The sequence below is a fragment of the Acinetobacter sp. P8-3-8 genome, assembly GCF_000214135.1.
Taxonomy (GTDB): domain Bacteria; phylum Pseudomonadota; class Gammaproteobacteria; order Pseudomonadales; family Moraxellaceae; genus Acinetobacter.
On record NZ_AFIE01000002.1, the window covers coordinates 1 to 57,671 of the forward strand.

At 36.7% G+C, this 57,671-nt stretch carries 57 protein-coding genes (1 of these 57 running past the window's edge); 34 read left to right on the forward strand and 23 right to left on the reverse strand.

Annotated elements, in window-relative coordinates:
- Positions 1–434 precede the first annotated feature (434 nt).
- Positions 435–1,085, reverse strand: a complete 651-nt coding sequence (locus tag GGG_RS0101130; protein ID WP_010111386.1) for a hypothetical protein — start codon at positions 1,083–1,085, stop codon at positions 435–437.
- Positions 1,086–1,186: 101 nt separating this feature from the next.
- Here GGG_RS0101130 and ispF point away from each other — a divergent pair, with 101 nt between their 5' ends.
- Positions 1,187–1,678 (forward strand): 2-C-methyl-D-erythritol 2,4-cyclodiphosphate synthase, encoded by a 492-nt coding sequence (gene ispF / locus GGG_RS0101135; protein ID WP_010111387.1) that lies wholly within the window; start codon positions 1,187–1,189, stop codon positions 1,676–1,678.
- Between the two features lie 166 nt (positions 1,679–1,844).
- Here the strand turns inward: ispF and GGG_RS0101140 are convergent, their stop codons facing one another.
- The 6 genes from GGG_RS0101140 to GGG_RS0101165 form a co-directional block, all read right to left on the reverse strand.
- A complete protein-coding gene (locus tag GGG_RS0101140; RefSeq protein ID WP_010111388.1) occupies positions 1,845–2,369 on the reverse strand; it encodes a protein tyrosine phosphatase family protein in 525 nt (174 codons plus the stop codon).
- Between the two features lie 73 nt (positions 2,370–2,442).
- On the reverse strand, positions 2,443–3,534 hold the full coding sequence (locus tag GGG_RS0101145; protein WP_010111389.1) for a 3-deoxy-7-phosphoheptulonate synthase: 1,092 nt from the start codon (positions 3,532–3,534) through the stop codon (positions 2,443–2,445).
- A 141-nt stretch (positions 3,535–3,675) separates the two neighbouring features.
- Positions 3,676–4,554 carry a sulfite exporter TauE/SafE family protein gene (locus GGG_RS0101150; RefSeq protein ID WP_010111390.1) on the reverse strand — a complete coding sequence of 293 codons (879 nt, stop codon included), beginning with the start codon at positions 4,552–4,554 and terminating at the stop codon, positions 3,676–3,678.
- Between the two features lie 469 nt (positions 4,555–5,023).
- Positions 5,024–6,598, reverse strand: a complete 1,575-nt coding sequence (locus tag GGG_RS0101155; protein ID WP_010111393.1) for a PepSY domain-containing protein — start codon at positions 6,596–6,598, stop codon at positions 5,024–5,026.
- Between the two features lie 3 nt (positions 6,599–6,601).
- Complete coding sequence (locus GGG_RS0101160) at positions 6,602–6,880, reverse strand: hypothetical protein (protein ID WP_010111395.1); 279 nt, start codon at positions 6,878–6,880, stop codon at positions 6,602–6,604.
- Between the two features lie 65 nt (positions 6,881–6,945).
- Positions 6,946–9,105 carry a TonB-dependent siderophore receptor gene (locus GGG_RS0101165; protein WP_010111396.1) on the reverse strand — a complete coding sequence of 720 codons (2,160 nt, stop codon included), beginning with the start codon at positions 9,103–9,105 and terminating at the stop codon, positions 6,946–6,948.
- 230 nt (positions 9,106–9,335) lie between these two features.
- Between GGG_RS0101165 and lpxB the strand changes: the two genes are divergently transcribed.
- Positions 9,336–10,508, forward strand: a complete 1,173-nt coding sequence (lpxB, locus tag GGG_RS0101170; protein ID WP_010111398.1) for a lipid-A-disaccharide synthase — start codon at positions 9,336–9,338, stop codon at positions 10,506–10,508.
- 98 nt (positions 10,509–10,606) lie between these two features.
- Positions 10,607–11,107, forward strand: coding sequence for a GNAT family N-acetyltransferase (locus GGG_RS0101175; protein ID WP_010111400.1), 501 nt, complete (start codon positions 10,607–10,609; stop codon positions 11,105–11,107).
- Between the two features lie 64 nt (positions 11,108–11,171).
- On the opposite strand, the gene GGG_RS0101180 is transcribed toward GGG_RS0101175, so the two are convergent.
- The gene (locus tag GGG_RS0101180) at positions 11,172–12,044 is read right to left on the reverse strand and encodes a DUF2797 domain-containing protein (RefSeq protein WP_010111402.1); all 873 of its coding nucleotides are present in this window, start codon (positions 12,042–12,044) and stop codon (positions 11,172–11,174) included.
- 32 nt (positions 12,045–12,076) lie between these two features.
- On the opposite strand from GGG_RS0101180, the gene GGG_RS0101185 reads away from it, so the two are divergent.
- The 5 genes from GGG_RS0101185 to GGG_RS0101205 all read left to right on the forward strand — a co-directional run bounded on the left by GGG_RS0101185 (position 12,077) and on the right by GGG_RS0101205 (position 16,850).
- Positions 12,077–12,547, forward strand: a complete 471-nt coding sequence (locus GGG_RS0101185) for a DUF6231 family protein (RefSeq protein ID WP_010111404.1) — start codon at positions 12,077–12,079, stop codon at positions 12,545–12,547.
- A 127-nt stretch (positions 12,548–12,674) separates the two neighbouring features.
- Positions 12,675–13,280, forward strand: a complete 606-nt coding sequence (locus GGG_RS0101190; RefSeq protein ID WP_010111405.1) for a YidB family protein — start codon at positions 12,675–12,677, stop codon at positions 13,278–13,280.
- Between the two features lie 384 nt (positions 13,281–13,664).
- A complete protein-coding gene (locus GGG_RS19365; RefSeq protein ID WP_010111406.1) occupies positions 13,665–14,108 on the forward strand; it encodes a hypothetical protein in 444 nt (147 codons plus the stop codon).
- A 373-nt stretch (positions 14,109–14,481) separates the two neighbouring features.
- A complete protein-coding gene (gene tkt, locus GGG_RS0101200) occupies positions 14,482–16,470 on the forward strand; it encodes a transketolase (protein WP_010111407.1) in 1,989 nt (662 codons plus the stop codon).
- 164 nt (positions 16,471–16,634) lie between these two features.
- The gene (locus GGG_RS0101205) at positions 16,635–16,850 is read left to right on the forward strand and encodes a hypothetical protein (protein ID WP_010111408.1); all 216 of its coding nucleotides are present in this window, start codon (positions 16,635–16,637) and stop codon (positions 16,848–16,850) included.
- A gap of 72 nt (positions 16,851–16,922) precedes the next feature.
- Here GGG_RS0101205 and GGG_RS0101210 read toward each other — a convergent pair whose 3' ends face one another.
- Positions 16,923–17,333, reverse strand: coding sequence for an OsmC family protein (locus GGG_RS0101210; protein ID WP_010111410.1), 411 nt, complete (start codon positions 17,331–17,333; stop codon positions 16,923–16,925).
- A gap of 300 nt (positions 17,334–17,633) precedes the next feature.
- Between GGG_RS0101210 and GGG_RS0101215 the strand changes: the two genes are divergently transcribed.
- The 3 genes from GGG_RS0101215 to GGG_RS0101225 all read left to right on the forward strand — a co-directional run bounded on the left by GGG_RS0101215 (position 17,634) and on the right by GGG_RS0101225 (position 19,490).
- A complete protein-coding gene (locus tag GGG_RS0101215) occupies positions 17,634–18,218 on the forward strand; it encodes a YceI family protein (protein ID WP_010111411.1) in 585 nt (194 codons plus the stop codon).
- 207 nt (positions 18,219–18,425) lie between these two features.
- Positions 18,426–18,920 (forward strand): SH3 domain-containing protein, encoded by a 495-nt coding sequence (locus tag GGG_RS19370; RefSeq protein ID WP_010111412.1) that lies wholly within the window; start codon positions 18,426–18,428, stop codon positions 18,918–18,920.
- 42 nt (positions 18,921–18,962) lie between these two features.
- Positions 18,963–19,490: a GNAT family N-acetyltransferase gene (locus tag GGG_RS0101225; RefSeq protein WP_010111413.1), complete on the forward strand. Its 528-nt coding sequence runs from the start codon at positions 18,963–18,965 to the stop codon at positions 19,488–19,490.
- A 61-nt stretch (positions 19,491–19,551) separates the two neighbouring features.
- On the opposite strand, the gene GGG_RS0101230 is transcribed toward GGG_RS0101225, so the two are convergent.
- Positions 19,552–20,850, reverse strand: a complete 1,299-nt coding sequence (locus GGG_RS0101230; RefSeq protein WP_010111414.1) for a Y-family DNA polymerase — start codon at positions 20,848–20,850, stop codon at positions 19,552–19,554.
- On the reverse strand, positions 20,847–21,410 hold the full coding sequence (locus GGG_RS0101235; RefSeq protein ID WP_138920250.1) for a LexA family transcriptional regulator: 564 nt from the start codon (positions 21,408–21,410) through the stop codon (positions 20,847–20,849). The genes GGG_RS0101230 and GGG_RS0101235 overlap by 4 nt, the downstream gene beginning before the upstream one ends.
- A gap of 338 nt (positions 21,411–21,748) precedes the next feature.
- Between GGG_RS0101235 and GGG_RS0101240 the strand changes: the two genes are divergently transcribed.
- Positions 21,749–22,312: a 1-acyl-sn-glycerol-3-phosphate acyltransferase gene (locus tag GGG_RS0101240; RefSeq protein WP_010111418.1), complete on the forward strand. Its 564-nt coding sequence runs from the start codon at positions 21,749–21,751 to the stop codon at positions 22,310–22,312.
- Positions 22,313–22,418: 106 nt separating this feature from the next.
- Positions 22,419–23,168, forward strand: a complete 750-nt coding sequence (locus GGG_RS0101245) for a YebC/PmpR family DNA-binding transcriptional regulator (protein WP_010111419.1) — start codon at positions 22,419–22,421, stop codon at positions 23,166–23,168.
- A gap of 134 nt (positions 23,169–23,302) precedes the next feature.
- Here GGG_RS0101245 and GGG_RS0101250 read toward each other — a convergent pair whose 3' ends face one another.
- Positions 23,303–23,776, reverse strand: a complete 474-nt coding sequence (locus tag GGG_RS0101250; protein WP_010111420.1) for an Lrp/AsnC family transcriptional regulator — start codon at positions 23,774–23,776, stop codon at positions 23,303–23,305.
- Between the two features lie 221 nt (positions 23,777–23,997).
- The gene (locus tag GGG_RS0101255; RefSeq protein ID WP_010111421.1) at positions 23,998–24,330 is read right to left on the reverse strand and encodes a hypothetical protein; all 333 of its coding nucleotides are present in this window, start codon (positions 24,328–24,330) and stop codon (positions 23,998–24,000) included.
- 169 nt (positions 24,331–24,499) lie between these two features.
- On the opposite strand from GGG_RS0101255, the gene GGG_RS0101260 reads away from it, so the two are divergent.
- From GGG_RS0101260 to GGG_RS0101280, 5 genes are all read left to right on the forward strand, one after another.
- Positions 24,500–25,246: a HesA/MoeB/ThiF family protein gene (locus tag GGG_RS0101260; protein WP_050809022.1), complete on the forward strand. Its 747-nt coding sequence runs from the start codon at positions 24,500–24,502 to the stop codon at positions 25,244–25,246.
- Between the two features lie 39 nt (positions 25,247–25,285).
- Positions 25,286–26,584 carry an AarF/ABC1/UbiB kinase family protein gene (locus GGG_RS0101265; protein WP_010111423.1) on the forward strand — a complete coding sequence of 433 codons (1,299 nt, stop codon included), beginning with the start codon at positions 25,286–25,288 and terminating at the stop codon, positions 26,582–26,584.
- A 169-nt stretch (positions 26,585–26,753) separates the two neighbouring features.
- Positions 26,754–27,134 (forward strand): dihydroneopterin aldolase, encoded by a 381-nt coding sequence (gene folB, locus GGG_RS0101270; protein ID WP_010111425.1) that lies wholly within the window; start codon positions 26,754–26,756, stop codon positions 27,132–27,134.
- Positions 27,091–27,522 (forward strand): 2-amino-4-hydroxy-6-hydroxymethyldihydropteridine diphosphokinase, encoded by a 432-nt coding sequence (locus GGG_RS0101275; protein ID WP_010111427.1) that lies wholly within the window; start codon positions 27,091–27,093, stop codon positions 27,520–27,522. The genes folB and GGG_RS0101275 overlap by 44 nt, the downstream gene beginning before the upstream one ends.
- Positions 27,523–27,584: 62 nt before the next feature.
- Positions 27,585–28,076, forward strand: coding sequence for a hypothetical protein (locus tag GGG_RS0101280; protein WP_227500475.1), 492 nt, complete (start codon positions 27,585–27,587; stop codon positions 28,074–28,076).
- A 114-nt stretch (positions 28,077–28,190) separates the two neighbouring features.
- On the opposite strand, the gene coq7 is transcribed toward GGG_RS0101280, so the two are convergent.
- Complete coding sequence (coq7, locus tag GGG_RS0101285) at positions 28,191–28,826, reverse strand: 2-polyprenyl-3-methyl-6-methoxy-1,4-benzoquinone monooxygenase (protein ID WP_010111431.1); 636 nt, start codon at positions 28,824–28,826, stop codon at positions 28,191–28,193.
- 1 nt (position 28,827) lies between these two features.
- Positions 28,828–30,147, reverse strand: a complete 1,320-nt coding sequence (locus GGG_RS0101290) for an MFS transporter (RefSeq protein WP_010111433.1) — start codon at positions 30,145–30,147, stop codon at positions 28,828–28,830.
- Positions 30,148–30,323: 176 nt separating this feature from the next.
- Between GGG_RS0101290 and GGG_RS0101295 the strand changes: the two genes are divergently transcribed.
- Both GGG_RS0101295 and GGG_RS0101300 read left to right on the forward strand, forming a co-directional pair.
- Entirely contained in the window at positions 30,324–33,047 is a 2,724-nt protein-coding gene (locus GGG_RS0101295) for an autotransporter assembly complex family protein (protein WP_010111434.1), read from the forward strand.
- A 92-nt stretch (positions 33,048–33,139) separates the two neighbouring features.
- A complete protein-coding gene (locus tag GGG_RS0101300; protein WP_010111435.1) occupies positions 33,140–37,678 on the forward strand; it encodes a translocation/assembly module TamB domain-containing protein in 4,539 nt (1,512 codons plus the stop codon).
- A 130-nt stretch (positions 37,679–37,808) separates the two neighbouring features.
- On the opposite strand, the gene GGG_RS0101305 is transcribed toward GGG_RS0101300, so the two are convergent.
- Positions 37,809–39,437 carry a long-chain-fatty-acid--CoA ligase gene (locus GGG_RS0101305; protein ID WP_010111436.1) on the reverse strand — a complete coding sequence of 543 codons (1,629 nt, stop codon included), beginning with the start codon at positions 39,435–39,437 and terminating at the stop codon, positions 37,809–37,811.
- A gap of 674 nt (positions 39,438–40,111) precedes the next feature.
- Here GGG_RS0101305 and GGG_RS0101310 point away from each other — a divergent pair.
- Entirely contained in the window at positions 40,112–40,324 is a 213-nt protein-coding gene (locus GGG_RS0101310) for a hypothetical protein (RefSeq protein ID WP_010111437.1), read from the forward strand.
- Between the two features lie 150 nt (positions 40,325–40,474).
- On the opposite strand, the gene bioB is transcribed toward GGG_RS0101310, so the two are convergent.
- Positions 40,475–41,464: a biotin synthase BioB gene (gene bioB, locus GGG_RS0101315; protein WP_010111438.1), complete on the reverse strand. Its 990-nt coding sequence runs from the start codon at positions 41,462–41,464 to the stop codon at positions 40,475–40,477.
- A 299-nt stretch (positions 41,465–41,763) separates the two neighbouring features.
- Positions 41,764–42,864 carry a tRNA epoxyqueuosine(34) reductase QueG gene (queG, locus tag GGG_RS0101320; protein ID WP_010111440.1) on the reverse strand — a complete coding sequence of 367 codons (1,101 nt, stop codon included), beginning with the start codon at positions 42,862–42,864 and terminating at the stop codon, positions 41,764–41,766.
- A 46-nt stretch (positions 42,865–42,910) separates the two neighbouring features.
- On the opposite strand from queG, the gene GGG_RS0101325 reads away from it, so the two are divergent.
- Genes GGG_RS0101325 through GGG_RS0101335 form a run of 3 tightly spaced genes read left to right on the forward strand, consistent with a single transcriptional unit; the run spans position 42,911 to position 44,977 of the window.
- Positions 42,911–44,422 carry a bifunctional ADP-dependent NAD(P)H-hydrate dehydratase/NAD(P)H-hydrate epimerase gene (locus GGG_RS0101325; RefSeq protein WP_010111442.1) on the forward strand — a complete coding sequence of 504 codons (1,512 nt, stop codon included), beginning with the start codon at positions 42,911–42,913 and terminating at the stop codon, positions 44,420–44,422.
- Between the two features lie 11 nt (positions 44,423–44,433).
- Positions 44,434–44,637, forward strand: a complete 204-nt coding sequence (locus GGG_RS0101330; protein WP_010111444.1) for a hypothetical protein — start codon at positions 44,434–44,436, stop codon at positions 44,635–44,637.
- A gap of 1 nt (position 44,638) precedes the next feature.
- The gene (locus GGG_RS0101335; protein WP_010111445.1) at positions 44,639–44,977 is read left to right on the forward strand and encodes a hypothetical protein; all 339 of its coding nucleotides are present in this window, start codon (positions 44,639–44,641) and stop codon (positions 44,975–44,977) included.
- Positions 44,978–45,112: 135 nt separating this feature from the next.
- Here GGG_RS0101335 and ruvC read toward each other — a convergent pair whose 3' ends face one another.
- Positions 45,113–45,658 carry a crossover junction endodeoxyribonuclease RuvC gene (ruvC, locus tag GGG_RS0101340; RefSeq protein WP_029574385.1) on the reverse strand — a complete coding sequence of 182 codons (546 nt, stop codon included), beginning with the start codon at positions 45,656–45,658 and terminating at the stop codon, positions 45,113–45,115.
- Positions 45,659–45,782: 124 nt separating this feature from the next.
- Between ruvC and GGG_RS0101345 the strand changes: the two genes are divergently transcribed.
- From GGG_RS0101345 to GGG_RS0101355, 3 genes are all read left to right on the forward strand, one after another.
- Entirely contained in the window at positions 45,783–46,166 is a 384-nt protein-coding gene (locus GGG_RS0101345) for a hypothetical protein (protein WP_010111447.1), read from the forward strand.
- A gap of 135 nt (positions 46,167–46,301) precedes the next feature.
- A complete protein-coding gene (locus GGG_RS0101350) occupies positions 46,302–46,883 on the forward strand; it encodes an FxsA family protein (protein ID WP_010111448.1) in 582 nt (193 codons plus the stop codon).
- A gap of 193 nt (positions 46,884–47,076) precedes the next feature.
- Complete coding sequence (locus GGG_RS0101355) at positions 47,077–47,706, forward strand: LysE family transporter (protein WP_010111449.1); 630 nt, start codon at positions 47,077–47,079, stop codon at positions 47,704–47,706.
- Here the strand turns inward: GGG_RS0101355 and GGG_RS0101360 are convergent.
- The gene (locus GGG_RS0101360; RefSeq protein WP_010111450.1) at positions 47,703–47,909 is read right to left on the reverse strand and encodes a hypothetical protein; all 207 of its coding nucleotides are present in this window, start codon (positions 47,907–47,909) and stop codon (positions 47,703–47,705) included. The genes GGG_RS0101355 and GGG_RS0101360 overlap by 4 nt on opposite strands.
- A 300-nt stretch (positions 47,910–48,209) precedes the next feature.
- On the opposite strand from GGG_RS0101360, the gene GGG_RS0101365 reads away from it, so the two are divergent.
- Entirely contained in the window at positions 48,210–48,458 is a 249-nt protein-coding gene (locus GGG_RS0101365; RefSeq protein ID WP_010111451.1) for a hypothetical protein, read from the forward strand.
- Between the two features lie 139 nt (positions 48,459–48,597).
- Here the strand turns inward: GGG_RS0101365 and metK are convergent, their stop codons facing one another.
- From metK to glnL, 3 genes are all read right to left on the reverse strand, one after another.
- Positions 48,598–49,764, reverse strand: a complete 1,167-nt coding sequence (gene metK / locus GGG_RS0101370; RefSeq protein WP_010111453.1) for a methionine adenosyltransferase — start codon at positions 49,762–49,764, stop codon at positions 48,598–48,600.
- A gap of 541 nt (positions 49,765–50,305) precedes the next feature.
- Complete coding sequence (glnG, locus tag GGG_RS0101375; RefSeq protein ID WP_010111455.1) at positions 50,306–51,790, reverse strand: nitrogen regulation protein NR(I); 1,485 nt, start codon at positions 51,788–51,790, stop codon at positions 50,306–50,308.
- Positions 51,780–52,886, reverse strand: coding sequence for a nitrogen regulation protein NR(II) (gene glnL / locus GGG_RS0101380; protein WP_010111457.1), 1,107 nt, complete (start codon positions 52,884–52,886; stop codon positions 51,780–51,782). Before glnL ends, glnG begins: the two co-directional genes overlap by 11 nt.
- A gap of 362 nt (positions 52,887–53,248) precedes the next feature.
- On the opposite strand from glnL, the gene rimO reads away from it, so the two are divergent.
- The 6 genes from rimO to ispC form a co-directional block, all read left to right on the forward strand.
- Positions 53,249–54,592 (forward strand): 30S ribosomal protein S12 methylthiotransferase RimO, encoded by a 1,344-nt coding sequence (gene rimO, locus GGG_RS0101390; protein ID WP_010111461.1) that lies wholly within the window; start codon positions 53,249–53,251, stop codon positions 54,590–54,592.
- A 64-nt stretch (positions 54,593–54,656) separates the two neighbouring features.
- Positions 54,657–55,385, forward strand: coding sequence for a UMP kinase (gene pyrH / locus GGG_RS0101395; protein WP_010111462.1), 729 nt, complete (start codon positions 54,657–54,659; stop codon positions 55,383–55,385).
- A gap of 79 nt (positions 55,386–55,464) precedes the next feature.
- Positions 55,465–56,019, forward strand: coding sequence for a ribosome recycling factor (frr, locus tag GGG_RS0101400; protein WP_010111463.1), 555 nt, complete (start codon positions 55,465–55,467; stop codon positions 56,017–56,019).
- Positions 56,020–56,027: 8 nt separating this feature from the next.
- Positions 56,028–56,780, forward strand: coding sequence for a polyprenyl diphosphate synthase (uppS, locus tag GGG_RS0101405; RefSeq protein ID WP_010111464.1), 753 nt, complete (start codon positions 56,028–56,030; stop codon positions 56,778–56,780).
- Entirely contained in the window at positions 56,780–57,604 is an 825-nt protein-coding gene (locus GGG_RS0101410; protein ID WP_010111465.1) for a CDP-archaeol synthase, read from the forward strand. Before uppS ends, GGG_RS0101410 begins: the two co-directional genes overlap by 1 nt.
- Positions 57,605–57,671: the start of a 1-deoxy-D-xylulose-5-phosphate reductoisomerase gene (ispC, locus tag GGG_RS0101415; RefSeq protein ID WP_010111466.1), read on the forward strand. Its footprint extends 1,130 nt past the window's final position; the window shows 67 of its 1,197 coding nt (coding positions 1–67); the start codon lies at positions 57,605–57,607; the stop codon falls past the right edge of the window. It begins immediately after the preceding gene.

Genomic DNA, 57,671 nt, shown 5'->3' on the forward strand with positions numbered 1-57,671 from the left:
CCCAGAGGGAGAAGGGACTCTCAATATTAATTTTCGATCATTTTTGATTCTTACAAAACGTTCATTGTCAGATAAATAAAAATCAGGACAAAAATAAGTGAAATAAACAATTGAAGCTTTGGATTGTTAGTACTGGTCATGGTTAATTCAAAGTTCAGTAAAGATTTAAAAATATTCATCGCATTGTCTTCTTTATTGTAAGTATTTAATCTGAGATTTAAGTTTATTAGATACTTCATCAAAAGGTATATGATTTTACAAATAAAGATGAAATTTTAGATTTATTATAAAATTAAGTATTGAGGAATATTGTTAGTACCGAGTTGTAATGCAAATTTGCGTTTTATTTTATGCGTTTCCCTCCTTCAGATGATCAAGATGCCAAGACATTAATGGACATGGCTTTGATCTAAATACGATGAATGCAATAAAAACTAATCATATAAACGATAAATTCCCGTAAAACGTTCACAGCCTTTTTGTTCTGTTTTTATTGATAAAATAGATTTTTGGAAATTGAGTTGATATTTACAATCATGTTCATTGTCTAAAATTTCACTCTTTTTTTCAGGTGTGGTATAGGCCAATAAGGTGAGTGTTTGTGTATCATTACGATTATTGGGATTGCGATAGGCAATTCCTTCGATCTTAATACGGTCTTTGGTTAATTGATGAATTTGTAAATGTATCGGTTGCTTTGAAATTTCACCATGCTCATATTTGATGAAATGTTGCGTTAAGCTTTGATTCATTGACGTGTAAAAGTTGAAGTCTTCTAAGCGGATGTCAATTTGTTGTTTTAAGCAGTCTGTAGACTTACATTGATTCAAACGGTTTAGCCACAATTGATTGGTATCGTTGATCAGACGAACAGGGGCATCAGTGACGAGATAGGCTGTTAAATATTTTTCATTTAACTGACTACGTAGATCTTTAAACTGTGTACTGCACAACTTCTTTAAAGTTGAGGAATTTTGCTGTTTGCAACTCGCAGGTAGGGCATAAACAGCAGATGTGCTGATACAGCTTAAAATGAGAGCAGATAAGAGGGGTTTAATTTGATTAAATTCTGTATTCAACAGCATGATCGCTTATACTTTCACAATGTTTGCATACGTACTATAGCGAAATAGAAAGTACGAATACAAGATTTTTCAAACTAAAAAATTGCATAAAGGGGCTGAAAATGATCATACCGATTCGTATTGGGCAGGGAATGGATGTGCATGCTTTTGATGAAGGTGATTTTGTGACTTTAGCAGGTGTGCAAATTCCACATACGCATGGTTTAAAAGCACATTCAGATGGCGATGTAGTGTTACATGCCTTATGTGATGCGTTGTTAGGTGCGCTGGCTTTGGGGGATATCGGACAGCATTTTCCAGACACAGATCCAGAGTTTAAAGGTGCAGATAGCCGTAAATTATTAAAACACGTTTATCAACTGATTTTAGATCGTGGTTATGTGTTGAATAATGCCGATATTACCGTGGCTTGTGAACGTCCAAAATTAGCCAAACATAATTTGGAAATGCGTCAAAGTATTGCGGATGTGCTCAATGTAGATATTACCCAAATCAGTGTAAAAGCAACGACAACTGAAAAATTAGGCTTCACTGGACGTCAAGAAGGGATTTTATCTACGGCTACAGTGTTGATTACGCATCCGACGAAGTAAAATTGATGATTTGATTATGCACTGTATCAGTTAAGCAAATTGAGCGAGTATTTTGAATAGATATCGTTTAATTGCTTAGCTGATTATTTGAATGAATAGTGAGGCTTAGCTTTGAAATGTAAGCACTCACGATCAATAATGATGAATAAGAACAGAATAACAAAAATCAAGAAAACTGATCAGCATTCATTAACGAATGTTGCAAATCTTCTGTTGCTTTACGCCCTTGAAGCTGTAAACCGACTGCATGGATTAAGCCCGTCCATGTTTCATTCGGTTCCCAGATTTGATGCAGTAGCTCTTGTGCAGTAGGCATATCCACATCCATAAAATATTGACGATACAGATACATCAAACTACTTACACGCATATTTTTTGCACAGTGTAGCCAAACCATTTTTTCCTGAACTAAATGTGCAATCAAGTCTAAAATGAATAAACACTGATCATCAGCAGGAGTATCCCACAGAATCGGGATTTGAATATAGTTCAGTCCAAGCTCTGCGCAAATTTTATCCTCACCAGCTAAATGTGGTTCAGCATCATTAAAGGCAAGATTGATAACAGTATCTACGCCATACGCCTTGATATGTTGGAATTGCTCTGCTGAAGGCTGTCCAGACGTAAATAAATGTTCATGTATAAACTGGAAGTCTGGAATTCGGCTGAGTTCTTGTTCAAATTCGTTCATAGCATTCTTACAAAGTATTTTCATTACATCATAAACAAAAACGCCATCTATGTAGATGGCGTTTTTAAATTAATTAACGTTTTGGTAAAATTTCTTTAAGCGCTTCGTCCATTTCTAACAAGGCTTTTTCAGTGGTTTCCCAATCGATACAACCATCAGTAACTGACTTACCATATTCCAAATCAGCAAGATTTTCTGGAATATCTTGACGTCCGCCTTTGATATGGCTTTCAACCATAATACCAACAATAGATTTATTACCATCTAAAATTTGTTCAGTAATATTTTTCAATACTAAAGGTTGTAAGTACGGGTCTTTATTTGAATTGGCATGACTAGTATCAATCATGATCTTGGTGCTTACTTTGGCTTTGGCTAAAGCATTTTCAGTTTCAGCAACAGAGCCTGCATCATAGTTTGGTTTGCCGTTACCACCACGTAAAACAACGTGAGCATATGGGTTACCATTGGTACGAATGACAGAAACTTGTCCTTCGTTATTTAAACCCAAGAAGCTATGACCATGTTTTACTGATTGCATTGCATTGGTTGCAACAGTTAAACCACCATCCGTACCATTTTTAAAGCCGACAGGTGAAGAAAGACCTGAAGACATTTCACGGTGCGTTTGGCTTTCAGTGGTACGTGCGCCAATCGCAGACCATGAAATCAAATCTTGATAATATTGTGGTGAGTTTGGATCAAGTGCTTCAGTTGCACATGGCAGACCCTTGTCATTCAACTCAAGTAAAAGTTTACGACCTAAACGCAAACCTTTTTCGATATTGAATGAATCATTCATATCAGGATCGTTAATTAAGCCTTTCCAACCCACAGTTGTACGTGGCTTTTCAAAGTAAACACGCATGATGATATACAGTGTATCTTTTACTTTTTCACTTAACACTTTTAAGCGATCTGCATAATCATGTGCAGCAACAGGATCATGTATAGAACATGGACCAATCACAACAAATAAACGTTTGTCATTACCATCAAGAATATTACGCACCGTTTCACGGCCATGCAGTACAGTTTGATAGGCATTTTCATTTAAAGGCAATTCAGCTTTAAGTTCAGCTGGAGTTACAAGTGTTTGAATGCTTTGTACATTCACATCATCAATATCTGATTGAGTAATTGGAGTAGACTGTTGTGTATTCATTGCCGTCACTGGGTATTAGATCATACAAAAGTATTTTTAGTTTCCTGAATATAACATGAATTGAGCGAAGTTTTGTTATAAATAAATCATTAAAACTTTACGATCAATTCATAAAATTCAGTTATGAGTTAAACCTGCGAATTAACCTAAATGCTGTTGTTGTACGTGTACAACCATCGCAGTTTGTGGTTTTTCTACAGGTTTGCTTTTTACAGGATTCAAAATAAAGTTGATACCCAATGCAAATAAGGTAATGCCCAATATTTTACGAATCATTTTTTCAGGTAAGCGAGAGCTAATCAAAGTACCGATAATAATGGCTGGAATTGAACCCACCAATAACCATCCCAGTAAATGAAAATCGACATTACCTGAAGTCATGTGTGCAAAGCCTGCAACAGAAGTGAGTAAAACTGCATGCACCACGTCTGAACCAATAATGCGAATCATAGGTAAGTTTGGAAACATGAGAATCAATGCCATGATTCCAAATGCGCCTGCGCCTACAGAGGAAAGTGTTACGAATACACCCAAAACGATCCCCATAATCACGACATAAGGGCGTTTGCCTTCAATCGTGAAATTATTGGTTTCATGGAAATCATGTTTTTCTGCACGAAATTTTGCAAAGAATTTTTCAATTTGTGCACGGAACATAATTGAAAGACCTGTCAGCGTCAGCATAAAGCCTAACACCATGGTCAATACGGCTTTGTAATGGGTTGAACCGCTTAAATAGGTTTCTAAAGCCCAATGAGTCGCAAATGATGCAGGAATACTACCCGCAGCGAGCCATAAAACAATGGGCCAAACAATATTCAATTTTTTAGCATGAACTAAAGAACCACAAAATTTTGAAATCGCAGCGTAGAGCAGGTCAGTACCAATCGCAATATGTGGCTCTATTCGAAATAAACTAATGAGAATAGGGGTCATTAAAGAACCGCCACCAACACCAGTAATACCTACGCAGAAACCAACGAGAACACCAGCTAAAATAAACTCAACAGGACCAACCATGACTTTAGTGCCAAATATCAGAAAACAGGCATATCTTATGACTTTTTGATATAAGTAGTTGTCTTGATTATTGATTTACTTATTCTAAAAAATGCTAAAGTGATTTTAAATTGATGCTTTGAAAATATCTATTTATATCTGATTGATAATATAGATGTTTTTATATCTTTTGAGCTGAATTAGATTTAAGACTTTATTTTTGGCTTTAAATCATTGACCGATAAAACTAAGCCAAAAATAAGAGGTGTGGAAAATAGACACAAGGCTACAACCGCAATGCTATTTCCAAAATAATGACTCAAGCAATTGAATGCGATGAATATTAAAATCAATGCAAGATAGCGAATGGTTCTGACATGCTTGGCTAGGATTGCCCATTTAGAATTTAAGGTTTTCTGAATTCGTCTGCTACTGACCAAATATAGACAATAACTCGCAATAAGAATCAATCCAAAAGCCATGATTAAAATCATTCTACAGACTCCGAAACAGGGGATTTGATTCGATTCTTTGCTAATTTTTGCTGAATCTTGGTTGTTGCTTTTTGTTGTATTGGAACTATTTTATGATGTAAAAAGATAGCCAATACCGCAAACAATAAAATCATTAAATCAACACGTAGAAATGCCCAATACTGTTGTATGGAATTTACATAGTGATTTGAAATTAAATAATAAAGATTAAAAATAGGTAATGCTAAAGCCAAACCAATAAACAGTTTAAGCTGAGATTTCCATAAATATTGTTGTGGTGTTATTAATACAAATAGGAAACTCATTAACCAAACAATAAAAAAACTATAGATTTCGTAATTTGGACCGTCAGTTTGTATTTGAACGAGTCTATTCACATACAAATAGCTTAGCATTGCAATCGGCAGCCCAATGATTGCAGCCGTATTTAAACGGTTAACTAAGTAATGTCCAAAGTGAAAACGATGGGTTTTATTTTGAATTTGACGCTTTAAACTCCACAATAATAAACCAGAGGCAATCATGGCACAGCCTAAAACACCTGAAAAAAAGAAAGCTAAACGTAAGATTGGTTGGGCAAAATGCGCCATATGCAGACCATAAACACCCGCATTTAATGTTGCAATTGCACTGTGATTACGAGTGTCGCCCAATAACGTTCCATCTTGTGCATTAAAACTGAGTTGAGCTTGATTACGAGTTATAGATTGATCTTTAAGTTCCGTGATCGTCAGTTGAGCTTGCTGGGTATTCGGCTGTTTAACTGTAATATTGTCAATTTCAGAATTTCCCCACTTTTGTTGCGTTTGCTTCAAGAAATAATCGATAGGCAACATGTGAGCTTTATTGACACTATCTCCATTTGAAGTCGTTGAAACAGTTCTAATTTCTTCAAAATATTGAAATGGATGATCGGGATACAGCTTTTTCATACCCGCAGGAAAAATAATGTAAAAGAAAATGGCTAAACCTGTAAAAGTGACCGTTAAAAAGAACGGCAAAGCCAATACCGCAGAAATATTATGAAAATCTAAATAAGAACGTTGCCCTTTAAATGCTCTTAATGTAAAGAAATCAGTAAAGATTTTTTTGTGGGTAATAATCCCAGAAATTAGGGTAATAAACATGACTAAAGCAGCAAGGGTAACAATCAGCCGCCCAATAAAATAAGGCATGCCATACAGTTGATAATGGAAACTATAGAAAAAATCACCACCTTGCGTTGCAGACAAATTCAGTTCTTTGCCTGTATTGGCATCTAAGGTTTTATTTTCATAACCACCATCCGCTTTTTGCCAATAGATTTTATTAACAGGAGTATTCGCATTGGCAACGCCGATATACCAGCTTTTGGCATCGGCTGCATTGGTTTGTAAATAGTCAAAAGCTGTGCGAACAGCGGTATCTTGTTGAATTTGAATACTTGCAAACTGAGGTTGCATCCATGTGCTGATTTCGTGGCGATAATAGGTGACAGATCCAGTAATAAATATTGCCAGTAAAAGCCAACCCAAAAGTAGTCCAATCCATGAGTGTAACCATGCCATAGATTGGCGAACAGACTTAAACATGGCTTAACCTACTAACTTCGAAAGTAAAAACAACATCGACAACAACGACAAAATAATGGTGGAGAGTTTTCTCAAAGATTGAATACAAAAGCTAAAAATCACAAAAATAATATAGAAAATAAGCGCTGAAAATGCCGCCAAATAAATAGATTCTGCTTTTGCAAAATAAGGATAAAATAAATCTGTTAATGATAAAGACAATAAATAGCTACAAATATACCCAATACCAAAAGCAAGGATAAAACGGTATAAGACTGATAATGGGTATTGAATTTTATGCATAACAAGACCATTTCATCCCGAAAGAAATGCCCTAAACTTTATAGATCGTTTAAGGCGCTATTCAATCAATATTTAAATTTTAAAGCAACATTATAGTTGGCTGGTGCACCATAAAAACCTTGAGCATCTGGAAAATTAAACAAATATTTTTCATCTGTAATATTGTTTGCATTTGCTTGCAGTGTCAGATTTTTATTGACTTCATAACTCGCCATAACATTGACGAGGGCATAAGCATCTTGTTGGATAATTCCAGCTTTTTGCGTCACTATGCCATTACTTGCTGTTTCAGCAACATCTAGATAAGTTTTATCTTGCCATTGAACACCTAAACCGAGTTTTAATTTAGGTAATTGTGGAACTTGATAAGTGGTTAATAGGTTAAAAGACTGTGTTGGATTGAAAGTACGAGCATCGCTACCATTGATTAAATCTTTTAAGCTCAATAAGGTATAACCAAAACTTAGGTTGAGATTATCTGTAAGTTGTCCTGCAAGACCGAACTCATAACCTTGTGAACGTAAATCACTGACTTGAGTTTTACGCAAGGTCGGTAAACCATCAGAGTTGCGTAATGGATAATTGCTTTCTTCTGTGCGGAAAACGGCCATTGTTGCTGTTAATTTATCATCTAACCATGAACTTTTTATCCCAATCTCATAGCTTTCGCCTTCAATCGGTTTATTGATACTTCCATCAATCGCTTTAGTGGTTTGTGGACGGAAAATAGAGGTATAACTCATATAACCTGTATATTCAGGCGTGAAATTATAAGTTAAGCCTGCATAAGGTAAGACCTTGTCTTCATCATAAATAGTATCTGTACCATAGCTAGAGCCTTTACTTTCAGCTTGAACATAATTCGCACCTAAAAGCATTTTCAAATCATCATTTAAATGCAAACGAGTTGCTGCATAATAACTTTGATTCTTCTGCTTCATATGCATTTCACCACTTGTTTTGGAGAAATCCCAAGTGGGTTCAGCCGCTGTCCAACTGGCTAAGTCAGTGGTTAAATGATTTGCATAGCTGCCACCATAGCCTAATTCATTGCTATTATTTTCAGACCATGAATAACCAAAAGTGGCTTCATGGCGTTGTCCGAATAATGGGTATGTCCCTTGCACGTTGATATTGGCTTGACGAGCTTTATTGTCATCAACATAAATACCTGGCCATAAGTACACACCTGAAGTCCCATCAGCACCCGGATTGCCCGATAAAAACAGCAGTTTTGAATTACGATCAGTTTGTTTTTCGTCATAAGACAATTTTGCGACCCAATCACCGCCTAGTTTTTGTTGCAATTCAGCGAAATAGTTTTTGATATTGGTGTCCCAATAGGTCCAATCAGGGCTGTAGTTGTAGTCTCGTGAATAATGGAGTTGTTCACCCTCAGTATTGATCAGTGGATTTGCGCCCCAGTTATTACCATTCGATTTATTGTTGGTTTCGGTATAACCAGCGGTGAACATAGTTGAATCGGTGAGATCCGCTTCAATTACAGCACCAAAACCATTTTTCTCAAGTGAATAGTTGTCTAAATAACTGTCACCTGTTTGTTGGTAGCCGAATACACGACCACGAATTCGACCATCTTGACTTAGTGCAGAAGATGCATCGGCTTCATAACGCTGCGTATTCCAAGAACCATAACTTGCATTAAAAGAAGCCTGTAGGTCTTGAGTAGGGCGTTTACGAATCATATTAATAGTTGCACTTGGATCACCCACACCATTATTTAAAGCATCGGCACCTTTAACAACTTCAATTCGGTCAAACAGGAAACTATCAGGATTATCATTGTTATAGTTATAACTCTCTAAAGGAAAACCAACACCATCGACTAAAACATTTGAGATTTCAAAACCACGTGCAAGGTAAGAGCTTCGGTCTGTTTCTTGGTTACTGACAATGACGCCCGGTACATTACGTAATACCTCACGGGTACTATTCAATGCAAAATCATCTAATTGCTGACGAGTGACAACATTGACTGTTTGCGGTGTTTCTTTGAGTGGAATATTGAGTTTAGTTGCACTAGAAGATTGTTGAACAATATATGCTTTAGATTGTTCAGAACTTTGTGCAGATTGATCAGCATTTGCTGCTACAGTGATTGTTGCTAAAGTTTGCACATCTTCTGCAAAACTGTATTGCGTACTAAAAATTGCGAGTGTGATGAGAGAAAGTTTAAAACGGTGTGTAGGGAGAGCGTTGAACATTGATAAATACAAATGAGAATAATTATTGCTTAGTTTATTGTTTGAAAAATAACTTTACAAGTTTTTTACAATCGAAAATATAAATTGAAAATTCTTTTTGATAGGGAATAGGTAAAGAGGTTTGTGATCGTCAAAACAATTCGTGCTTTATTTAGCGTGCTGATTTGCGATACTCACACTAATCTTGACTATGCTATGATGTGGCTGTTTAAAGCTTCAGGAAGAATATCTTGCAAAATCGGAAACTTAAAATTGGAATCGTAGTGGGTGAGGTATCGGGAGATACTTTAGGTGCTAAACTTATTCGCAGTTTTCGAGAACAAGGTATTGATGCAGAATTTGAAGGGATTGGTGGCCCACAAATGATTGCAGAAGGCTTTAACAGCTTTTATCCCATGGAAATTTTATCGGTCATGGGGATTGTCGAAGTCCTCAAAGATTTGAAAAAATTATTTGCAGTTCGAGATGGTTTGGTTGAAAGATGGACTGCAAATCCTGTCGATATTTTTATTGGTATTGATGCGCCAGATTTTAATTTACGTCTTTCTAAAAGTTTAAAACAGAAAAACTTACCGATTAAAACAGTGCAGTACGTCAGTCCATCGGTTTGGGCATGGCGTCAAGGGCGAGTGCACGGCATTAAAGCCAGTATTGATTTAGTGCTATGCTTATTTCCTTTTGAAAAAGCATTTTTTGAAAAGTTTGCTGTTCCAGCGGCCTTTGTTGGTCATCCTCTTGCCAGTCAATTGTCATTACAAAATCCAATTTTAGATGCAAAACAAGAGTTAGGCCTAGATATTAGCCAAAAACATATTGCATTATTACCAGGGAGTCGCCGTGGTGAAATTGAACGACTTGGGCCATTGGTTTTAGATGCAGCAAAGATCATTCATCAAAAACATCCTGAATATCAGTTTATCATTCCTGCAATCAATGATTTACGTAAACAGCAAATCGAAGAATTATTAAAAAACTATCCTAAACAACTCACAGATCAAATTCATTTGCTTGAAAATAGTGATAAAGAAGCAAAAATTGGTCGTCAAGTGATGAATGCTGCCAATATTGTGGCCTTAGCATCAGGTACAGCGACCTTAGAAGCTTTATTATTACACCGTCCAATGGTGACTTTTTATAAATTGAATTGGTTAACCTATGTGATTGCGAAGCTTTTGGTCAAAATTCCTTATTATTCTTTACCGAATATTATTGCAGGTAAAAAAGTCATCCAGGAATTGATTCAGCAAGATGCAACACCTGAAAATTTAGCCAATGAAATTGAAAAGTTAATGAATCAGGAAACTGCTCAAATTCAAGTGATGCAATTATTAACCATGCATAAACAGCTTTTAGCAGGCAATAGCGAAGATCCTGTGCAGGCGATTTTGTCTATTTTAAAATAGCTTCAGTTTTAAAATAACCTCAGTGTTTTATTCGCATTGATATTCAATCTTATAAACTTGATTGTATTAAAAGTGATGTAAATCGGAAAATCATTAAAATGAATATTTTCGTCCAAAAAGCGCAACAAGATCATGTTGAACGTATTGTTCAAATTCATGGTCTTGCTTTTATTCGCCAAAAAGATTCATATCAATGGGTTGTTTCGACGCTTAACGCGTATCCTCGTTATATCTGCTATGTGATTTATGTTGAAGATCAAATCGCAGGTTATATTTTTTGGGCTCAAAAGTCTGGTTTTCGACCAGAAGTGATTTTAGAACTGGATCAAATTGCGATACATCCTAATTTTCAAGCCAAAGGTTTGAGTAAAATTTTGATTACAGATTCTTTAAAAATGCTAGACCTTGAATTGCATCAGAATGAACAAATCATTAAAAAAATTTTGGTGAGTACCAGTAAAGATAATTTTGCGAAAAAAATTTACCAAGATGTACTGGCTGCAAAAGAAGTGGCTGTAATTTCTGATTTATTTCGCTTAGCTGAGGTTTATTTAATCAGTGATCGACAGGATTTAAAGTTTTTAGACAATTCATTTTAATGATCATCCTCTCCTTTAAAAAAGAGAGGATACGTTGCATTGGTTTTCAATCTGATGAATTAGATTACTCAGCTCGAATTTTCAATTCATAACCCGTATATTTACGGATATTAATCACGCCAGTATCCATAATTAAATACTGACCTTTGATACCTTGTAATTTGCCACGAATCACTGGGGTTTTATCCAAATTGTGAGATTTTATCTTTTCTGGATAAAGATCTACAGGGTAAACAAATTCACGTGGTAATTCATTTTCAAGTAATTCAACAGTTTCATTAAATTCAAGATTTTGGGCAAATTCATCACGAATGGTCTGGATTTTAGGTGCAAATTCTTGTACCAATTCATTACGAATTTCAATTAAATTCACAGGCTCAGCTTCGCCTTTGAGCAATTTACGCCAATCGGTTTTATCTGCAACTTGAGTACCAAACATAACTTCAAGTTGACCTGAAAGACGACGTGAACCGACTTTCATAATGGGTAATGCTTGAGTCGCACCTTGGTCTAACCAACGCGTTGGCATTTGACCAATACGGGTAATCCCAACTTTTAAAGCACTGGAATTGGCCAAATACACAATGTGTGGTTGGAAACAAACTTCATGGGCAAAATCATCTTCTCGGCATGTACCTAAATGATAATGACATGTTTCAGGCTTCATAATGCACATATCGCAAGCAGCTTTGGTTTTCATGCACTTAAAGCAGTGACCTTGTGAATAAGATTTCGGCGTTTTAGAACCACAAGAAACACAGTAAATATTTCCAGTCGCTTCAATTTCGATTTCTTGACCTAAGCTAAACGGAAGGTCGATTTCTGACCGATCTAATATAAATTTATATTCAACATTTGCCTTATGTGTTTGCTGATCAGTTACACTTAGGTCTTTTAGACCTGCATGCATTTTATGGCAAATGCCTTGTAGTTCCATGTTTAATTACTCGCTTCAATAAAGGTGCAGTTATGGCTGAGCAAAATGTCATCACTTCAATGCTAGACGATTTATCGCTAGAACAGCCAATTCAAACTGCATTGTGTATTGGGCAAAATTTGTCCCAATACAATGTTCATCATTCAATTCAATGGTCTTATTTTAACTTATCTGAGTTTTTAAATCTGCCCTTTACGCAACGTTATGATTTGGGTTTTGTGTTATTGGATACAGATGAATTGTCGGAAGCTTCAGATCAGCACAAATCACAAGTTTTGGTCAAGCTGCGTGATTTATTGGCAAAACGTATTGTGGTTGCATGCCATTTAAAAGATGAACAACTTTTAAGATCTTTAGGTTTTACCCAACTGATTGATAAAAGTGCGCATGATAATGATTTTGCTTTATGGCAATTTAATATTCTGACTTATAAGCATGTGCCTGATTGGTTTAATTCTAAATTCTGGGCGAATCCTGAAAATTGGAACAAATTCCGTTGGTAAGCAGTTTTGAGTACCTTTAAATCCAAGTTTTAAACCATTGCAAAATTTAACAATTTCAATTTTGTTGAAAACAATAAAGCCAAGTATGCTGTGCAAGTGTCATAAAAACTTAAAAAAGGGGAAGCTCATGACAGATTTATCAAATATTGTGGAAATATTAGCAAAACAGGCACTCGGTGGACAACAACAATCACAAGGTGGGCTAGGCGGTGGATTAGGTGGAATCCTAGGTTCGGTATTGGGTGGCTTAGGTGGTGGTCAGCAACAATCACAACAAGGCGGTTTAGGTGGGGTATTAGGTTCTGTTCTTGGTGGATTGACTGGCGGACAGCAACAACAAGCGCCACAATCGAGTGGATTTAATGGTTCATCTTTATTGATCGCAGTTGTACCTTTGATTTTAAGCTGGATTCAACAAAATGGTGGTTTGCAAGGCGCACTTGCAAAACTTCAAGGTGCTGGCTTAGGCGGTCAAGTGCAAAGTTGGGTAGATCCATCTCAAGGTAATAGCGCTGTAGATGCTCAGCAAATCCAAAGTTTGTTTGGTGGTCAGCAAATTGAACAAGTTGCGCAACAGGCTCAAGTACCAACCAATGAAGTCTATGGTGCGATTTCAACCGTATTACCACAAATCATTGATTCTTTAACACCTCAAGGTGATTCTACGGATCAAAATGAAGCAAATGATGATATTCAAAATGTCATGAATATGGTTTCAGGTTTCTTAAAGTAATTAACGTTAGTTCGGAATAAACTCTGATGTAATTTATTGAAAAGATAGATCAGGCGCAGCGGAGTCTTACTGTTTAAAGTCAAATGTAAGGATTAACCTTCGGTTCGACCTACTTTTCTTTCGGGAAAAGTAGGCAAAACCATTTGTCAGTCGCCAACTCGACAGATACCATCAAGTACCTAATATTTTGCAAAAACAGTATATTACAGATGTAGCCCTGCCTCGAACAATGCGACTGACGTTTCCGCGTATCATATAGTTGGGAATATATCTTATCTTGAGCTCAGGTTACTTAAGAATTGAGCTCGTCATTCATTTGTTTTCAGTAAAGCCAATTTTTAAATTGGCTTTATTTTTTTGAAGACTGCTTGAGTGCTGTTGCTAATGAAATTTGTCAATAATATCCAGTTAAATATCATTCAAGAAATCAGTGAATATAAACAAACGCTGTGTGAAATGGTTATTGACCACAAACCTTCAAACATCTTGATAAGAGGGAAAATACTCGAAAGAGCTGTGTCTGTTGATGAAAATCGCTATGTTATTTTTACAACGGATGAAGTGATTTTTGAGGAATCTTTAAACATTTATTTGATTGAATTGGGCAAAGGTGTTGTTGATCAACTATTTATAGGACAAGCTTATCAAACAGATATTTTTAGTGGCTTGAAAATAGTTAATGAAAGCTCGCTCAGTTTTAGTTTTTTAGGCAGTTGGACACTGGAAGTCTATGCTAAAGCGAAATTTGGAATAGGTATAAACTCTGAGGTGCTGTGCTTATATAATTTAAAACTTAAACATTACCTGAAGTTAAGCTGCGTTGAATGAATATTTTTAATCTCTTCAGCTAAATTTTTAATGTTTTATATCAGTAAGATTACTATTTATAACAATCAAAACATCATTTCTTTGTTTAAGATCAACTTGAAACATCTGCTATGACTTGAATCTATGTCCAAGTTCTCAATCTTTGTAATTTCGATTTCTTATTCATATTTATATCGACTAGGATAAAAGAGAATCTTATTCATTTGAACAGTGTCTTTTATTTTAAATATGCTTATTTTTTGTTCTATTGCGTATTGATTAGATATTTATGCCTTAACGGGCTTTACGCCTTGCGCTTTTTTTAAGACAATATGCAGTAGTTTTGAATTTAATTCATCTTCTTATTTTCTTCATATTTATTGGACTTTGATCTATGACAACCCCGCTGAATGAACGTCGCATCGCCAATGCAATTCGTGTATTAGCAATGGATGCTGTGCAAAAAGCAAACTCTGGGCATCCAGGTGCTCCAATGGGGATGGCAGATATCGCTGATGTGGTATGGCGTGAGTTTTTAAATCACAACCCAACAAACCCACAATGGGCGAACCGTGACCGTTTTGTACTTTCTAATGGTCATGGCTCAATGCTTCAATATGCTTTACTTCATTTAACTGGTTATGATCTTTCTATTGAAGATTTAAAGGCATTCCGTCAGTTACATTCTAAGACTCCAGGTCACCCTGAATTAGGTTATGCACCAGGAATTGAAACAACCACTGGCCCATTAGGTCAAGGTGTTGCCAATGCTGTAGGTTTTGCTTTAGCAGAAAAAACCTTAGCTGCTCAGTTTAATAAAGAAGATATTAAAGTTGTAGATCACTTCACGTATTGTTTCTTGGGTGATGGTTGCTTAATGGAAGGTATTTCCCATGAAGCATGTTCACTTGCAGGTACTTTAGGTTTAGGTAAACTTGTTGTTTATTATGATGACAATGGTATTTCGATTGATGGCGAAGTTGAAGGTTGGTTCTCTGACAATACAGAAGAACGCTTCAAAGCTTACGGTTGGCAAGTGCTTAAAGTTGACGGTCATGATAGTGATGCAATCCGTGCTGCAACAGTTGAAGCAAAAGCTGAAACAGCGAAGCCTACACTTATCATTTGTAAAACTATTATCGGTTTAGGTTCACCAAATAAACAAGGCAAAGAAGATTGCCATGGTGCGCCACTGGGTAATGATGAAATTGCATTAACTCGTGAAGCATTGGGCTGGAAAGAAGAACCATTTGTGATTCCTGCGGATGTTTATACCGCTTGGGATGCGAAAGCGAAAGGTACAGCTTCAGAAGCAGCTTGGAATGAAGTATTTGCACAATATCAAGCAAAATATCCAACAGAAGCTGCTGAATTATTACGCCGTGTTAGTGGTGATTTACCCGCTGACTTTGTTGCTCAAGCCGATGCTTATATTGCAGAAGTGAATGCAAAAGCTGAAACGATTGCAACACGTAAAGCAAGCCAAAACGCGATTCAAGCTTTTGCACCATTACTTCCTGAAATTTTAGGTGGTTCTGCTGACCTAGCAGGTTCTAACCTTACACTTTGGAAAGGTGCGGTAAGTGTTGAGTCAAATCCAGCAGGTAACTACGTACATTATGGTGTACGTGAGTTTGGTATGACTGCTATTGCCAATGGTGTTGCGCTTCACGGTGGTTTCATTCCTTACGTTGCAACATTCCTAATGTTCATGGAATATGCACGTAATGCTGTACGTATGTCTGCGTTGATGAAACAACGTGTGATCCATGTTTATACACATGATTCAATTGGTTTGGGTGAAGATGGCCCTACGCATCAACCAGTAGAACAAATTGCATCTTTACGTGGTACACCAAACTTAAATACATGGCGTCCATGTGACACGGTTGAAGCATCTATTTCTTGGAAATCAGCATTGTTACGCAGTGAAGGCCCTACAGCGTTAATCTTCTCTCGTCAAAATTTACCATTCCAAACACGTACTCAAACTCAAATTGAGAATGTTGCGAAAGGTGGTTATGTATTAGCTGAAGAAAAAGGTGAATTAAAAGCAATCATCATTGCAACAGGTTCAGAAGTTTCATTGGCAATGGAAGCGTATGCACAACTTGATGGTGTACGTGTTGTTTCAATGCCATGTGCTGAAGAATTTGTAAAACAAGATGCTGCTTATCGTGAAGCTGTACTTCCTGCAAATATTCGTGCACGTGTTGCAGTTGAAGCGGCTCATGTGGATTATTGGTGGAAATTTGTTGGTTTAGACGGCAAAGTGATCGGTATGACCACTTATGGTGAGTCTGCACCTGCTAAAGACTTGTTCCAATTCTTTGGTATTACCACAGAAGCTGTTGTTGAAGCTGTAAAAGAATTGACTGCATAATCATTTTTACATTTAAAAACGCTCCGATAGGAGCGTTTTTATTTGGAGAAATGTTTTGTAACTTAGTCAAATTTTACTAGCAGTTTTTAGCAATAGGTATATAGTTGACGCATTCTTCAGAATTGATGAAATATGGTGAAATATCTACCATAAGTGAGGAAAATATGAGCCTTTATGATCAGATTAGTGATGAAATTGTCCTGATGGATGCCGGTGAGCAGAAATGGATTGGACAAGATTTACCACTTGAATCTATGGTAGCTGTTGAGTTGTTATTACAAGATTTGCAAGAAGATAAAATCATTAAAATTCGCCGTAAGAACCATGAGAAACAAACTGGTTTAAAGCAAATTGATCGAATCTTAGTTGAAAAGTTGTAAGATTGAAAATGAAAGCCCCGAAAGGGGCTTTAGTTTTAATGAAGAAAAATCATTGTTATGAGAATAAGATTTTTATTTCATATTTAACTCAGTTTGAATCTGAATATTCGAAGTCAATAGTTTATGAACTGGACAACTTTCAGCGACTTTTAATAAACGCTTATGCTGATCTTCCGTAAAATCACCTGTTAAAGTAATTTTTCGGACAATGTTATTTTGACCAGCTTCTGGATCGCCTTCAGGGTTTAGACTTAAATCTACCTGTACGTGCTCAATTTTGATACCCTTGTGATTTGCATACATTTCCAAGGTTATCGTAGTACATGCGCCCAAAGCTGATAATAAAATTTGCATTGGATTTGGAGCTGTATCCTGACCACCTTTATCCGCAGGTTCATCGGCAGACCATGTATGACCTTGAGCATTGGTGAGTGTGACACGATAAGGTGTTTTTGTACTTTGCGCTAAAACACTGTTGACCATCTTTAATCCTTCACAAATAAAATTAATATTGCTATACAACGCTTTAAGTCAGCTTTTAACTGTAGTTTTTTTGTATACATTGTTTCCAAAATTATATATTCAAAAATAAAATTGATATGTAAAGAAGGGGAGGTGTTCTTAATAAAAGCATAAAAATGAAGATGATGAGCGCTTTTTTCAGTTATTTTTCAAGATATTTCCATGTTTCGTTCTAATTTTGCAACATATCGTCTTATCTATAACAGTGCATTAAAATATTAGAAGTATAAAATGACAACTATCGATAGAGAGATTAAGAACATGAACTTTAAAGCATTAACATTAGGTTTAGCTGTAGCATCTGTAGCAACATTCACGATGGCAAAGCCAGTGGATTACACCATTGATCCAACACATACTGCAACAGTATTTACTTGGAATCACTTTGGTTTTTCAACCCCATCTGCTAATTTTAGCGATATTCAAGGTGTGATTTCTGTAGATAATGCAAAACCTGCAAACTCATCAGTAAATGTAACTATTCCATTATCTAGCTTAAATACCAATGTAAAAGCTTTGGATGAGCACTTGAAGAATGCTGATTTCTTTAATGCTGAAAAGTACCCAACGATCACTTTTAAAAGTACTAAAGTGCAAGCTGTGGGTAAAAACAAATACAAAATTACAGGTAACTTAACAGTTAAAGATGTAACTAAACCTGTTGTTTTAGATGCTGTTTTAAACAAACAAGGCGTACATCCAATGACTAAAGCACAGTCAATTGGTTTTAATGCAACAACGTCATTCGATCGTTCTGCATTTGGTGTAGGTGCTTATGTGCCAAACGTGGGCGATAAGATCACTGTAAATATTACCACTGAAGCGTCTGTTCCTACTGCTAAGTAATAAGCAAATAAAATAAGAAACTTGCACTAGATATTCTGGTGCAAGTTTTTTTATTGTCTATAGAAATGATTAAAGTGATTCTTTTTCTTAAATATAATAAATAATGTGTATATGTATCCCTTACTATAAAGCTTTCTTTTTTCTTAAATATTTGTAGTATGTTTAAGGTATTTTAAAATTATTAATAATATGGATAGGGTATAAATTATGAATAAGTTTTTATTAATAATGAGCCTTGCTTTTTTAGCTTTATTACCTAATTTATATGCTTATGAGGGATTAGATTTGGATGAAAGTGAGTTTGTCCCAATAGCTAAAAAATATGTAAATAATGAATTTTTAAATATTAGAAAAGAACCAATTGATGGAATGATCGTCGGGCAGTTAAAAAGAGGTGATACTGTCTTGGTTTATGATATAAATCAAGACTGGTCGCGTATTTCAAAAGAGAGGGAAGAACCTCAATGGGTATTTTCTCAATATTTGTGTTCATTTGAAGGTTGTTCTAAGTCCAAAAACTCTTTTTCATCAACTACAAAATCTAGTATATCTCGGAAAGCACCAGCCAGTAAGCCCCTTCAAATAAATAGATTTTCGCAGTCATATTCAGGTAGTTGTTCTTGTAGCTCAGGGACCTATTGCTATGGTCCTCGTGGTGGACGGTATTGTTATACTTCTGGCGGAAATAAGAGTTATAGATAAACAAATAAAATAAACTTCTCATTTAAAAAAGTGTTGAAAAATATGCACAAACTTGAAAATCTAGAAATTTATTTAAGACCTGTAAAGATTGAAGATGCCCCGCTTCTTTTAGAAAGTACACAGATCGAAGAAATTCGTTATATGACAGGAACAACGGTTGATTTTACATTAGAACAAATACAGCAACATATACTGAAATGTCAAAAAGATAGTAACCGTTATGATTTTGCGATATGCCTGAAGAACAATCATCAAATGATTGGTGAGCTTGTAATTATGGATATAGATCAAGTGTATAAAACGGCGGGCTTTCGCATATCAATGTGTCATATCGGATTGACTGGTCAAGGTTATGGTACTCAAGCAATCCATTTGGTTTTAGATTTTGTATTTAATACGTTGGATTTGGAACAGTTAGAACTCGAAGTGTATAGCCATAATCAACGTGGATTACATGTGTATCAAAAACTTGGATTCAAAACTGTAGATATTTTAAAGAATGCACTGAACTATAAAGGAGAGTATTCAGATGAAATCAAAATGTTAATATTAAAAAGTGATTATAATTAAGAATTTCAGAGGAGCATCTATAATCATAAAATGATTAATTTGTTTATTCGAGAATATTATGTCAATGATCTATAGTTAATAACTCATCCCAGTTAAATGGGTTCTTACTGAGTTTGCTGCGATTCATTGACCAACTACGATTGGGTATATAACACGCTCCAATCGCTAATTTCTTTTTACCAAAACGCTCATGTACACCTTCGATCGCAGACATTAATTTATCTTTTTTATCAATATTTGATCTGTCTGCCAGTAGGTCAAAAGCATGGCTATTTTTCGATTCTAATCCTGTCAGAATGACACCACATTTCTTATATTTAATTCCTTTTTGATAAATACGATCTAACATACCTGTTGCAGCTTTGACTAAATCAGCAACACAGTCGGTCGGTTCGGAAAATGCATAAGGAATAGATTGGTTATAAAACGGCGTATGATCATCAAAAGGATTGGATTGCATAAAAATAATAATACAACCACAAAGTAATCCACCTTCACGAAGTCTTGCGCAAGCGTCTTGAGCGTATGCGCTCATGGCTTCTTTTAGATCATTGAGTTCAGTAACACGTGAACCAAATGAACGACTGGCAATAATTTGTTTTTTACTCGGTGGCGTATGTTCAAATTCGATGCAAGATATCCCTTGTAATTCAGAAATCGTCTTTGCCATGACGATAGAAAAGTGTTTTTTCATCTGAGCAGGGTCTGATACAGCAAGATCCAGCACGGTATTAATTCCCATACTTTTTAATTTTTTAGTATGTTTACGTCCTACATTCCACACTTCGCCGACATCAAGCAGACTAAAAAAATAATCTCGATGTTTCGGATCCATCGATGCTAAATTGCATACACCGCCAAAACGTTTGCCTTTTTTTGCCATATGATTGGCCATTTTGGCCTCAGTTTTACTTCGACCAATACCAATACAGACAGGTAAACCAAGCCATTTCCATATTCGCTGGCGCATTCCTTGAGCATATTCAGTGAGATCATAGCTTTTTTCATAAGCGGTTAATTCAAGAAAGCACTCATCAATTGAATAGATTTCTTGCTCTGAAGCAGTCACAAATTCACCCAATATTCCGTGAAAACGACGTGACATTTCAGTATATAAAGCATAGTTACTTGAAAGTACTTGGACATCGTATTTTTGAACAATATCTTCGATTTGAAAGAAGGGTACTGCCATTTTAATACCCAAATCTTTCGCTTCCTGACTTCTTGCCACAGCACAACCGTCGTTATTTGAAAGGACAATAACAGGTTTATTATTTAATGATGGATCAAACACACGTTCACAACTGACATAGCAGTTATTGACATCGACAAGTGCGAAGATTTTGTTTTTTGATTTCATTTGAGGCTCTTTAATGCATAAGTAACAACACCCCAGATCATAAGCTCTTGACCTTCATCGAAATAAATATCGCTGCATTCAGGATTTTCAGCTTTTAACCAATGTATACCATCCTCAATCATCAATCGTTTTACCGTAAAATCATTATCAATCAGTGCAATGACAATGTCTCGATGCTTGGCTTCAAGGCTGCGATCAACAATTAATTCATCATTAATATCGATACCGATTCCTAACATAGAAAGAGAATTAACCCGAACAATAAAGGTTGAAAATGGACTTTTAACCAGCAGTTGGTTTAGATCGATGGTTTTATCGATATAGTCTTGAGCTGGAGAGGGAAAGCCTGCTTGTACACGCTCAGTTACGAGGGGAATTTGTATAGATGTCACCGGATTAATTTGTTGAATAGGGTGTATTCTATTTAAAGCTTCTTTTTTGCTTTTTAAGGCGCAATATTCTACGGCATGAGGAAATTGAATCTTCTCAACCTCCGCCATATTGGATTTTGACATCATATCTTTACAGGGGTGATCATGTCGTTTTTTAAGCTCATTCATAGTTAAACTTGATTTTGTTACTTATTCAAGATTCTAAAACTTGGTCGAATTAAATTCAAATGATTATTTTAAATTTAAAAAATTTAGACTAAATATTGCTTTATAAGTCACGTAAAATAATTATTTTGTGATTTGTTCTGATTTAAATCAAAGCTGGGTTTATTTATCAATTCAGTGAGGTGTTGGTTTCGCTGTTCTATTTTTGCAATGGTTGTGTATTTAGCTTAAGTGGTTGCAAAATAAATATACAAATGTAAAAAAAGAACTGAATAGCAATTGTATTTTTCTGCTGATGCTCGGACAATTCGCAAATTATTTTTTATGACGTTAGGTAGAACATGAAAAAGTTATTGGGGGAGTTAGCTTTTAAATTGTCAGGTTGGACATATGAAGTGAAGCCCGATGTATTGGAAAAGAAACAAGTGATCATTGGTTTTGAACATACTTCAATGATGGATGCTGTGCTGTCTCTTGCGATTTTCCAAATTCATGACTTAAAAATTCATACATTAATCAAAAAAGAATTATTTAAAGGTCCAATGAAACCGATTCTTGAGAGAGTTGGTGGTATTGCGGTTGATCGTAAATCGAATCAAGACATTGTGACGCAAATGGTTGAGCTGTTTCAAAGTCATGATGAATTTAATTTGGTTATTGCACCTGAAGCGACACGCGCGGAACGTGGACAGCCACGTAAACCGATTCGTACAGGGTTTTGGCATATTGCTAAAGCAGCGGGTGTACCAATCGTGTTGATGTATGCAAACTCACATACTAAGCAAGGTGGTATTTTCGGGAAAATTTATCCATCTGACATCGATCAAGATTTAGCTGAAATTAAACGACTATATAAAGAGCATACAGGGCTTGATATTGTGATTCCTGAGCCAAAAAAAGCTTAATTTAGATAAAAACTGAAAAATAAGCACTTTCTCATAAAAAAGTGCTTATGGTAGAATTGCCAAAAATTGATATGGCATAAGGCCAATCTACAGGAGCATATTTCGCATGGCGGGTCATTCCAAGTGGGCTAACACAAAGCATCGTAAAGCAAAACAAGATGCGAGTCGCGCTAAAGTATTTACAAAATTTATTCGTGAGATCGTCACTGCGGCTCGTTTAGGTGGTGGAGATGTCGCTTCGAATCCACGTTTACGTGCAGTGATCGAAAAAGCCTTGGTGGCAAATATGACACGCGACACCATCAACCGTGCAACTGCGCGTGGTGTTGGTGGTGAAGAAAATGCCGATTTGAAAGAAGTGACTTATGAAGGTTACGGCGTTGGCGGTGTTGCTGTAATTGTTGAAACCATGACGGATAATTTGAACCGTACTGTACCTGATGTTCGCCACTGTTTTTCTAAAACCAATGGTAACTTAGGAACAGCGGGTTCGGTTGCCTACATGTTTACCAAACGTGGTGAGATTACTTTTGAAGATGTCTCTTTAGAAGATAAGATCATGGAAGTGGCATTAGAAGCGGGTGCAGAAGATATTGAAGTGAGTGAAGATGAGATTTTGGTCATCACAACACCTGAAACTTTCGGTACTGTTCAAGATGCTTTAGCTGCTGCAGGTTTAAAATCTGACAATGCTGAAGTGACGATGAGTCCTTCAACAAAAGCTGAAATTACTGATATTGATCAAGCAAAATTAATTTTAAAAATGATTGATATGTTTGAAGATCTTGATGACGTGCAAAACGTTTATACTAACGTTGAATTCTCAGATGAAGTGCTCGCTGAGTTAGATGCTTAATTCATATTTGAGTCAAAAAACGCACCGATGGGTGCGTTTTTTATTTTTAAGCATGATTTGGATTTTCAATGGATCTAAATGGTTTAAAACGTTGAGTCACAATTAATTGGATAATGGATATAGATCGTAAAAACTTAAACGCGATTAAGCAGTCCAGTACAGTTAAAAACTTGATTGTATTCTTTAATCACAAAACTTGAATGTAGTGCCACCACATGATCAATTTTACCGATACGTTTCAGTAAAATTTCACTGTAGTTTTCCATATCTTTCGCCACAACTTCTACGAGAAAATCAGCCGTTTGACCTGTGACTAAAAAAGCATTAATCACTTCAGGAATGTTTTCAAGCTCTTCTAAAAATTTTGCAAAGGTATCTGTATCGTGTTTACTGAGTGAAACTTGTAGGATGACATGTAATTTAAAACCTAATTTCTCAAAATTAATATCACGTTTCAAATTGGTCATGATATTGGTTTCAATCAAATGCTTGATTCTACGGTGTACGGAACTGACAGAAAGATTAATACGTTCTGATAGCTCGTTGAGATTGATATCTTCATTCGTTAAAATTTCAAGAATTTGTTTATCGTAACGATCAAGTTCCATGTTCAGCATCCAGTGTGAAAATTTTTTCTACATTAATGTAGAATGAAATAAGATATTTTTCAAATTGATTATGAGTTATGCGGTTTTTTTTCTTATATTGAATAAAAATGAAAAATATCCATGATCATAAAGCAATGCTGTTCCTAGATATTAGAGTACATATTAGAAAATAGTCATGGATCATCTAAAGTTTCATCAAAATATTGATATTTAATTATATTCTACTTCTTATTAACGACAAAACATCTTTCAGCAGCCGTATCTGCAAAAGTATTGATGGCAAGTTTTTGGGCTTCTTGAGTTTTGGCAATAGGGATTTGATAGGCTAAATCGACAAGCGTCATTAAACCTTGTACGCTATTTTTACTTTTTGCAATAATACTTTTATTTGCATTATTTAAGGCCACAAATTTAGGTGTATTACTTTGTCGATCCATCATAATTTGCGCAGCCGTGATGGCATAGAGTTGGCAGAATTGATCTGTTGGGTTCGGTACAGCATAGAGTGATGTGCAAGCAAATAGGCTGCTGATGCAAAATATTATTTTTTTCATAGTGGGCTTATTCTGATTTTGTAAATGTATTCAAACATAAAAGAATTCAATTGTCGAATAACATGAAGTACTTGTATTGTTTTATACTATTTCATAATTTGTTATGTAATGTCGGTATAAGCATTTGATTAAGCAATCAGATAATGAATTCGAACTCACCGAATCTGAAATGCATCTTTATTCACGTCAAATCCTACTGGATGGTTGGGATATTGATGCACAGGAAAAGCTCAAACTTGCCAATATTCTCATTGTTGGCTGTGGCGGAATAGGGTGTACTACAGCTGAGTTACTGGCACGTGCAGGCGTAGGTAAAATCACGCTGATCGATGCAGATACCATTGAAATCAGTAATCTACAGCGCCAAATCGCTTATACAGAACAAGATGTTGGTTTTTATAAATCTGAAATACTTGCGAAGCGTTTACAACAGATTAATCCATTCATTCAAGTTGAAAGTTATACCGTTAAATTAGATGAGTCTAATGCTCAATCGTTGATTACGCAGCAGGATTTAGTCCTAGATGGTTGTGATAATTTTACAACACGTTATTTGGTTAATCAGATGTGTGCGCAATTGAATGTGCCATTGATTAGTGCATCAGCAATTGGTTTCCAAGGTCAGTTATTCATGGTTGAAGGAAATTCAGCCTGTTATGAGTGTTTATTTCCCAAAGAACAACATATTAATGAAAGCTTTCGTTGTGCAGATTCAGGCGTTTTAGCGACAACGCCAAATGTAATGTCAAGTTTGCAAGCTCACCACGCACTTTTATATTTAGGATTAGCTCAGACACCACTCAAGCAAAAATTACTGCTTTGGGATGGCTTAACAATGAAACAACGAATTTTAGCCTTTGAAAAAGATACAGATTGTCCAAACTGTCAGGCAAGCCATACTGCAAAGGCTGATTAATTTGCTACACTTCACTTAATTTATTTCTACTTAGACATTATGAAAAACAATATCTGGTTAGATGGACTGCGTTCAGTTGCCCGAGTTGGGGAAACTGCTGTGATCGCAGCAAAAGCAGGCATCAAATATGCGACCGAAAAACCAAGTAACGCAAAACTCATGCGTGAAACGTTTGAATCTTTAGGTTCAACTTATATTAAGTTAGGGCAATTCATTGCCAGTACACCTTCATTATTCCCTCGTGAATATGTGGAAGAATTTCAAGGCTGTTTAGACCAAACGCCTTCTTTGCCATTTAGTTATGTGCAAGGCGTATTAGCGCAAGAGTTTGCAGGGCGAGATTTAAGCGAAATATTCGCTTCTATTGAAGAAAAGCCATTGGCTTCAGCGTCTATTGCACAAGTCCATGCTGCGAAACTGGTGACAGGCGAAGATGTTGTTATTAAAGTGCAAAAACCAGGTGTAGAAACCATTCTCTATACCGATTTAAATGTTTTGCATTGGGCAACAAAAATCCTAGAAAAAGCGGTGCCTAAAGTTAAATTTGCTTCATTGGCAGATATTGTTGAAGAAATTAAAACACGTATGGTACGTGAAGTTGATTTTATTGAAGAAGCACAAAACCTTGATGACTTTGTGAATTATCTCAATGTGTCTCAAAATCACGCTGCGACTGCGCCAAAGGTTTATCACCAGTATTCAACTCGCCGTGTATTGACCATGCAACGCTTATATGGCGTGCCATTAACTGATTTTGATGTAGTACGTAAAGTTGCAAAAGATCCATCACAAGTTTTGATTACTGCAATGAATACGTGGTTTGGTAGCTTGATGCTGTGTAAATCTTTCCATGCAGATTTACATGCAGGCAACCTAATGTTGCTTGAAGATGGTCGTATTGGCTTTATTGACTTTGGTATTGTCGGTCAGCTTAAACCAGAAGTATGGCAAGCCTGTATGGCATTTATGGATGCATTACAAAAAACTGATTACACACTCATGGCTCAAAATATGTTGGGTATGGGCATGACCAGTAAGCAGATTGATACGCAAGTCTTAGCAGATGATTTAGAGCGTCTATTTAGTGGTGTACTATTGGCAGATCCACAAAAGATTATGAGTTCAAATCCTTCTGATTTAAACGATATTATGATGGATATGGTTGCAGTCGGTGAGCGTCACGGTATTCGTTTCCCGCGTGATTTCGCATTGTTATTTAAGCAAATGTTGTATTTTGATCGGTTCATGCGAGTTCTTGCGCCATATACTGATATTTATGCAGATCAACGTTTGCAAATGGTGCAAGATTTAGATCCAGCTTCGTTGTTGAAACATTGATATGAATCTCCTACCTTAAAAGGTAGGAGATTTAAATTTATTTTTAAATAATCCCTCCCAACCTCCCTTTAAAAAGGGAGGAGTATTCCTAAAATATTGTATATGGGTGAAGTCCCCCTTTAAAAAAGGGGGATTTAGGGGGATTTAGGGGGATTTATAGGAAAAGGTTATGGACGCAATTATCATTGAAGGTTTAAAAGTGGATACAGTCGTTGGCTGTTTCAATTGGGAACGTCAAATTATTCAACCTTTAATGCTTGATCTCACTATTCAGACCTGTTTAGAAAAAGCATCCAACACAGATGAACTGGAAGACACGTTAAATTATGCAGAAATTTGTGAGATTTCGACTAAGGTCATTCAAGATGCTGCCCCGAAATTGATCGAACATGCGGCTAAACTGGTTTTAAATGCGCTTTTCGCTACCTATCCCTCAGTTGAATCGATTATGATTACCATCCGTAAGCCTGCCATTATCCCGCAAGCAAATTCTGTAGGAATTCGTCTTGAACGCCACCGAAACGATATTCGCCCTAGCTCTGGCGAGTAATAGCGCTCCTCAATATCATTTTCAAAAAGCATTTGCTCAGATTTTGAGTTTGGGTGAAGCCACTTTTTCAAAAATTTATATTATTCCATGTCGTGATGGGGTAGGTGCAGATTATTGGAATGTTGCGTGTTTACTTAAAAGCCAATGGTCTGTTGATGAAATCATCGCCTTATTAAAAAAAATGGAAGCAGATTCAGGTCGTGTCCGTCCTTCACACAATATCTCTTTAGATGTTGATTTGATTGCATGGGGAAGTGATTTAACACAAATGCAATTTAACCCTAAAAAACTACCATTGGCTTTGGACGTTAAGATTCCAATGTATGATATTTGGCAAGATATGTTATTCAATCATTCAGAGCATCAATTCCCTGTTATAGTTTTATAAAATCCGTAAAAATGAGAGTGTAAATAGCAATGTATTTGAAATCATTGGTATTGTTGAGTTGTGTGTTTTTGTTAGACGCTTGTACTAATTTACCTGAAAAGTCTGTTGAACCTTCAAAAAATGAAGCTAAAAACCAATCGGTGCAACAACGTGATAGCAATTTAAAACAAAGTGTTTTTGCTTATACAAAAGATTCATCTACTTATGAGGTGGCATTTGATGACCTCAATGGCGATGGACAACAAGACGCTGTAGTACTTTTGAATGGTTTGGATTGGTGTGGTTCAGGTGGCTGTACCATGTTGATCTTTAAGGGAAAACTAAATCAAACATTTGAAATTTTGAGTAAAACAACTTTGGTTGGCAGTCCTGTATATTCAACAACTTATATTTATAATGGATGGAAACAGTTGTCTGTGTACAGTCGTAAACATGGACAAGTGATGTTGAAATTTGATGGGGCAGGCTATCCTTTAAACCCATCTTTATTACCTGTAGAGACCACAAAGTTAGCACCACACAATGCTAAATTATTGTTTGGATTGAGTGAATAGTAGACTGTTTCAATCGTTGACTGATTTTAAAATATTCAAATGAGTCAACGGATAAAGCCCTTGCAGAAAATATCCCTCCTTTGAAAAAGGAGGGAGTTTCAAGAATAAAAATATTTAAATAAAATAACTGGTTTTAGTCATCAATTTAGAAATTGCAGTCATAGTGATTTTGACTGGAATTGGTAAATCAACACCGCCTGCTTCTAAAGCCGTATCACGATGATGTAATTCATCTTCATTCATTTGTACAAGAATTTTACGTGAACGTTCATCTTGAGCAGGCAGCTGGCTAATATGATGTTGCAAATGCATGCTGACTTGACGCTCAGTTTCCGCAACAAAACCTAAACTGTATTTGTCACCTGCAATACCTGCTAGCGCACCCATGCCAAAAGAAAGTCCGTACCAAACTGGGTTTAATAGACTGGTGTGGCTATCCAGTTCTTTTAAGCGTTCTTCACACCATGCTAAGTGGTCTTGCTCTTCAATTGCAGCAAACTCCATTTCACGGCGTACATTAGGTAGCTTTGCAGTTAGGGCTTGACCATGATAAAGCGCTTGTGCGCAGACTTCGCCACTATGATTGACTCGCATTAAACCTGCAACATGACGAGCTTCACTGACTGCTAGTTTTGTTTCTGTGTCATTTGAAGGATTTTCTCTTTGTGCAGACGTCACGCCTGGTACTAAACTTCTTAAAGCTTGATCGAATGAATTGATCAGTTTATCAATGCCAGTATATTGACGCATATTAGTCCTCCAAAGAAACTTGAGTGGTGGCAATCAGTGGTTTTAAGCGAAGTAATAACCACGCACTGAAAATAGCACTGAGAATAGCGGTAATACAAAATAGAACTTTAATGTCTATTTTTAAAATACTTAAGATAATTATAGAGAAAATTGCAGAAGAAACCATGAATATCGCATTAAAAATATTATTGGCAGCAACCACACGTGCACGATGTGATTTAGGCGCATAAGCTTGCATCATGGCATATAAAGGTACGATATAGAATCCACCGCTGATCCCCAATAAAGTCACAGCAAGCATGACATGATAATACGCAGCGCCTGAGCTGAACATATCTGCAATCGTAATTAAATCGCCTGTGCGTTCAGGAACAAATGCTAAGCTTGCTGCTAAATACAGCGCAAATACAGTCAATCCGATTGCACCGATCGGTACCATTTTAATATTCACTTCAGTACCACCAATTTTACGGCACAGTAAAGAACCGACACCAATACCGACGGAAAAGAAGGTCAAAAGGAGGCTAACCACATTTTCATTGGCATGTAAGTTTTGCTGAGTTAATTGGGGAATTTGCGTGAGATAAGTTGCACCATAAAACCAATACCATGAGTTCCCTAAAAGAACGATAAAAATTAAAGGTAAGCTTTTCGCATAACGAATGGTTTGAAAACTGGTACGGAAGAAATTCCAATCAATCTCTAAATCTGTATTGGTCGTAGGTTGTTTCAACACAAAGCGACTGCATAAGTAACCAATTACGGCAATAGATATGATGGTTAAGCAAATCCAGATCATATTGCCTTGTGAAAGTGAAATAACCGCACCACCTAAAATCATACCAATCAAAATTGCGATTGAAGTTCCCGACTGGAACAGTGCATTTCCAGACATCAGCTCATTCGGTTTTAAAATATCAGGCAAAATTGCATATTTTATTGGGCCAAAGAAGGTGCTGTGCGTTCCCATTAGAAATAAAGCAAAGAGCAGAATCCATAAATTGCCCAATAAAAAACCAGCTGAAGCGATCAGCATGATCATAATTTCAAGTATTTTGATACTTCGGACTAAAAATGAACGTTCGTACTTATCTGCAATTTGTCCTGCTGTCGCAGAAAAGATGAAATAAGGTAGAATAAATAACAACGCAGCAAGATTGTTGAGTGTGCTAATACTTGCAGATTGTTGTTGGATCCATCCATAGGTGATGACGAGCAAAAGCGATTGTTTATAAACATTATCGTTTAATGCACCAAAAAATTGGGTGAGAAACATCGGCAGAAAACGCCGTGTAGCTAAAATATGCTCATTTTTTTCCATTGTAGATGCTTCATTTAGTTATATATGAAAAATGTGGTGAAATAGTAACTATCATACAAAATCATGTATCATGTTTTAACCTTAAATCATGTTTAAAACCAATTGTTTTTGAGTGTCAGAAATATACATTGTTCAGTGTAAATTTCATTTAATATATTTGATAATTAGAGCTTGGTATGCCAGCAAAAATTAAATTTAAAAAATCTGTTCTTGCACATTGTATGCATCTTCACTTTGATAGTTATCATATCAATAAACTGTTATGTGCAAGTGTTTTTTTAAGTGTTTTTGCTGTACCTGTAAGTTACGCTGAGCAAATACCTGACGATTCAAAGCCAGTAAGTCCCACAACAGAAATTACCAATACTCAAGAACAACTAGAATCAGCTGCAAAACAACAAGGTCTACCCAATGAGAAAATAGACCAAATTGATGACAAAATAGAGCAAAGTAAAGCTGAAACCTCAGTCGATAGTTTAGCCATGCTTGAGCAACAAGAAAAAAACTTGGGTGTTCAAGATGATTTTAAGCCAATTCAATTTGATGACCTTGAAGATTTAACAATTGCTCCCGTTGATCAGTCTTTGACAAATGAGATTTTTCAAGTTGCAGAAGAAGCAAAAAAAGAAGCACTTGATTTTAGAAATGGTGTAACAACAGCGCCAGAAGTGTTGGTGAGTGATGCAACACAACAAGAAGTGTCTGAAATTACTCAAGCACCAGTCAATGTCGATCAACTTATCCAGACGATTCGGTCGGATAGTGAAATTTCTGTAGAAAGAAATGATGCTGCAAAAACTTTAGTTGATCCAACGCTGAGTGAAAAAAAGGATGAAGAAAAAGTTGGGTTTTTCAAAGGTCTAATTAACAAAGTCATTAAACCGCAAAGTAATGTCGCAACCATTCCAAAAATTATGGTGACGGTTGAAGGTGCACCTAAAATACTTAACGATAATATTAAAGCGAAATTATCTTCTTTTACTCAAGAGGCTTTTTTAGATTTTAATGGCTCTGTTCCGCAGTTAAGAACGCTCACTGTGCAAGCTGCGCAGGCTGTAGGGTATTACAATGCACAATTTAAGTTTTCAAGAATAGACGATAAGCATTTAAAAGTTAGTGTTGTTCCAAATCAACCCGTTATTATCGAAGAACAAAATATAGAAGGAAGTGGACCTGGAGCAAACCTTGCTCAATTCCAAGTGATACGTGTTTTACCTGATTTAGACGTCGGGGATATTCTCAATCATGGTTTATATGAAACCACCAAAACACGTATTGTCGATGCGGCGAGTAATAATGGTTTTTTTGACAGCTATTGGCGTTTACATGATGTTAAAGTTGAACAACCACAGAATAAAGCCAAGATCAATTTAAAATATGAGACAGGTGAACGCTATAAGTTAGGTCATGTGGAATTTAGAATGAGTGATCCTTCTAAGCCACTACCGATTGATTTAAAAATTCTTGAAACAATGGCGCCGTGGAAAGAGGGTGCGGATTATACTGCATGGCGTGTCAATGGTTTGGCGAATAACTTAACTAACTCACGTTATTTTAACTATACCTTGGTTGATGCCATTAAACCTGATCCAATTGTTAAACCTTTAGAGCTGCCTGCGGATTTGCAAGCATTGGTCGATCAGGAAAAAATAGCAGCTTCTTCATTTGCAGAAAAAACAGAAACTGAACAAGCCAAGCAATCGAATAAAGAAGTGACACAGAATGTCGTAGATGAAAATCAATTCGCAGGTACGCAAAAAGAAGAAGTAAATCCGAATGTCAAACAGTTGCAAGTACAGCAAAAAGAAAAAGAATCAGAAGAAGATTTGCTTAAAGACAAAGCGCGTGAAGAAAAGATTATTCCTGTGATTGTGACTTTAAATGCAGATCGTTTAAACAGCTTAGAAACAGGTATTGGTTTTGGAACGGATACAGGTGTTCGTTTACGTAGTCAGTATCGTCGTGCCATTGTCAATCATTTAGGTCATTCTTTTGATGCTAACTTTGAATTATCACAAATCCGTCAATCTTTTGATACACGCTATAATATTCCGTATAAACATCCACTGAACGACTATATCAGTTTAGTTGCGGGTTATGAGCGAGAGGATCGTGGTGGTATTGGTAATGATTTGGATCTTAGTATTGAATCTGCTGTTGCGGGTGTAGACCGTATTATCAAAGGTTCACGTAAAGAATGGCAGCATATTTTTGGTGTACGTTACCGTTTAGACCGACTCAATCAAACAGGTGAAGTGGATAATATTGATGATATTCCAGACGCTTTTCTAATCCCTGGTTCAAATGCAGAACAACAATCATTGCTATTTGGATATGAAGCCACAAAGACGGATAGCGATAACCGAGTAAATCCAACACGCGGTTTTAAACAGTCTTATAAAATTCAAATGGGGAGTGAATCTTTACTCACAGACACCGATATGGCTATCGTCAATGCGACATGGAAAGCGCTATATTCATTGGGGAAAAATGATAATCACCAATTTGTCGGTGGCCTAGATCTTGGTTATATTTTTGCAAAAGATTTCCAAGACGTTCCTTATAATTTAAGATTCTTTGCAGGGGGTGATCAAAGCCTGAGAGGTTTTGATTATAAAAGTCTTTCTCCTGAAGAATATGGTTATAAAGTTGGAGGACAAGGCTTAGCTGTTGGATCATTAGAATACAATTATCAGTTCAAAGAGGGCTGGCGTGCTGCAATATTCAGTGACGTGGGTAATGCCTATGATAAAAGCTTTAGTAATAATACAGAATATAGTTTAGGTGTCGGAATTCGTTGGAAATCTCCAATTGGTCCAATTCGATTGGACTTGGCTTCAGGGGTATCTGATCCTGATCATCCGATTCGATTGCATTTCTATATTGGATCGCAACTTTAATATTCACTAATATTCATGGGTTGTGGCTAGTTTATGGCACAAACCCTAAATAAATTGAATGACTAAAAATCAGTGAGAAGTTTGGAAATAATATGACTGATGCAGAACATCAAGATGTTCAAAATGAACAACAAAGTAATTCATTAGAGCCTGAGCAAACACCTAAAAAGCGTAAGTTATTGCGTAATATTCTTTTGTCTGTGTTTTTGATCATTGTTTTATTGGTTACTGCATTGGCTGTGATGTTTAGTACAGATAAGGGCAGTAAGTTCTTACTGGATCGTGTTGCTGCAAGTCAAAAGATTATCCATTACCAATATGAAGGCGGAAATCTTTTACAGGGGATTATTCTCAAAAATATTCTTGTTACGCTGAAACCTGTCGATATTAAAATTGACCGTGCTAATGTTTCTTTAGGCTGGAGAGCCATTTTTGATAAAGAAATTCATTTAAGTCATGCAGATGTGAATAATTTAAGAATTATTACGAAATCCCCACCAAGTAATGAACCGTTTAAATTCAGTGAAATTAAGCTACCTTTTATTCTACGTGTAGATGAAGCTGATGTTGATCATTTACAGATCCAAACCTATGCTGCCAAAGTAGATTTCAATGATGTGCATTTAGAAACAGCCCTTTGGTCTGGAACAGAACTAAAGTTTGAAAATACCAGCATGGATATGGGTTATTTATCTGTTAAAAATGCCAAAGGAAATATGGATTTTAAAGGGAAATATCCCTTAAATGCACAAGGCGTTCTGCGTTTACCTTCATTAAAAAGCTTAAATATTAACGATATTTATGTGCAAGCGCGCGGTTCTTTAGATACGATTAAAGCAGGTGTGGCAACCAAAACACCTGATATGTTAACGGGATGGGCTGTGTTGCATCCAATGCGTCCAGAAGTACCGATGAGTGGTGCTTTAAACTTTAAAAATTACCATTGGCCTCTATTATTAGAGCAAGAACTTTTATCCAAGAATGGTATTGCAAAATTCCAAGGGGATATCAAAGGTTTAAACTTAGATATCAATACCGATATTAGTGGCAAAAATATTCCACAGGGTCAATATACGGCTTTGGCTCATACTGACTTAATCAATCAATTGAATATTAATAATGTGAATGGTCAGTTGATGGGAGGTGCGGTAAATGCTGCTGGTCTGGTCAGTTGGCAAGATCATGTACATTGGGATCTTAAAGGTCGTTTAGACCGAATTAATCCAAAAGACAAATTGATTCCACAAGTGATTCAAGATTTTCTTCCGCCTTCACTGGATGCCAATATTGGTTCTATAGGTGCGTTAAAACAAGGCATGCATTTAACTGCAAATGTGGCTTTTGATAAGTATGAAACGTGGAATGTAAAATTAGATCAAGCAGAACAACAAAACAATAAAAAGCCCGAGCCGATGTTACTGGGTGTAGATTGGAAGAATATTGACCGTGCGGTGCCTTATGTTGGATGGCTGAGCAGTGAACAAGGTCAAGTCAATTTAGCATTGTTGGAAGGTCAGCAAAATATTCATGTTGCTACAGTTGTTCGAAAAAATGAAAAAGGCACTTTGCCCGCAGGTAAATATAACGCACAGCTGGATTTAAAAGGGGATAGTTTACACATTCCTGCCTTTAATTATTTGGCAGATCAGGGCAATCTTTCAGGGAATGCCGTGATTGAATTACCAACGGAAAAGCGTCAATTAAAATGGCAAGCTGTATTAAATGCCAAAGATTTTAATCCGCAATCTGTTGTCGCTGCTGCACCTGTTGATTTGTTAAATGGCCAAGTTAAAGCCAATGGCTTTGCTAAGCCGAATCAACAGCTTATTTCTTTTGATAGTGTTAATTTGACAGGAAGAATTGCCAATCAAGCCAATCCTGAAACGATTCAATTGACTGGAAAAAGCAGTGCTGCGATTATTTTTGCAGATCAAAAAGCGGGTGGAGCATTTAAAGGCTTCGCTGTAAATTATGATGGTGCACTCAATGCAGCTCAATTAAAACAAGGTAGCGGGTTATTAAAACTCCGTGTTTCTGGTACGCCAGAATTGATCAAGATTGCAGAACTACAGCACGATGGTATTGCTGGGAAAATATTTGCCAGTGGTCAAGTACATGTCGGTAATGCGATCAGTTGGGATATCAGTACATCATTGATTCGTTTTAAACCGCAATACTTTGTATCTTCAGTACGTGGTGAAGTTTCAGGTAATGTTAAAACTCAAGGGAATTGGTCTGATAAGCAGAAGCGAATTAGCATTCAACAATTGAATATTGCTGGAATGATCAATAATAAACCTTTACGTGGTCGTGGTAATTTAGCCATCATGCTCAAGGCTGATCAAAAAGGTTTTATCCCTCAGCAGTTTGAGGCAAACAACTTATTCCTGTCCTATGCCAATAACCAAGTACAAGCCACAGGAAATGCACAGAATCTTCGATTAAAAGTGAATGCGCCTGCCTTGTATGAGCTCTATCCGGGTTTGCGTGGTACAGCATATGGTTATCTGAATTTACAAGTACAACCACGTTTAAGTGCAACGGCAAACTTGGTGGTTGATCGCTTTAGTTTGAATGACATCAGTATTAAAAAGCTCAGCCTAAAAGGTGAATTACCAACCTCTGAAGTGACACCATCCAAAATGGTGGCGCAACTCGATACATTACGTAGTGGTAATCGTGAAATCCAACATGCTGCTATTACGTTGTCAGGAACACGCAAAGCTCATTTATTACAATTGCAGGGTTGGAACTATTATTCAAAATTCTATATGCAATTGGCAGGTGGTTTTAATGCGCAAAATGATTGGTTAGGACAAGTTCAAAAAGGTGAGTTTGACTCAGTTCGTGCACATTTAATTCAGCAAAAAAATGCACCTGTGATTTATTCATCTTCTAAAGCAGAGTTGTATGTTGGACAGCACTGTTGGCAGAGTCAGCAAAGTCAGTTGTGTTTTGATCAGCCAATACGAGTCAGTCAAAAAAGTGGAAATGTTTCATTTTTAACTGAAAATTTAGATTTAAATGATTTTGCTGCATTTATGCCTCAAGGTTTGGCACTTACAGGTAAATTGAATGGTTATGCTAAAGCATCATGGACACAAGGGACGAAGCCTAAGTTAGATGCAAAATTAGTTACACGTAACGGTCAAATTGGTATTGCTGCTGAAGATCCAGAAGATATTTCAACGTCAATGAGTTATGACGAAGCAAGTATCATTGCTAAAAGTATCTCAGATGGTTTGTTGCTACGTGTCGATTTAAAAGCACCGAATATTGGTACAGGTTATGCGAGTGTAATCGTCAATCCTTATGTGGATTCTAAACCAATGCGTGGTGAAGTTGCCTTTAATGAAGTTCAACTGCAAATCCTAAAACCTTTTATTGCTGATGTTCGCAAATTAGATGGGACATTATCACTTGCAGGTAAAATCAATGGGACTTTAACTCAGCCACTATTTGATGGTGAAATGCGTTTAAAGAATGGTGAAATCAGTATGATTTCACTGCCTGTTAATTTAACGAATGTGCAGATTTATTCTTCAATTCGTCAAGATGTTGTAACGATCAATGGTGCATTTAATAGCGGACGTGGCGTTGGCAAAATCAATGGTAGTATTGATTGGAAAAATGATCTTCGTGTGCAATTAAAATTAAATGGGGAAAGATTACTCATCCGCCAAGCACCTTTGATTACAGCGGTTGTGGATACTGATATTGAAGTCGATGCTTTACCAATGAGTAAGCGTATTACGGTGAATGGTAAGGTCGATGTACCACGTGCGCTTATTTCGATGCCAGAGAGCAGTGCGACAGTGGTTAACGTTTCACCAGACGTGCGAATTGTTAAAGAAGGTGAAAATCAGCTCGCTATTTTACGAGCTGCTAAACCTTGGGATATTCGTGCAGATGTTTCAGTCAATCTCGGTGATAAAGTCATTTTCGAAGGCTTTAATAGTCGTATTCCTTTGGTCGGTCGTTTATATCTCACGCAACGTGGTTTGGAAACAGCGATGCGTGCTAATGGTGCAATTGGTGTGAGCCAAAAAGTGACCATCGAAGCCTATGGTCAGCGTTTAGATTTGAACCGTGCTATTGCACGTTTTAATGGGCCATTGGCGAATCCGACTTTAGATATTGATACCAATAAAAGTATTTCGGGCAGTATTGTCGGCGTTCGTATCACGGGTACTGCAACGAGTCCAAATATTCAAGTGTATAACGATGCAGGATTATCTGATCAAGAAGCGATGAATGCTTTAATCACTGGGCGAATCAATGAAGGTTCAAGTGGTTTAAGTAATGAACAAGGCTTCAAATCGGATGTAAATAACACCATTGCCGCAGCAGGGATCAGCTTAGGTTTAGGTGGGACGCGAGCGTTTACCAATCAGATTGGTCGTACTTTTGGTTTGAGTGGTTTAGCCTTTGATGCTCAGGGTACAGGTGATGATACGCAAGTTAGCTTAACAGGCTATATTACACCTGACTTGTATATTCGTTATGGTGTAGGAGTATTTACACCAGTGAATAAACTGACCTTACGTTATCAAATGAATAAGCGTTTATATTTAGAAGCAAGCCAGTCTTTAGAGAAAGCAATCGATTTGTTCTATCACTGGAGATACTAAGCGTATTGCAAATTCTAAGCACATTGCTGGTTCTAAGCGATTAGCAATAAGCGTTGGCAATCTGTCAAAAATAAAAAAGCCTTTTAATTCAGTATTAAAAGGCTTTTCTTTGGGAATTTAAATGATCAGCTTATTCAGTTAACAATATTTTTCCATATTGTTCACGTAAATCACGTTTGAGCATCTTTCCTGTACCTGTTAAAGGAATAGATTCTACAAAAACAACCTTATCTGGAATCTGCCATTTCGCAATTTTATCTTCATAGTAGTCTAATAAATCTTGTTCGGTAATTGCAGCACCTTGTTGTTTAATTGCAATAACCACAGGGCGTTCATCCCATTTAGGGTGGTCAGCAGCAATCACTGCTGCCATCGCAATTTCAGGATGGCTCATGGCAATATTTTCCAGTTCTACTGAAGAAATCCATTCACCACCAGATTTAATTAAATCTTTAGCACGGTCACTTAATAAGAGGTAACCATCTTCATTAATTGATGCAATATCACCTGTATCAAACCAACCATCTGCAGTTAAAGCATTCTCAGATTTGCCATAATAAGACTCGATGATCCAGTGACCTCTCACTTGTAAGTTACCTGTGGTATGACCATCACGGCTGACTTCATGTGTACCATTTTCTTCATCGGTAATACGTAAATCTACACCAAAAGGTGGGCGACCTTGTGAAAGACGGACTTTAAATTGTTCTTCTGCTGAAAGTTGTAAATGTTTAGCTTTGAGTTGATTGCCTGTACCTAAAGGACTCATTTCAGTCATGCCCCAAGCATGGATGGTTTCACAATTATAGATATCTCTAAAGGCTCTCATCATTGCAGGAGGGCAAGCTGAACCACCGACAACATTACGTTTAAGGCTGACCAATGTGCTGCCAGTTTGTTTCGCTGCTGCGAGTAAGCCTTGCCAAATCGTTGGTACACCCAGCGCGATACTGACTTTATATTCATCAATCATTTGCACCAAGCTTGCGCCGTCTAAGCCAGGGCCAGGTAGGACGAAGGTGCAACCAACCATTGCCGCTGCGTATGGTGTGCCCCATGCATTGACATGGAACATAGGTACCACAGGTAGCATGATGTCATTTGCAGACAAGTTTAATGAATCTGGTAAGCAGATTGCATAGGTATGTAAAACAGTTGAACGGTGGCTGTATAAAGCACCTTTAGGGTTACCCGTTGTCCCTGAGGTATAACACAGTGAGCTGGCTGTATTTTCATCAAGCTCAGGCCATTCATATTGTTCAGAATGTTCGGCAATAAGAACATCATAGAATTTAACATCAGGCACGGCATCTGCAACTTCTTGGTCAAAAGCACCCAGATAAATAAAATGCTCAACCGTTGGTGTGTGGGCTTTGACAGCACGAATTAAAGGTAAAAAGGTTTTATCAAATAATACAACACGATCTTGTGCATCATTAATAATAAAAACAAGCTGTTCAGGAAATAGGCGAGGGTTGATGGTATGACAAACTAAACCACTGCCTGAAATGGCATACCAAGATTCTAAGTGTCGATGATTATTCCATGCAATTGTTGCAACACGATCACCTAGTCCAAGACCTAAAACATTCAGTGCATTGGCAAACCGTTTTGAGTTTTTAGTAACATGTGTCCAATCTGTTTTGGTAATTGTGCCATCCGTATTTTTAGAAATAATGGCGGTATCTCCATGATAGCGAGCAGCATGTTCAATTATGCTACTGATCAGGAGCGGTTGATGCATCATTCTTCCTTGCATAGAAAATTCCTTTATAATCTTATGGATATGTTTAAATTGTGTTAAAGCTTTCTAGTTAAAAAGATTATTAGTAGAAAAAGCTATCATTTCATCCTATATAAAAGTTTGATTAAATCAAGCTTAAAAACAACAAATTTTTAATATGAAAAGTGTAATTTTCAGCAATAAAACCAATAATTTAATGAATTATCACGATTTGAAAATCAGGCTTTAAAATTCTGTTATGAATCATTCAATCCATCTACGACTAAAGATGTAAGAAAATATATTTCAACTTATGAAAAATTGTGATAATTATATTTAAAAGTCTAATTAGGCTTTCTTTAAAGTGGTAGGAATAAATAAAACAAGTAGGAATAGTAAAAGGAGTTTAGGAATGTTGAGCAAAATCAGAAAGCTATTGTGCATTCATAGTTATGAGTATGAGATTGGGCATAACATCGTTATTAAGGAATGTCGTAAATGTGGGGCGCATCATTAAACTGATCTACAAGATGATGTTGCTATGATTAAATAGGAAATATCACCATATTTGGCATGAATGTGGTGATATTTTAAATTGAATCTTTCTGTTTGTTCTTTTTATTCAACATTTCAATATTTTCATGCGCTAGTTTTAAACTCAAAAATTATTTCATGTACAATAATAACCATCTTTTTATCGTTTAATTTTTATGTCTAAAGACTTTCTCACAGAAAATTATATTGTAGATGAACATCTTGCAGATACTCTCAACTGGCTGTGCCAGCATCAAGATTGTTTTGATTCCTTTCAATATGATGCGATTGCTCAAGAGTTAAAAGTGCATCATGCAAATGGGACAGATATTATTCGTCAGGGAATGTATTTAACGTCTAAGTATGGAATTTTAGTCACGTCTTTATAGTTTTTATTCTGTTGAATTATTTTTAGTCTTGGATTTTCAAAATACCTTAGATTTGCAAATAACTTAAATTTTCAAAACTTAGATTCTTAGATGAAAATCAAACAATAAAGATCAATCCCTTCTCATTGAAAAGGGATTGCTTTTTAAGTATTAGCTTGCCATTGCATCAATGGTCAGTTCAGAAATAGTTGGTTTGGCTTTTTCTACTTTTAGCCCCAATTTGCTGAACAATTGTTTGTCTTTACCTTCACCAGCATTCGGTGTGGTCAGTAGCTTTTCACCACTAAACAGTGAGTTTGCACCTGCCATAAATGCTAAAGCTTGATCCGAGTCAGAGAGTGATTCACGTCCTGCTGAAAGACGAATGTAGCTTTTTGGCATGATAATACGTGCTACAGCAATGGTGCGAATCCATTCTGTGACATCAAGTTTTTCAACATCAGCCAAAGGCGTACCTTCAATTGGAACCAACATGTTGATTGGTACAGATTCAGGGTGAATGGCTAATGTTGCTAGCTCATGTAATAAACCAATACGATCTTTACGACTTTCACCTAAACCAACAATACCACCGCTACAAACTTTCATACCTGCATTACGTACATGATCTAAAGTATTCAGACGATCATCAAAAGTACGTGTGCTGATAATATGTGAGTAATATTCACGAGAAGTATCTAGGTTGTGATTGTAATAATCCAAGCCCGCTTCATGCAAACGTTCAGCTTGAGATTGGTTAAGCATACCTAAAGTCATACAGGTTTCTAAACCGAGTGCTTTTACTTCACGAACCATTTCAATCACATAAGGCATATCGCGTTCATGTGGATTACGCCATGCAGCACCCATACAGAAACGAGAAGAACCAGAAGCAATTGCTTCTTTGGCTTCGCTGATGACTTTATCCACTGCAATGCGTTTTTCAGCTTCAAGTTTTGAATCATAACGTGCAGACTGAGAGCAGTATTTACAATCTTCAGGGCATTTACCTGTTTTAATTGAAAGTAAAGTGCTCACTTGAATCGTATTGGCATCAAAATGCTCACGATGCGTTTGTTGCGCTTTAAAAACTAAATCAAGAAAAGGTTGATCGTATAAAGCTTGAATTTCTTCACGAGTCCAGTCATTACGTACTGTCATTGGTCTAATCCGTGATAATCATTATCTAATAGTGTTTATAATACATAATTCGTGCCAATTCCAAAGGGCAAAAAAGTCCAAATATGATGGTATCTTACGATTAAAAATATCAATAAAATAGAAAACTAAAATTATAGATATAGTTGCAATGTTGAACAGTTTTTTTGTGAATTACTTACAAAATTTGTATTTTATAGGATAATAACTTCTTTGTATTTGTCATTAAAATATAAAATAAATAAGAACTTTGCAAGGATCTGTAAATTTAAGATCTGAATGAAATATCAAAAGGAATGTGCTTAAATTGCCAGTTGTTTACACAATTGCTCTGCAATGGCCCAATCAATATGGATTTGCACAACTTCATCATGCAGTGATTTATTTTGTTGCAATGCTTGGATAATCTGTTGCGAAAATGGCGCATTTCCTAAGCCAATTGCAATATTACGCATAAAGCTTTGATAACCTGTGCGCCGTATTGGACTGCCTTCGGTGCAGCTTAAAAAAGTTGGTTCATCCCAGTGCCATAAATCCAATAAGCTCATTTGGTCTAAACCGTGTCTAGGATTAAAATCTTCGATCGTGGCTTTTTTTGCAAAACTATTCCAAGGGCAAATCAACTGACAGTCATCACAGCCAAAAACTCGATTGCCAATGCCACGACGAAGTTCTTCTGGAATGATGCCTTTATATTCAATGGTTAAATAAGCAATGCATTTACGTGCATCAAGCATATAAGGCTCAACAATCGCTTGCGTCGGACAAATATCAATGCATGCGGTACAAGAACCACAATGGGATGTTGCAGGTTCATCGAAAGGTAGCTCTAAAGCGCTAAACAATTCACCTAATACAAAGAAAGAGCCTGATGTTTTGTGAATCAGTAAAGTATGTTTACCTGTCCAACCCATTCCTGCATTTTCAGCCAAGGATTTTTCAAAGATAGGCGCAGAGTCTGCAAATGGACGAGATTCAAATTCACCGACTTTTTCTTTAATTTTGCTTGCTAAGGTTTTTAAACGTCCACGCATGACTTTATGATAATCACGTCCTCGTGCATAGCGAGCAATAATTGCTGAATTGGGTTCATCGGGTACATAACGCGGTTTTGGGGTTTCGACCAAGTAATTCATTCGAACACAGATAATGCTTTTAGTCCCTGGAACCAAAAGCGTTGGATCAGCTCTTTTTTCTAAATTCTCTTCAAGAAATTTCATATCGCCATGATAACCACGTTTTAAATATTCTTTAAAACGCGCTAATTCAGCTTGAGCATCGGGGCGAGCAATGACACAATCAGCAAAACCTAGCTGCAAAGCTTGTTGCTTAATCCACAATTTTAATTCATGTGAATCAATTTGTTGCAGTGGAATGTGTGGTGAAGCTGAAGTTGCTGACATAGTAAAATCAATAGACTAAAAATTGGAACAAGAAAAGGACAGGACGATGCTTCAACAAGTTTATCATAGCCACGAATTACAAGCATGGGAACGTCGTTGGTTTGCGCAGCAAAATAGCTCTTTTGGTCTAATGCAACAGGTGGCTTGGTCAATTGCACAGCGTCTTGATACTTTATTTACACATTCTCAAACGAAAATACGCAAAATAGCGATTTGGTGTGGTGCTGGGAATAATGCAGGTGATGGTTATTGTCTAGCCAGTTATTTAAATCAATTGGGTTATCATGTTGAAATCTTTGCAACACCACTCGGTGAATCTCAAGATTTAAAGTTGGCTGTGAATGTTGCCAAGCAAGATGATTTAGTGATTCATTCAATTTTAAATCAAAATATGCAGAATCAATGTTCATTAAATCAAAATGTAATCACGCAATTTGATTGTCATATAGATGCTTTATTTGGGATCGGTTTAAATCGTGATTTAGACCAATTTTGGCAAGAAGTCATTCAATATTTTAATGCACAATCAGGTTTGAAAATTGCCATAGATATTCCAAGTGGTTTGAACGCAAATACAGGACAGCCTTTACCGATTGCCATTAAAGCAGATCGTACTTATACGGTTTTGGGTTTAAAAGCAGGGCTTTTTACGGGGCAGGCTAAAGAATATTCGGGAATTATTGACGTAATTTCAGTCATTCCAACAGATGCAGAATTAAAACCAATTGCGCAACTTGCTCCAAATCACATCCAATTAGCACAACGTCAAGCCTTTGGTCATAAAGGAAGTTATGGTCATGTCTTGGTAATTGGTGGGCATGCAGACATGGGTGGCGCTGCGATGATGGCTGCTGAATCTGCTTTTAGTGCAGGTGCGGGCAAAGTGACCATTGTGTGTGATGCAAAGCACCATACTGCCATTTTGGCACGTTCGCCGAATATTATGTTGCGTGATATCAATGCATTAACAATGGATGATATTCAAGTCCTAATTGATCAAGTTGATGCGGTCAGTTTTGGTATGGGGTTGGGGCGTGATGAATGGGCAGAACAACAGTTTTTAACATGGTTTGCAAAGGTGAATGTAGCGAAACATTTACAGGTGGTATTGGATGCAGATGCCTTATGGTTTTTAGCGATACATTCAACTCAGCTAAAAGCAGATACTTATTTAACACCGCATCCCGGTGAAGCGGCAAAACTACTGAACTGTAGTGTGCAAGATATTGAAAATGATCGTATTCAAGCGATTCAAAAGCTACAACATCAATATTCGGGGCAGTGGGTACTTAAAGGTGCAGGAAGTCTGATTTTAGAAGATCAATTATGGATTTGTACTGCTGGAAATGCAGGTATGGCGACAGGTGGCATGGGGGATGTTCTTGCGGGAATGATCGCAAGTTTGAAAGCACAATTTGCTGATAAAATTGCTTTGCATGATATTGTGACTTTACATGCATTGGCAGGTGATCGGCTCGCACAGCAGGGTGAAAGAGGGATACAGGCGCACCATATGCAAGAGGCTGTTTATTATGTTGTGAATCATGCAAATACTTAAAATAGTTGAGGATGACTGGGGACGAAAGAACATACAATACACAAGGTGATGATCACTTTTTAGATACTGAACATGATGGTTTGTATGATATTGAAATTCAATATTCAGGAACGAAACGCCAATATAGGACAGAGTCTTATGATATTGTACCCGTCAATGAAACCCATGTTTATCACTATAATGAAAAACAGCAAAAGTATTTCCGAGTAAAATAAAATGATTGAAAAGTATTTAATTGTGGCGATTGTCTTTGCGGCATGTATTTTGCTGATTATCTATACACAACTGGGTGATCGTAAAAAGGAAGATCAGTCACTTTCGTTTAAAGATAAATTGCAAAAAGAATTTCCAAATTATAAAATTATTGAGAGAAATCAAAATATTATTATTTGTCGTGAAATAGCGAATCAACGCATACCAGAAGAATTGGTATTGATTAGGGTTGATCCAGAACAAAAGAAGAACTTACGAAATTCAGGCAAAATGCTGATTGCGACTTATTCAAAACAACCAAGTCTCCGTGAAATTCGAAAAGATACAGCAAGTTATTTGTAGCTTACAATTTTCATGCTTAATTTGCTAAGCTCTTTATAAATTTCATAAATATCGTACTTATAATGTTTTCTTTCTATCAAAATTTAATGTGTGAACTTAAAATACCCCAAAATGAATATGGGGTTATTCTGATACTTAACGCCTTCTGCTACTGTTCCGACTTCTTCCACGCGCCATACCGCCTAAAGCATTCAATACAGCAAGTTTGCTCATACTGCCTGAAGCATGTGCATGACAAATTGCAGCGGCGAGGGCATCTGCTGCATCGGATTGAGGTTTAATGGAAAGGTTCAGTAACTTCATCACCATCATTTGTACTTGTTCTTTATCTGCCGCACCATAACCGACCACAGACTGTTTGATTTGGCGGGCAGTATATTCGGCAACTTGTAAATCTAAATTCACTAGAGCAGCAATCGCAGCGCCACGAGCTTGACCTAGTTTTAAAGCAGAATCAGGATTTTGCGCCATAAAAACCTGCTCAACAGCAGCTTCAGTTGGACCATGAAATTTGACAATACGATCTACACCCGCAAAAATTCGTTTAAGACGTTCAGGCATTTCCGTGGTTTCAGTTCGGATGGTTCCTGCATCAACAAAAGACAATTTTTGACCGTCTTTTTCAATGATGCCATATCCAGTTAAACGAGAGCCAGGGTCAATTCCAATAATTAAAGACATAATACTGTTGATCATTCATAGTTTTTCAATTATATGATTCTACAGGGGAAATGTAAGTATAATTTTAAGGCGGTTGTAATATTGATGAATAAATTTCAACGAATCTCGGTATTTAGAGAAAAACATGTCTGCTAAAAACTTAAACTTAACTAAATTAGGTTCGAATAATCACAATGCTAAGCTTAATGTGAGAAATTATGAGGTGTATTGGATTCATCGTATTTTTTCAATGATCTATGTCGTCGGATTAAGTTTGTTGGGTATCGGCATACTGAGAAAATTTGATTTGAATGCTGTTATGGTATTTTTAATTTTATTGGCTTTATTTGGTTGGATGCTGTATTTGCATAATGTGGCCGCTTATGAATCTGCGCGAGGTACAACACGAGGGCGTAATATTTCACAACTTATTGCTATGATTTTATTATTTTTCTTTCCTGTGGGTACAGTGATTGCAATTTATCTTTTTTATCAGACTTCGCAATTTAAATGGCAGAAATCATTATAAATTTGCGTTTAACTTTGAGTTTGCCCTTTAAAATTTTTAAAATGCCCTTATCAATATTAAAAGCTAAGAATTTTCTTGTAAATTTTGAAAGTTTTTAGTGAAAATTATTTTTATCTTAGAGATGAATTTTTCTTAATGAAATTATTTCCCATTATTTTAATCGGTATCATATTAGAAATCCTCGTTTGGATTGGGGTTGCTCAATTCATTAGTGGCTGGTATGTATTCTTTTGGTTCATCATCGCATTTGTGATTGGGTTGAGCTTGCTACGTTCAAGTACTGCGACGATTATGCCACAACTGCAACAAATGCAAATGACAGGGCAAATGAGTGCTGATGGTTCTGTGACTAAAAAAATGGCAATTGCATTTGCAGGGATTTTGTTGATGATTCCTGGTTTAATCACAGATGTATTGGCATTGTTAATGATGCTACCACCTGTACAAAAGATGATTCAAAATGCAGGGATGAAATTCATGGCGAAAAAACAACAAGCCATGATGAATAATATGATGGGTGGCATGATGGGCAATATGGGAGACATGGGCGGTGCTCAAGGTCAAAACCCATTTGCAGATTTAATGCGCCAAATGCAAGACATGCAAAATCAACAATCAGGTGGTCAATCTCGAAATTCAACGATCATTGATGGTGAAGCACATGAAGTTGAGCCTGAACGTAAACAAATTGAGCTTAAAGATGTAAATCAGAAATAAGTTCAAAAGTACAATTTTAATAAAGCTGAGTCGAAAGATTCAGCTTTTTTATGCAAATTCGCTTTTAAAAATTTTCAACACATTATAAACGTATAAAAAGGAATCAACTTTCAGATATTTAACAGTAAATAGTGATCAAATTATTGATCAAAGGATATAATTATAGTGATAGAAAATGTGTAAGTTTTAAATTATGTCGATGTTATTGACGATTTGTGCGCTGCATTTTGTTGCACAACTGAGTCCAGGACCTGATGTTCTGCTTGTAGCAAAAAGTGCTGCTTCAACTACACGTGCCAATACGCTAAAGATTATTTTAGGGATATCTGTTGGTGTGGTCGTGTGGGTAACTCTTACCTTGTTAGGCTTTACTGTTTTACTGGAACAATGGCCGTGGATTCAACAAGTATTAATGCTCATCGGTGGATTTTTCCTTGCAAAAATGGGTTATGCCATGTTGAAAGGCGGAATTGCAGGCTTAAAACAAAGCACAAATTTGGATGGTGTGATAGAACAACAGCCGAAGAATTATTTTTTATTGGGCTTATTGACCAATCTCTCTAATCCTAAAATTGTGATTTATTTCAGTAGTGTATTTTCTTTGGCTTTGAGTTCAACAGCGGGTATGAATATCAAGCCTCAATTGGCTGTGATTATTCCAATTCAAACTTTTGCGGTGTTTAGTTTGTTAATGATGATTATGTCTATCCCGAAAATTAAAGCGCTCTATCAAAAATCTGGAAGTTATATTGATATTCTTTCAGGTAGTTTTTTCTTACTTTTTGCTGTATTTCTATGGGTAGATGTTTTTAAACTATTTTAATCTTTCTTTTTTTGAAGTGAATTCTCTATTGCCGATTGTGTTTGCACAGTTTCTGCTTCAACTTGAGAGTTTTCATTATTGTCTTGATTGCTAATAGCGTAGCGATGCGGATCTAAAGTTTTGATACTATTTTCTGACTCAGCATATTTTCGGCTACGATTGGCACGTTCTCGCAAACCACCTTTTTTTATGAGCTGTACCAAAGAGAATTCCAAAACTAAATTTACACATTGTAAAAATTATAACGTGAATTTTTATTTAAAAAAATATGTAATGTAAATTTAATAGTTGCCTAAGATTGTAATTTTGATTAATTTAAGTTTTTGTTAAATATTGAATTATTTTTATTTATTTGATTTTTTGGTACATTTTAAGAAAAGGGCTTGTTTAAATATTTTGATGATGTACACTAATAAAAGGGTTTTAAGTTACATTACGTTAACGGATATAATCGTAGTGTAACAAAGAAAAACAATAATAGCGTTATAGAAAGGAGAGTTTGTATGATCTTACAATATCACTGCGCTTGTTGCGATGAAGTCGTTTCTTCTACTGAAAAAGTTTGCCCAAAATGTGGCTCACAACATATCAGAAGTCCTTATGCTGCATGGATATTCTGTATTGTCGCGTGTTTAGTGGTTGCGATCAGTTTTAAAGTTGGACATATTTTTATTAAAAATCATCAAGTTGAAACACCAGCTCAAATTTCTTTGTTAGAAGTGTTACAGCAAGATTCTAAATCGAATCGTTAATCTATTTAAAAAGTAAAAGCGGGGTTTTTTACTTATTAAAAATAAAATGGATTGCTATTCAAGTACACTCAATGGTCTTGGCCTTAAACATAAAAAAACTCGCATAAGCGAGTTTTTTATGTTCAATAACTTGTGTAAATTACAAATTTGCAGAAGCTTTAAGCGCTTCAACTTTATCTGTTTTTTCCCAAGTAAATGCATTATCTGAGCCTTCACGACCAAAGTGCCCATAAGCAGCAGTTTGCTTATACATTGGTTGAATTAGGTCAAGCATACGCGTAATACCATATGGACGTAGGTCAAAATGCTCACGTACCAATTGGATGATTAATTCATCAGATACTTTGCCCGTATTGAATGTATTAATCGAAATAGAAGTTGGTTCAGCAACACCAATCGCATATGACACTTGGATTTCACATTTGTCAGCAAGTCCAGCAGCAACAATATTTTTTGCCACATAACGACCTGCATAAGCAGCAGAACGGTCAACTTTTGATGGATCTTTACCAGAGAAAGCACCACCACCATGACGTGCCATACCGCCGTAAGTATCAACAATAATTTTACGACCTGTTAAACCACAGTCACCTACAGGACCACCAATCACAAACATACCTGTTGGATTGATGTGAAATTTAGTGCCTGCATGGAACATTTCAGCAGGAATGATCTTTTTAACAATTTCTTCAACTACAGCTTCTTTTAAGTTAGTTTGAGAAATTTCAGGATCATGTTGCGTTGAAAGTACCACTGCATCTAAGCGAACAGGTTTGCCATTTTCATAAGCAAAAGTGACTTGGCTTTTCGCATCTGGGCGTAACCATGGAAGGCTGCCATTGCGACGTAATTCAGCTTGCTTTTCCATTAAACGGTGAGCGTATGAAATTGGTGCTGGCATTAGCACATCAGTTTCACGGCTTGCATAACCAAACATTAAACCTTGGTCGCCTGCACCTTGGTCTTCAGGTTTTTGACGATCAACACCTTGCGCAATCTCAGGAGATTGTTTACCAACCATATTGATCACGGCACACGTTGAACCATCAAAACCTAAGTCTGTATGGTGATAACCAATACCGTTTACAGTTTGACGTACAACTGTTTCAAAATCGATATTCGCAGTTGTTGTAATTTCACCCGCAAGGACTACCGCACCAGTTTTTACTAATGTTTCACAAGCAACCCGTGCATAAGGGTCTTCTTTTAAGATTGCATCCAAGATAGCGTCACTGATTTGGTCCGCCATTTTATCAGGATGACCTTCGCTTACAGATTCCGAAGTAAAAACAGCATACTCGCGCATGAAAGTCCTATCGCAGTAATTTATAAAGACGCAATATGTTACATCGACTTGGAGTTTTGGACTAGCAAAACCTGATCAAAAAGAGTGAATTTCTTTCATTTAATGGGGAATTTTACTCATATATACATCAGAAAAAATGATAAAGATAAAAAGTAGTCCTTTATTTTACAATTTGAACTCAATTTTAAGTGTGTAAAAGCTGAGTAACTTAACTCAATATCAGCTGTGTTGGCTCAATGTATTGATCAACTTTGTGATGCTGTTGCATATCCATCTCAACATGAAATTTATTCATGTTTGTTATTTTTATCATCGTATTATAAAAATATAACTTTAAATTGAAGTGTCATTATACATTCACTATTTAAAGTATTTATTAGCTTAGTGGTTTGAAGAAGTTCGTTGATTTAAATGCTTTCTACTTTAAACATACTCATGTTGTTGGGAGTAAAAGTGAATAAATTTTTAGAACCTAAGCAATAAAAAAGCCATACAAAGCAAACAGCAGTGTATGGCGTATTGAAAAAAGCCCTAAGCGATCTTAACTCGCCACAGATCTATTTTCTTCCTCTTCATCATCTTCGGCAGAATCCATACCTAATTCTTTGAGTTTACGCGTTAGTGTATTTCGTCCCCAGCCCAACAATTCAGCAGCATGGCGTTTACGACCACGAGTTTGTTGTAGCGCAGCAACAATCAAAGTGCGTTCAAACATTGGTGTCGCAATGTCTAAAATTTTCATTTCGCCATTTTTAAGCTTTTGAATCGCCCATTGACCCAATAATTCATCCCAATGATGTAAGGCAATACGATCTACACCTGATTGGATTTGCGCGAGATCATCAGGTTTTTGAATTGGAATTTGCTTCAATTCAGCAGGTAAGTCTTCAGGATAAACATCACGTCCTGTAATCATCACCGTTAACCAACGGCAAGTATTTTCAAGTTGACGTACATTTCCCGGCCAAGGCAATTGCTGAATATATTCTTGTGTTTCAGGACGTAAAATTTTTGGACTAACGCCTAATTCTTTACCTGCACGTGCCAAGAAATGCTGTGCAAGCATAGGAATATCTTCAGAGCGATGTGCAAGCTTTGGAATATGAATACGAATCACATTTAGTCGATGATATAAGTCTTCACGGAAACGTCCATCATTCACCAGTTTTTCCAAATCTTGATGGGTTGCCGCAACAATACGCACATCAACACGTACTGGAATGTGACCACCTACACGATAGAACTCACCATCCGCCAAAACACGCAGTAAACGTGTTTGAGTTTCAAAAGGCATATCGCCAATTTCATCTAAAAATAACGTACCACCATTGGCTTGTTCAAAACGACCTTGGCGTTGCGTATTGGCACCTGTAAAAGCACCTTTTTCATGACCGAATAATTCTGTTTCGATCAAGTCTTTAGGAATTGCCGCCATATTTAAGGCAATAAACGGTTTACTGCTACGTGGTGAGTGGCGGTGCAGGGCATGCGCAACCAACTCTTTACCTGTGCCAGATTCACCATTAATGAGTACAGTAATGTGTGATTGTGATAAACGACCAATTGCACGAAACACTTCCTGCATTGCAGGAGATTCACCAATAATTTCAGTTGACTGAATTGGTGCGGCTTTGGCAGATTCTTGTTGTTGTAACTTATTGATATGCAAAATTGCACGATTCACCAGTGCCAGTGCTTCATCAATATCAAAAGGTTTAGGTAAATATTCAAAAGCACCTGTTTGATAACTCGAAACCGCAGACTCTAAATCTGAATGTGCAGTCATGATAATCACAGGTAGGTCAGGGTAATTGGTTTTGACTTTACTTAAAAAGGTTAAACCATCAATACCTGGCATACGAATGTCAGTTAAGATCACATCAGGGGCATTATTAGGTAGCTGATCAAGCGCGGATTGTGCTTCTTCAAAGCTAGTAACATCAAATCCTTCTTCTTTGAAAGTCTTTTCCAAGACCCAGCGCATTGCACGATCGTCATCGATTACCCAGATTTTATTATGCGACATGGTTAGACTCCCAAGGTAAATATAAGCTAAATATTGTTTTTTCTGGAACTGATTGACATTCAATCATTCCGTTATGTTGATGCATGATATTTTGGGCAATACTCAACCCTAAGCCTGTGCCTTTCGCACGACCTGTAACCAGTGGATAGAATACAGATTCTAAAATTTCTTCTGGGACACCGGGGCCATTGTCTTCAATATCAATACGGATGGCAGATTTATTCAGTACACCATTAATGGTGACGAGCCGTTGAATACGAGTACGTAAAATGAGTTCAGGTTGATGTTCGACAAAGAACTCTTTATTTTCAGTCATTGCTTGGATTGCATTGACGCTGATATTCAGCATGACTTGAATCAGTTGATCACGATCTGCTTTAACATCGGGTAAAGAAAGGTCGTAATCACGAGTAATTTTAACTTTCTTTTTGGTTTGGTTAACGATGAGTGAGCGAACACGCTCAAGTGGCTCATGTACATTCACAGGTTCATAACTAGGTAGTTGACGTGAACCGAGCATGGTATCTGCCAAGTTTCTCAGACGATCGACTTCACTGATAATGATGTCAGTAAATTCAGAATATTGAGGATCATTTAAACTGCGTGCGAGCAGTTGGGTTGCACCACGAATGCCACCTAACGGATTTTTAATTTCATGCGCAACGCCACGAATCAATTGACGCGCAACTTGGTGTTGTTGAATTAAGTTTTCTTCTTTTGATATTTTCAACATGCGATCAATTGGATTAAGCTCAATTAATAGCAATGGATGATAAGGTCTTCCCGTATTTAACTGTGATACCGAATAATCGACATGGCTGTCTTTAAAGTTGACATTGATGATCGCCTCACGACGAGTATAAGCCTGACCTGTTTTTAGTGTATTGCTTAAGGCTTCAAATGTATTAAAGCTATCATTTGGTGCATGTAGTAAATTCATCACGGGCTGACCTGCAGCACGTAATAAACTAATATCAAATAGCGCTTCGCAAGATGAGTTCAGATAAAACACATTTAAATTGCAATCAACCAAAAGGATTGCTGTAGTTAAATTATCCACAAGTAGTCTATAATCAATGGTTGGGGATTGATCCATTAGCAAAGCGTTCCTGTCTTAAAATAGCGCAATGGCATCTGACCTCACTGAATATTTCCAACTTCAAGGAAAATTCATAGATATAAATAATGCTGATATAAAGCAAAATACACGCCAACTTTTATTATTTGCTCAGTTTTCTTACATGAATTATAAAAATTGCGCAGAAATCGCCCTTTATCGATCGCTGAGTGTAATTGATGTTGTTACGTTAGCATATTGATGCATTAAAATGGTGCATTTAAATATTTTGATAAAAAGTTTGGATATATTTTGGTGCATGACACAAAGAGTGTCGTTTTCAACTGTTTTTATCCTTAGAAAAGACATACAATACGCGCATTCTAGTGGAGCGCAGATTCATGAAGTCCCCCAAAGTCGGTTTTGTTTCTTTAGGTTGTCCTAAGGCATTGGTAGATTCTGAACGAATTTTAACTCAGTTAAAAACTGAGGGTTATGATGTAGCATCAGATTATGATGGTGCTGATTTAGTTGTTGTTAATACCTGTGGTTTTATTGAATCTGCAGTACAAGAGTCTTTAGACGCAATTGGCGAGGCCATGAGCGCAAATGGTCGTGTGATTGTCACAGGTTGTTTGGGTAAAGATGAAGACAAAATTCGTAAGATGCACCCAAATGTCTTAAAAGTGACAGGTGCAGCAGCATATCAAGAAGTGATGGAAGCCGTACATCAGTATGTTCCAGAGCCGCCAAAACACAATCCATTTATTGACCTTGTTCCTGAACAAGGGATTCGTTTGACGCCAAAGCATTATGCTTATTTGAAAATATCAGAAGGTTGTAACCATCGTTGTACTTTCTGCATTATTCCAAGTATGCGTGGTGATTTAGTTTCTCGTCCAGTTGGATCGGTTTTAACCGAAGCGCAAGCTTTGAAAAAGGCGGGCGTAAAAGAAGTCTTGGTGATTTCCCAAGATACTTCAGCTTATGGTTTAGATACCAAGTATAAGTTGGACTTTTGGAATGGTCAGCCAGTCAAAACCAAATTCTATGACATGTGCGAAGCATTAGGTCAATTGGGGATCTGGGTTCGTTTGCATTATGTCTATCCTTATCCGCATGTAGATGCTGTGATTGATTTAATGGCACAAGGTAAAATCCTGCCATACTTAGACATTCCTTTTCAACATGCCAGTCCGCGCATCTTAAAATTGATGAAGCGACCAGCACATAGTGAAAATACTTTAGAGCGTTTGAAACTGTGGCGCGAAAAATGCCCAGATTTGGTGATTCGTTCAACATTTGTTGTTGGATTCCCAGGTGAAACTGAAGAAGATTTCCAAATGTTGTTGGATTGGTTGCAAGAAGCGCAACTTGATCGTGTAGGTTGTTTTACCTATTCGCCAGTTGAAGGTGCGACAGCAAATGATTTACCTGATCATGTGCCTGAAGACATTAAACAACAACGCTATGAACGTTTTATGGAAGTTCAGCAAGCGATTTCTGCTGCAAAATTGCAAAAACGTATTGGTCAAACCATGACTGTACTGGTTGATGATCTTGAAGAAGAGTTCCCAGTTGCAGTTGCACGTTCGTATGCAGATGCACCTGAAATTGACGGTAATGTATTTGTTGAAGATATTGATAAATCACTGATTAAAGCAGGTGATTTATTGGAAGTTGAAATTACCGATGCAGATGAGTATGACTTATATGCGAAATTGATTAAAATTAAATCAGTTTAAGGATTTCAAGTTTCAGTTAAGGTTATACGAATAAAATTGTAGATATAAGTATTGGAGTTTTGTGATGTTAGATTCTAAAAAGCCACGCTATGAGCGTATTTTGCTCAAACTTTCGGGTGAAGCGCTTGCGGGTAATAAAGACATGGGTATTGATGCTCAAGTCTTAGATCAAATGTCTTTATCTATTGCACACTTAGTTGGTTTGGGTGTGCAAGTGGGTATCGTAGTTGGTGGTGGTAATTTATATCGCGGCAGCCAACTTCAAAAAGATGGTTTGGTTGGGCGAGTAACTGGCGATCAAATGGGGATGCTCGCAACGGTTATGAATGGTTTGGCATTGCGTGATGCATTGGTGCGTCGCAATATTAAAACTCGTTTAATGTCAGCGCTTCCAATTGGTGCTGTGGTTGAATCTTATTCAAGCCGTGATGCAATTCGTCATTTGACACAAGGTGAAGTGTGCGTATTTGTTGCAGGTACAGGTAACCCATTCTTTACTACAGATACAGCAGCGTGTTTACGTGGTATTGAAATTGAAGCGGATTTGATCTTAAAAGCAACCAAAGTAGATGGTGTTTATAATAAAGATCCTAGCAAATATGACGATGCTGTAAAATATGACTTCTTAAGCTTTGATGAAGTTTTAGATGAGAAGCTTGGTGTGATGGATTTAACAGCAATTTGCTTATGCCGTGACCACAATGTGCCATTACAAGTATTTGATATGAACAAATCTGGCGCTTTGCTTTCTGTCGTAATGGGTGAAAAAGAAGGTACTCACGTTACAAATTAATGTACGTGACCCTGAAAGCTCTTTATACTACTGCAATTTTAAGTTATATACATTTAGATAAATAAGTAAGGAAGATCATATGATTAACGATCTTAAAAAAGATGCTGAAGACCGTATGAACAAGTCACTCGACTCGTTGGAACATGGTTTTGCAAAGGTTCGTACAGGTCGTGCGCATCCATCCATCCTAAACGGTGTTATGGTTCCTTACTATGGCTCTGACGTACCATTAAACCAAGTGGCGAACGTAGGTGTAGAAGACTCACGTACTTTATTGGTACAGCCATTTGAACGTTCAATGGTGGGTGCAATTGATAAAGCGATTCGTGAATCAGATTTGGGTTTAAACCCAGTCACTGCTGATGCGATTCGTGTACCAATGGCGGCATTAACTGAAGAAACACGTCGTGATATGCAAAAAGTTGCGCGTAACGAAGCAGAAAATGCAAAAGTTGCGATTCGTAACATTCGTCGTGATGTATTGGGTGACATCAAAGCATTGTTGAAAGAAAAAGAAATTTCTGAAGATGATGAGCGTCGTGCAGGTGATGAAATCCAAAAAATCACTGATAAATATGTTGCTGAAGTTGAAAAACGTCTTGCTGCGAAAGAAGCTGAATTGATGAAGGTCTAAGATTTCTAATGACCACATCAGAAGACAATCATCTTCCAAAACATGTTGCCATCATTATGGATGGCAACAATCGTTTTGCTAAAAAGAAACAACTACAAAAAGGTGATGGGCACCGTGAAGGTAAGAATGTCCTTGATCCGATTGTAGAGTATTGCCGAACTGTAGGTGTTCAAGCTTTAACAGTCTTTGCTTTTTCAAGTGAAAATTGGAATAGACCTCAGTATGAGGTTGATTTGTTAATGAAATTGTTAGAAGAAACAATTAAAGAACAAATTCCACGTATGGAAAAGTTTGAAATCGCTTTGCGGTTTATTGGGGATCGTAGTCGGCTTTCGCCAGCGCTTCAAGAATTAATGTTGCATGCTGAACAAAGGACTGCTAATTTCAGTGACATGACTTTAACTATTGCTGTTAGTTATGGTGGTATGTGGGATATTGCAGATACTGCTCGTAAACTTGCACAACAAGTTAAAGATGAACAAATTGATGTGAATCAAATTGATACTGAATTATTTGCACGTCAAATCAGTTTGGGTGATTTGCCACCTGTAGATTTATTGATTCGTACAGCTGGAGATTATCGATTATCTAATTTCTTGCTGTGGCAAGCGGCATATGCTGAACTGTATTTTACTCAGACTTTATGGCCTGAATTTACAGTGAAAGAATTAGAATATGCGTTCAATATTTTTTCTGGACGTGAAAGACGTTTTGGAAAAACCACTGAACAAATTCAACAAGCGTTTATAGAGAATTTATAATGTTAGAGCGGATTATAACCGCATTGGTACTGGTTGCTGTTGTACTTAGTTGTATGTTTGCAACACATTCACAATATCCAATGTTAGTGTTAATGATTATCGCAGCTGGGGCAGCAGGCTATGAGTGGTCTAAACTCATGCCAAAAGAATCTGACCATGTGAATAAGATTAAAGCAGCTGGTTTTGGTGTCTTAACCGCATTATTTTCTAGCTTAGCATTGTATTTTAATGATTTGGCACTCATCCTTTGGAGTGCTTCAATTCTGACTTGGTTATGCAGTCTCTATTGGGTGAAAAATTATCCTGAATATGATGGTTGGTATAATGTCACTTTAAATGTTGTGGGCTTGGTTTTAATAAGTGCAGCTGTGACTGCAATTTTTGAAGTTTGGAAAAGCTCACCTTGGTGGTTGATGTATCTCTTCCTTTTAGTTTGGGGAGTAGATAGTGGTGCTTATTTCGTTGGACGAAAATTTGGTAAACATAAACTAGCACCTGCTGTTAGCCCAAATAAATCAATTGAAGGTTTAGTTGGCGGAATCATTACAGTTGCAATTGTTATTATTATTGTGCAATCCGTTTATCTACATTTAACCCTTTCGCAACATATTCTTTTTCTTGTACTGTCTATCGTAACTGTATTTAGTTCTGTGCTTGGCGATTTATTTGAATCAATGATTAAACGCCGTGCTGGTATTAAAGACTCGGGTCGTATTCTACCTGGACATGGTGGAGTGCTTGACCGTATTGACTCATTACTTGCTGCAGCTCCAATTTTTGCAGCGGGAATGTATGTTTTAAAACTTATTGGTGTAGATTTATAGATGTCACAATCTGTTTGTATATTGGGTGTTACAGGTTCAATCGGGCGCAGTACTTTAAAAGTTTTAG

Bases quoted from the DNA above. Each gene is read 5' to 3' on its own strand.
- GGG_RS0101265 (WP_010111423.1), top strand. From the start codon at position 25,286: ATGAAAAACAATATCTGGTTAGATGGACTGCGTTCAGTTGCCCGAGTT.
- GGG_RS19370 (WP_010111412.1), top strand. From the start codon at position 18,426: ATGAATAAGTTTTTATTAATAATGAGCCTTGCTTTTTTAGCTTTATTA.
- GGG_RS0101145 (WP_010111389.1), bottom strand. From the start codon at position 3,534: ATGAATACACAACAGTCTACTCCAATTACTCAATCAGATATTGATGAT.
- GGG_RS0101330 (WP_010111444.1), top strand. From the start codon at position 44,434: ATGACTGGGGACGAAAGAACATACAATACACAAGGTGATGATCACTTT.
- GGG_RS0101130 (WP_010111386.1), bottom strand. From the start codon at position 1,085: ATGCTGTTGAATACAGAATTTAATCAAATTAAACCCCTCTTATCTGCT.
- GGG_RS0101235 (WP_138920250.1), bottom strand. From the start codon at position 21,410: ATGAATGAGCTTAAAAAACGACATGATCACCCCTGTAAAGATATGATG.
- GGG_RS0101355 (WP_010111449.1), top strand. From the start codon at position 47,077: ATGTCGATGTTATTGACGATTTGTGCGCTGCATTTTGTTGCACAACTG.
- GGG_RS0101185 (WP_010111404.1), top strand. From the start codon at position 12,077: ATGGCTGAGCAAAATGTCATCACTTCAATGCTAGACGATTTATCGCTA.
- GGG_RS0101290 (WP_010111433.1), bottom strand. From the start codon at position 30,147: ATGGAAAAAAATGAGCATATTTTAGCTACACGGCGTTTTCTGCCGATG.
- GGG_RS0101325 (WP_010111442.1), top strand. From the start codon at position 42,911: ATGCTTCAACAAGTTTATCATAGCCACGAATTACAAGCATGGGAACGT.
- GGG_RS0101295 (WP_010111434.1), top strand. From the start codon at position 30,324: ATGCCAGCAAAAATTAAATTTAAAAAATCTGTTCTTGCACATTGTATG.
- GGG_RS19365 (WP_010111406.1), top strand. From the start codon at position 13,665: ATGAAATTTGTCAATAATATCCAGTTAAATATCATTCAAGAAATCAGT.
- coq7 (WP_010111431.1), bottom strand. From the start codon at position 28,826: ATGCGTCAATATACTGGCATTGATAAACTGATCAATTCATTCGATCAA.
- GGG_RS0101150 (WP_010111390.1), bottom strand. From the start codon at position 4,554: ATGGTTGGTCCTGTTGAGTTTATTTTAGCTGGTGTTCTCGTTGGTTTC.
- metK (WP_010111453.1), bottom strand. From the start codon at position 49,764: ATGCGCGAGTATGCTGTTTTTACTTCGGAATCTGTAAGCGAAGGTCAT.
- GGG_RS0101305 (WP_010111436.1), bottom strand. From the start codon at position 39,437: ATGCAAGGAAGAATGATGCATCAACCGCTCCTGATCAGTAGCATAATT.
- GGG_RS0101250 (WP_010111420.1), bottom strand. From the start codon at position 23,776: ATGGAACTTGATCGTTACGATAAACAAATTCTTGAAATTTTAACGAAT.
- uppS (WP_010111464.1), top strand. From the start codon at position 56,028: ATGACCACATCAGAAGACAATCATCTTCCAAAACATGTTGCCATCATT.
- GGG_RS0101225 (WP_010111413.1), top strand. From the start codon at position 18,963: ATGCACAAACTTGAAAATCTAGAAATTTATTTAAGACCTGTAAAGATT.
- GGG_RS0101310 (WP_010111437.1), top strand. From the start codon at position 40,112: ATGTCTAAAGACTTTCTCACAGAAAATTATATTGTAGATGAACATCTT.
- GGG_RS0101300 (WP_010111435.1), top strand. From the start codon at position 33,140: ATGACTGATGCAGAACATCAAGATGTTCAAAATGAACAACAAAGTAAT.
- GGG_RS0101350 (WP_010111448.1), top strand. From the start codon at position 46,302: ATGAAATTATTTCCCATTATTTTAATCGGTATCATATTAGAAATCCTC.
- GGG_RS0101210 (WP_010111410.1), bottom strand. From the start codon at position 17,333: ATGGTCAACAGTGTTTTAGCGCAAAGTACAAAAACACCTTATCGTGTC.
- GGG_RS0101160 (WP_010111395.1), bottom strand. From the start codon at position 6,880: ATGCATAAAATTCAATACCCATTATCAGTCTTATACCGTTTTATCCTT.
- GGG_RS0101140 (WP_010111388.1), bottom strand. From the start codon at position 2,369: ATGAACGAATTTGAACAAGAACTCAGCCGAATTCCAGACTTCCAGTTT.
- glnL (WP_010111457.1), bottom strand. From the start codon at position 52,886: ATGGATCAATCCCCAACCATTGATTATAGACTACTTGTGGATAATTTA.
- GGG_RS0101365 (WP_010111451.1), top strand. From the start codon at position 48,210: ATGATCTTACAATATCACTGCGCTTGTTGCGATGAAGTCGTTTCTTCT.
- ispF (WP_010111387.1), top strand. From the start codon at position 1,187: ATGATCATACCGATTCGTATTGGGCAGGGAATGGATGTGCATGCTTTT.
- ruvC (WP_029574385.1), bottom strand. From the start codon at position 45,658: ATGTCTTTAATTATTGGAATTGACCCTGGCTCTCGTTTAACTGGATAT.
- GGG_RS0101155 (WP_010111393.1), bottom strand. From the start codon at position 6,598: ATGTTTAAGTCTGTTCGCCAATCTATGGCATGGTTACACTCATGGATT.
- folB (WP_010111425.1), top strand. From the start codon at position 26,754: ATGGACGCAATTATCATTGAAGGTTTAAAAGTGGATACAGTCGTTGGC.
- GGG_RS0101240 (WP_010111418.1), top strand. From the start codon at position 21,749: ATGAAAAAGTTATTGGGGGAGTTAGCTTTTAAATTGTCAGGTTGGACA.
- GGG_RS0101205 (WP_010111408.1), top strand. From the start codon at position 16,635: ATGAGCCTTTATGATCAGATTAGTGATGAAATTGTCCTGATGGATGCC.
- pyrH (WP_010111462.1), top strand. From the start codon at position 54,657: ATGTTAGATTCTAAAAAGCCACGCTATGAGCGTATTTTGCTCAAACTT.
- GGG_RS0101230 (WP_010111414.1), bottom strand. From the start codon at position 20,850: ATGAAATCAAAAAACAAAATCTTCGCACTTGTCGATGTCAATAACTGC.
- bioB (WP_010111438.1), bottom strand. From the start codon at position 41,464: ATGACAGTACGTAATGACTGGACTCGTGAAGAAATTCAAGCTTTATAC.
- GGG_RS0101180 (WP_010111402.1), bottom strand. From the start codon at position 12,044: ATGGAACTACAAGGCATTTGCCATAAAATGCATGCAGGTCTAAAAGAC.
- GGG_RS0101335 (WP_010111445.1), top strand. From the start codon at position 44,639: ATGATTGAAAAGTATTTAATTGTGGCGATTGTCTTTGCGGCATGTATT.
- GGG_RS0101245 (WP_010111419.1), top strand. From the start codon at position 22,419: ATGGCGGGTCATTCCAAGTGGGCTAACACAAAGCATCGTAAAGCAAAA.
- GGG_RS0101255 (WP_010111421.1), bottom strand. From the start codon at position 24,330: ATGAAAAAAATAATATTTTGCATCAGCAGCCTATTTGCTTGCACATCA.
- GGG_RS0101345 (WP_010111447.1), top strand. From the start codon at position 45,783: ATGTCTGCTAAAAACTTAAACTTAACTAAATTAGGTTCGAATAATCAC.
- rimO (WP_010111461.1), top strand. From the start codon at position 53,249: ATGAAGTCCCCCAAAGTCGGTTTTGTTTCTTTAGGTTGTCCTAAGGCA.
- queG (WP_010111440.1), bottom strand. From the start codon at position 42,864: ATGTCAGCAACTTCAGCTTCACCACACATTCCACTGCAACAAATTGAT.
- GGG_RS0101165 (WP_010111396.1), bottom strand. From the start codon at position 9,105: ATGTTCAACGCTCTCCCTACACACCGTTTTAAACTTTCTCTCATCACA.
- tkt (WP_010111407.1), top strand. From the start codon at position 14,482: ATGACAACCCCGCTGAATGAACGTCGCATCGCCAATGCAATTCGTGTA.
- GGG_RS0101260 (WP_050809022.1), top strand. From the start codon at position 24,500: ATGCATCTTTATTCACGTCAAATCCTACTGGATGGTTGGGATATTGAT.
- GGG_RS0101175 (WP_010111400.1), top strand. From the start codon at position 10,607: ATGAATATTTTCGTCCAAAAAGCGCAACAAGATCATGTTGAACGTATT.
- GGG_RS0101190 (WP_010111405.1), top strand. From the start codon at position 12,675: ATGACAGATTTATCAAATATTGTGGAAATATTAGCAAAACAGGCACTC.
- frr (WP_010111463.1), top strand. From the start codon at position 55,465: ATGATTAACGATCTTAAAAAAGATGCTGAAGACCGTATGAACAAGTCA.
- GGG_RS0101215 (WP_010111411.1), top strand. From the start codon at position 17,634: ATGAACTTTAAAGCATTAACATTAGGTTTAGCTGTAGCATCTGTAGCA.
- glnG (WP_010111455.1), bottom strand. From the start codon at position 51,790: ATGTCGCATAATAAAATCTGGGTAATCGATGACGATCGTGCAATGCGC.
- GGG_RS0101410 (WP_010111465.1), top strand. From the start codon at position 56,780: ATGTTAGAGCGGATTATAACCGCATTGGTACTGGTTGCTGTTGTACTT.